General features: G+C 37.8%; 48 protein-coding genes (1 of these 48 cut by a window edge). 20 read left to right on the top strand and 28 right to left on the bottom strand.

The genetic code is table 11. The features are described 5' to 3' along the window. Positions 1-968, bottom strand: the 5' portion of a protein-coding gene (gene rseP, locus ACEN25_RS09275) for an RIP metalloprotease RseP (RefSeq protein ID WP_441802663.1). 367 nt of this gene lie to the left of the window's left edge; only the first 968 of its 1,335 coding nucleotides appear in the window; the start codon lies at positions 966-968; the stop codon falls past the left edge of the window. 244 nt (positions 969-1,212) lie between these two features. Between rseP and ACEN25_RS09270 the strand changes: the two genes are divergently transcribed. The 5 genes from ACEN25_RS09270 to ACEN25_RS09250 all read left to right on the top strand — a co-directional run bounded on the left by ACEN25_RS09270 (position 1,213) and on the right by ACEN25_RS09250 (position 4,953). Continuing rightward, complete coding sequence (locus ACEN25_RS09270) at positions 1,213-1,893, top strand: SCO family protein (RefSeq protein ID WP_441802662.1); 681 nt, start codon at positions 1,213-1,215, stop codon at positions 1,891-1,893. Positions 1,894-2,056: 163 nt separating this feature from the next. Continuing rightward, the gene (locus ACEN25_RS09265; RefSeq protein ID WP_410503393.1) at positions 2,057-2,224 is read left to right on the top strand and encodes a FeoA family protein; all 168 of its coding nucleotides are present in this window, start codon (positions 2,057-2,059) and stop codon (positions 2,222-2,224) included. Beyond that, a complete protein-coding gene (gene feoB, locus ACEN25_RS09260; RefSeq protein ID WP_441802661.1) occupies positions 2,221-4,323 on the top strand; it encodes a ferrous iron transport protein B in 2,103 nt (700 codons plus the stop codon). The genes ACEN25_RS09265 and feoB overlap by 4 nt, the downstream gene beginning before the upstream one ends. A gap of 15 nt (positions 4,324-4,338) precedes the next feature. Next, the gene (locus tag ACEN25_RS09255) at positions 4,339-4,797 is read left to right on the top strand and encodes a hypothetical protein (RefSeq protein ID WP_441802660.1); all 459 of its coding nucleotides are present in this window, start codon (positions 4,339-4,341) and stop codon (positions 4,795-4,797) included. A 15-nt stretch (positions 4,798-4,812) separates the two neighbouring features. Further along, positions 4,813-4,953 carry a FeoB-associated Cys-rich membrane protein gene (locus ACEN25_RS09250; protein ID WP_441802659.1) on the top strand — a complete coding sequence of 47 codons (141 nt, stop codon included), beginning with the start codon at positions 4,813-4,815 and terminating at the stop codon, positions 4,951-4,953. On the opposite strand, the gene ACEN25_RS09245 is transcribed toward ACEN25_RS09250, so the two are convergent. The 3 genes from ACEN25_RS09245 to ACEN25_RS09235 are packed head-to-tail and all read right to left on the bottom strand — an operon-like array spanning position 4,950 to position 6,956. Continuing rightward, the gene (locus ACEN25_RS09245) at positions 4,950-5,387 is read right to left on the bottom strand and encodes a hypothetical protein (RefSeq protein WP_441802658.1); all 438 of its coding nucleotides are present in this window, start codon (positions 5,385-5,387) and stop codon (positions 4,950-4,952) included. The two genes, ACEN25_RS09250 and ACEN25_RS09245, sit on opposite strands and share 4 nt — an antisense overlap. Before the next feature lie 54 nt (positions 5,388-5,441). After that, positions 5,442-6,263 (bottom strand): ZIP family metal transporter, encoded by an 822-nt coding sequence (locus tag ACEN25_RS09240; protein WP_028377223.1) that lies wholly within the window; start codon positions 6,261-6,263, stop codon positions 5,442-5,444. Positions 6,264-6,305: 42 nt separating this feature from the next. Beyond that, on the bottom strand, positions 6,306-6,956 hold the full coding sequence (locus tag ACEN25_RS09235; protein ID WP_441802657.1) for a metal-dependent transcriptional regulator: 651 nt from the start codon (positions 6,954-6,956) through the stop codon (positions 6,306-6,308). Positions 6,957-7,045: 89 nt separating this feature from the next. Here ACEN25_RS09235 and ACEN25_RS09230 point away from each other — a divergent pair, with 89 nt between their 5' ends. The 3 genes from ACEN25_RS09230 to ACEN25_RS09220 are packed head-to-tail and all read left to right on the top strand — an operon-like array spanning position 7,046 to position 11,107. Continuing rightward, positions 7,046-9,406, top strand: a complete 2,361-nt coding sequence (locus ACEN25_RS09230; RefSeq protein ID WP_441802656.1) for a TonB-dependent receptor — start codon at positions 7,046-7,048, stop codon at positions 9,404-9,406. Between the two features lie 30 nt (positions 9,407-9,436). After that, positions 9,437-9,907, top strand: a complete 471-nt coding sequence (locus tag ACEN25_RS09225; RefSeq protein ID WP_441802655.1) for a thioredoxin family protein — start codon at positions 9,437-9,439, stop codon at positions 9,905-9,907. Positions 9,908-9,958: 51 nt separating this feature from the next. Beyond that, positions 9,959-11,107 carry a lycopene cyclase family protein gene (locus tag ACEN25_RS09220; protein ID WP_441802654.1) on the top strand — a complete coding sequence of 383 codons (1,149 nt, stop codon included), beginning with the start codon at positions 9,959-9,961 and terminating at the stop codon, positions 11,105-11,107. A gap of 21 nt (positions 11,108-11,128) precedes the next feature. On the opposite strand, the gene ACEN25_RS09215 is transcribed toward ACEN25_RS09220, so the two are convergent. From ACEN25_RS09215 to ACEN25_RS09180, 8 genes are all read right to left on the bottom strand, one after another. Then, positions 11,129-11,716 (bottom strand): hypothetical protein, encoded by a 588-nt coding sequence (locus ACEN25_RS09215; RefSeq protein WP_441802653.1) that lies wholly within the window; start codon positions 11,714-11,716, stop codon positions 11,129-11,131. A 71-nt stretch (positions 11,717-11,787) separates the two neighbouring features. Further along, positions 11,788-12,312, bottom strand: a complete 525-nt coding sequence (locus ACEN25_RS09210) for a hypothetical protein (RefSeq protein ID WP_441802652.1) — start codon at positions 12,310-12,312, stop codon at positions 11,788-11,790. Between the two features lie 10 nt (positions 12,313-12,322). Further along, positions 12,323-13,462, bottom strand: coding sequence for an efflux RND transporter periplasmic adaptor subunit (locus tag ACEN25_RS09205; RefSeq protein ID WP_441802651.1), 1,140 nt, complete (start codon positions 13,460-13,462; stop codon positions 12,323-12,325). A gap of 41 nt (positions 13,463-13,503) precedes the next feature. Next, a complete protein-coding gene (locus ACEN25_RS09200) occupies positions 13,504-17,832 on the bottom strand; it encodes a CusA/CzcA family heavy metal efflux RND transporter (RefSeq protein WP_441802650.1) in 4,329 nt (1,442 codons plus the stop codon). Between the two features lie 92 nt (positions 17,833-17,924). Further along, positions 17,925-18,326, bottom strand: coding sequence for a hypothetical protein (locus tag ACEN25_RS09195; RefSeq protein ID WP_441802649.1), 402 nt, complete (start codon positions 18,324-18,326; stop codon positions 17,925-17,927). Positions 18,327-18,443: 117 nt separating this feature from the next. Further along, a complete protein-coding gene (locus tag ACEN25_RS09190; protein WP_441802648.1) occupies positions 18,444-22,499 on the bottom strand; it encodes a choice-of-anchor L domain-containing protein in 4,056 nt (1,351 codons plus the stop codon). Between the two features lie 255 nt (positions 22,500-22,754). Further along, positions 22,755-24,161 (bottom strand): hypothetical protein, encoded by a 1,407-nt coding sequence (locus ACEN25_RS09185; protein ID WP_441802647.1) that lies wholly within the window; start codon positions 24,159-24,161, stop codon positions 22,755-22,757. A 31-nt stretch (positions 24,162-24,192) separates the two neighbouring features. Continuing rightward, entirely contained in the window at positions 24,193-24,939 is a 747-nt protein-coding gene (locus tag ACEN25_RS09180; RefSeq protein WP_441802646.1) for a TerB family tellurite resistance protein, read from the bottom strand. 312 nt (positions 24,940-25,251) lie between these two features. Between ACEN25_RS09180 and ACEN25_RS09175 the strand changes: the two genes are divergently transcribed. The 4 genes from ACEN25_RS09175 (at position 25,252) to ACEN25_RS09160 (ending at position 28,165) form a co-directional block, all read left to right on the top strand. Next, a complete protein-coding gene (locus ACEN25_RS09175; RefSeq protein WP_396512266.1) occupies positions 25,252-25,662 on the top strand; it encodes a BrxA/BrxB family bacilliredoxin in 411 nt (136 codons plus the stop codon). A gap of 128 nt (positions 25,663-25,790) precedes the next feature. After that, positions 25,791-27,581, top strand: coding sequence for a chloride channel protein (locus ACEN25_RS09170; protein WP_441802645.1), 1,791 nt, complete (start codon positions 25,791-25,793; stop codon positions 27,579-27,581). A 26-nt stretch (positions 27,582-27,607) separates the two neighbouring features. Beyond that, entirely contained in the window at positions 27,608-27,880 is a 273-nt protein-coding gene (locus ACEN25_RS09165) for a hypothetical protein (RefSeq protein ID WP_441802644.1), read from the top strand. A gap of 87 nt (positions 27,881-27,967) precedes the next feature. Further along, positions 27,968-28,165, top strand: a complete 198-nt coding sequence (locus ACEN25_RS09160) for a cold-shock protein (RefSeq protein WP_028377208.1) — start codon at positions 27,968-27,970, stop codon at positions 28,163-28,165. Positions 28,166-28,222: 57 nt separating this feature from the next. On the opposite strand, the gene ACEN25_RS09155 is transcribed toward ACEN25_RS09160, so the two are convergent. Further along, positions 28,223-29,314 (bottom strand): hypothetical protein, encoded by a 1,092-nt coding sequence (locus ACEN25_RS09155; protein ID WP_441802643.1) that lies wholly within the window; start codon positions 29,312-29,314, stop codon positions 28,223-28,225. A 141-nt stretch (positions 29,315-29,455) separates the two neighbouring features. Between ACEN25_RS09155 and ACEN25_RS09150 the strand changes: the two genes are divergently transcribed. Beyond that, complete coding sequence (locus ACEN25_RS09150; RefSeq protein ID WP_441802642.1) at positions 29,456-30,223, top strand: amidohydrolase; 768 nt, start codon at positions 29,456-29,458, stop codon at positions 30,221-30,223. A 13-nt stretch (positions 30,224-30,236) separates the two neighbouring features. On the opposite strand, the gene ACEN25_RS09145 is transcribed toward ACEN25_RS09150, so the two are convergent. Together ACEN25_RS09145 and ACEN25_RS09140 are read right to left on the bottom strand one after the other, a co-directional pair. After that, positions 30,237-31,853 carry an Ig-like domain-containing protein gene (locus ACEN25_RS09145; RefSeq protein ID WP_441802641.1) on the bottom strand — a complete coding sequence of 539 codons (1,617 nt, stop codon included), beginning with the start codon at positions 31,851-31,853 and terminating at the stop codon, positions 30,237-30,239. 106 nt (positions 31,854-31,959) lie between these two features. Further along, complete coding sequence (locus ACEN25_RS09140; RefSeq protein ID WP_441802640.1) at positions 31,960-32,634, bottom strand: ComF family protein; 675 nt, start codon at positions 32,632-32,634, stop codon at positions 31,960-31,962. A gap of 54 nt (positions 32,635-32,688) precedes the next feature. Between ACEN25_RS09140 and ACEN25_RS09135 the strand changes: the two genes are divergently transcribed. The 3 genes from ACEN25_RS09135 to ACEN25_RS09125 all read left to right on the top strand — a co-directional run bounded on the left by ACEN25_RS09135 (position 32,689) and on the right by ACEN25_RS09125 (position 38,321). After that, entirely contained in the window at positions 32,689-33,570 is an 882-nt protein-coding gene (locus ACEN25_RS09135) for a hypothetical protein (RefSeq protein ID WP_028377203.1), read from the top strand. A gap of 105 nt (positions 33,571-33,675) precedes the next feature. Continuing rightward, entirely contained in the window at positions 33,676-35,214 is a 1,539-nt protein-coding gene (locus tag ACEN25_RS09130) for a glycine--tRNA ligase (protein WP_441802639.1), read from the top strand. A 98-nt stretch (positions 35,215-35,312) separates the two neighbouring features. Continuing rightward, a complete protein-coding gene (locus ACEN25_RS09125; RefSeq protein ID WP_441802638.1) occupies positions 35,313-38,321 on the top strand; it encodes a GEVED domain-containing protein in 3,009 nt (1,002 codons plus the stop codon). Here ACEN25_RS09125 and ACEN25_RS09120 read toward each other — a convergent pair. Further along, positions 38,318-41,737, bottom strand: coding sequence for a hypothetical protein (locus ACEN25_RS09120; RefSeq protein ID WP_441802637.1), 3,420 nt, complete (start codon positions 41,735-41,737; stop codon positions 38,318-38,320). The two genes, ACEN25_RS09125 and ACEN25_RS09120, sit on opposite strands and share 4 nt — an antisense overlap. A gap of 141 nt (positions 41,738-41,878) precedes the next feature. On the opposite strand from ACEN25_RS09120, the gene ACEN25_RS09115 reads away from it, so the two are divergent. The 4 genes from ACEN25_RS09115 (at position 41,879) to ACEN25_RS09100 (ending at position 45,510) form a co-directional block, all read left to right on the top strand. Next, entirely contained in the window at positions 41,879-42,649 is a 771-nt protein-coding gene (locus ACEN25_RS09115) for an exodeoxyribonuclease III (protein ID WP_441802636.1), read from the top strand. Between the two features lie 72 nt (positions 42,650-42,721). Next, entirely contained in the window at positions 42,722-43,681 is a 960-nt protein-coding gene (locus ACEN25_RS09110; RefSeq protein WP_028377198.1) for an OmpA family protein, read from the top strand. A gap of 208 nt (positions 43,682-43,889) precedes the next feature. Then, the gene (locus ACEN25_RS09105; protein ID WP_441802635.1) at positions 43,890-44,351 is read left to right on the top strand and encodes a ubiquinol-cytochrome c reductase iron-sulfur subunit; all 462 of its coding nucleotides are present in this window, start codon (positions 43,890-43,892) and stop codon (positions 44,349-44,351) included. Between the two features lie 124 nt (positions 44,352-44,475). Next, on the top strand, positions 44,476-45,510 hold the full coding sequence (locus ACEN25_RS09100) for an NADP(H)-dependent aldo-keto reductase (RefSeq protein WP_441802634.1): 1,035 nt from the start codon (positions 44,476-44,478) through the stop codon (positions 45,508-45,510). A gap of 53 nt (positions 45,511-45,563) precedes the next feature. Here ACEN25_RS09100 and ACEN25_RS09095 read toward each other — a convergent pair whose 3' ends face one another. From ACEN25_RS09095 to ACEN25_RS09040, 12 genes are all read right to left on the bottom strand, one after another. Beyond that, a complete protein-coding gene (locus ACEN25_RS09095) occupies positions 45,564-45,854 on the bottom strand; it encodes a chaperone modulator CbpM (protein ID WP_441802633.1) in 291 nt (96 codons plus the stop codon). After that, positions 45,851-46,753: a DnaJ C-terminal domain-containing protein gene (locus ACEN25_RS09090; protein WP_441802632.1), complete on the bottom strand. Its 903-nt coding sequence runs from the start codon at positions 46,751-46,753 to the stop codon at positions 45,851-45,853. Before ACEN25_RS09090 ends, ACEN25_RS09095 begins: the two co-directional genes overlap by 4 nt. A gap of 181 nt (positions 46,754-46,934) precedes the next feature. Further along, positions 46,935-47,633, bottom strand: a complete 699-nt coding sequence (locus ACEN25_RS09085; RefSeq protein ID WP_441802631.1) for a ZIP family metal transporter — start codon at positions 47,631-47,633, stop codon at positions 46,935-46,937. Positions 47,634-47,681: 48 nt separating this feature from the next. After that, positions 47,682-48,416, bottom strand: coding sequence for an FKBP-type peptidyl-prolyl cis-trans isomerase (locus ACEN25_RS09080; RefSeq protein ID WP_441802630.1), 735 nt, complete (start codon positions 48,414-48,416; stop codon positions 47,682-47,684). A gap of 84 nt (positions 48,417-48,500) precedes the next feature. After that, complete coding sequence (locus ACEN25_RS09075; RefSeq protein ID WP_441802629.1) at positions 48,501-49,223, bottom strand: FKBP-type peptidyl-prolyl cis-trans isomerase; 723 nt, start codon at positions 49,221-49,223, stop codon at positions 48,501-48,503. A gap of 91 nt (positions 49,224-49,314) precedes the next feature. Then, a complete protein-coding gene (locus ACEN25_RS09070) occupies positions 49,315-50,679 on the bottom strand; it encodes an acyl-CoA dehydrogenase family protein (protein WP_396512286.1) in 1,365 nt (454 codons plus the stop codon). A gap of 94 nt (positions 50,680-50,773) precedes the next feature. Then, entirely contained in the window at positions 50,774-51,910 is a 1,137-nt protein-coding gene (locus ACEN25_RS09065; protein ID WP_441802628.1) for a peptidoglycan DD-metalloendopeptidase family protein, read from the bottom strand. 52 nt (positions 51,911-51,962) lie between these two features. After that, positions 51,963-53,039 (bottom strand): PA0069 family radical SAM protein, encoded by a 1,077-nt coding sequence (locus ACEN25_RS09060; protein WP_441802627.1) that lies wholly within the window; start codon positions 53,037-53,039, stop codon positions 51,963-51,965. A gap of 337 nt (positions 53,040-53,376) precedes the next feature. Continuing rightward, positions 53,377-54,357, bottom strand: coding sequence for an alpha/beta hydrolase (locus tag ACEN25_RS09055; protein ID WP_441802626.1), 981 nt, complete (start codon positions 54,355-54,357; stop codon positions 53,377-53,379). A gap of 846 nt (positions 54,358-55,203) precedes the next feature. Next, the gene (locus ACEN25_RS09050; protein ID WP_441802625.1) at positions 55,204-55,902 is read right to left on the bottom strand and encodes a hypothetical protein; all 699 of its coding nucleotides are present in this window, start codon (positions 55,900-55,902) and stop codon (positions 55,204-55,206) included. A gap of 230 nt (positions 55,903-56,132) precedes the next feature. Continuing rightward, the gene (locus tag ACEN25_RS09045; RefSeq protein WP_441802624.1) at positions 56,133-56,798 is read right to left on the bottom strand and encodes a hypothetical protein; all 666 of its coding nucleotides are present in this window, start codon (positions 56,796-56,798) and stop codon (positions 56,133-56,135) included. Positions 56,799-56,963: 165 nt separating this feature from the next. After that, the gene (locus tag ACEN25_RS09040; RefSeq protein WP_441802623.1) at positions 56,964-57,524 is read right to left on the bottom strand and encodes a hypothetical protein; all 561 of its coding nucleotides are present in this window, start codon (positions 57,522-57,524) and stop codon (positions 56,964-56,966) included. Between the last annotated feature and the right edge of the window lie 147 nt (positions 57,525-57,671).

Raw genomic sequence — 57,671 nt, 5'->3', positions numbered from 1 at the left:
CCTCTGCTAATACTTTCTCCAATACCATATTCCCGCTTACGACGTTCTGGCATTACATAGTCTTTATCTGCAAAGCCAAAACCTACTCCTACCATTTTTTGATCACCCATAGGGATTTCAAATTTGCGTTCTACGCCATCCCGAGAAACAGTAATGGTAGCGATACTATCTTTTTTAGCCTGCAGGGCATAACTCGCATCACTTTTATATTTTATGGGGTAATCATTTATTTTCAATAATTCATCGGTCCCCAACACTCCGGCTTTTTCCGCACCTCCAAAAACCGAATCTAAATAAACCGGTGTACGCGGAAAGTTAACCCCAAACATCTCACCAGATTTAAACAACTGCATCCCAATATCATCAGGAAGGCTTAATTCTTCCTGACTTCCGTTTTCGTGAAGTACCGTAACTTTAGAAACATCACGCATCATTAACATTTGCGGAAACGCTAACTGATCTTCTAATTCTTCACCATTTACAGCAAGTATTTTGTCTCCCTGTTCAAAGCCATATTGCTCCATCGTAGGAGTAAACCCAAAGCCATATTTTAAATCATCTGGAGTAGAATACTCATCACCATAAGTTGCAATAATCATTATGTAGATAAAGAACCCTAGCACAATATTTACGGTAACTCCACCTATCATAACGATAAGACGCTGCCATGCCGGCTTAGAGCGAAACTCCCATTCTTTAGGTTCCTGAGCCATAGCCTCCTTATCCATACTCTCATCTATCATCCCGGCGATTTTTACATAACCACCCAGAGGCAACCAGCCTATACCATAAACTGTTTCCCCTATTTGTTTTTTAAACAGGGCAAATTTGACATCAAAAAACAGGAAAAATTTCTCTACACGTATTTTAAATAGACGGGCCGGTATAAAATGACCAAACTCGTGAAGTACGATTAATATTGAAAGACTCAGAAAAAGCTGAGCACCTTTTACAAAAAATGGATCCATAAATTTTATCTAATAAAAGGTGTCAATCTCATCACGTATTGCAGGGAATGAAAGAAACCTTAAAAACTAAAAACACTATATTAAATGAAAGGCAACAGGCCTTAAAAAGTGCACAAAAGTAACCTTTTACATCCGCATACAAAAGTATTTACAGTGTGCTGCAACGGGCATTTAAAAAGTTAGCCTTAGAATACTTTTGTTAAGCGCGATTCGGGTTGTAATTTTGCAATCTAAAACGCAGTTTATGCTTCAGTTTTTTGCTAAGTACAAAAAGTTTGCCATTGTAATGGTGATCCTTTCCGCAGTAATTCTTTACATATTTTACACCCTTCTTAAACCAGAACCCAGCCTGCCTATTTACCAACCTACGATGGTAGATAATACACTTGTAGACAGCACGGTTCAGTTTGTAAAAAAATACCACAAGATTGCCGACTTTAAACTGGTAAACCAAAACGGAGATACCATTACTCAAAAAGACTATCCCGGGATTTATGTGGCCGATTTTTTCTTTACCACCTGCCAGACGATTTGCCCCATAATGACCGATCATATGCTGCAAATACAAGAAAAGCTGAAAGACGATCCCAAAGTAAAACTACTCTCTCACACGGTGATTCCCGCAACCGATACGGTAGCTCAATTAAAACGCTATGCTATAGAAAAAGGGGTTAATGATGCACAATGGAATCTGGTTACAGGACCCAAAAAAGAAATTTATGAGCTGGCGCGAAAGAGTTATTTGGCTGTAAAAACTGCGGGAAATGGCGATAAATATGATATGATACATACCGAAAATTTTATGCTCATTGATTCTGAAAAACGAATTAGAGGCTTTTATGACGGTACAGATCCTGAAGCTATTGAGCAATTGCTAAAAGACATTGCTATACTTCAAAAAATTGAAAGTCGGGTTTACGACTAAATACCTGCTATTTTAAGCATACTTTATACCTCAAATCTTTTCGAGTCTGTTGCTTTTCCATTACTTTTGCCTTGTTTAAATTCAATCTAAATAAATTTTGATTATCTCATTAGATCTTCTGAAGCGTGGCGAGAAAGCTATAATTAAAGAGTTTACCTTAGATATGGTACCTCTTAAGCTTTTAGAAATGGGATGCCTGCCCGGTAATGAAGTAGAATTGGTTCAGATTGCACCGTTTAAAGACCCCATGTATCTCAACATCAATGGTAGTCACCTGGCAATACGTAAAGAAACCGCCAGTCATATCCTTGTAGAAAAGCTCTCGCAATGAGTAAACAGTTAAACGTAGCCCTTATAGGAAACCCTAATACCGGTAAGACTTCCGTTTTTAATCAATTAACCGGTCTTAAACAACAGGTAGGTAACTACCCGGGAATTACGGTAGAAAAGAAAGAAGGTATATGTAAACTTCCACGAGGGGTAAAAGCACATATACTTGATCTTCCCGGTACCTACAGCCTCAATGCCAGCTCTCTTGATGAGAATGTGGTTATAGAATTACTTTTAAATAAAAACGATAAAGATTATCCAGACGTCGCCGTTGTGGTTTCTGATGTAGAAAACCTAAAACGAAATCTACTGCTGTTTACACAGATTAAAGATTTAAAAATACCTACGATTCTGGTTATCAATATGGCAGATCGTATGCAGCGTAAAGCCATTACACTAGATATTGAAAAGCTTGAAGAGCGTCTGCAGACCAAAATTGCACTGGTGAGCTCGCGTAAAAATACGGGCTTTGAGAATCTTAAAGAACTAATTACAAATTATAAAGAACTCTCTGTTGAACCTTGTGTAAATGCTTCGGTAATTGCGCCAGAATACTTTGACCGTTTACGCAAAGCGTTTCCGAAACAGGATTTGTACAAATTATGGTTGGTTATTACTCAGGATGTAAATTTTGGTAAACTTGACCGTAATGAAATGCAAAGCATTACCAGTTTTCAAACCGAAAGTAAATCTAATCTTAAACGTTTACAGCAAAAAGAAACTATTGTACGCTACCAGTTTATAAACGGTGTTTTAAAAGAAACACTGAGCATAGATCATCTGGCAGCTAAAGATTTGCGCAGCAGACTAGATCGCGTGCTTACTCACAAATTCTGGGGATACATCATCTTCTTTGCGATTTTACTGCTTATTTTTCAGGCGATTTATGACTGGTCTTCCTACCCTATGGATCTTATTGATGAGTCTTTCGCTGCAATGGGAGAATGGGTACGTAATACGATGCCACCGGGTGCGTTTACAAGTCTTATTGCCGAAGGAATCATACCCGGTTTAGGAGGTATTGTAATTTTTATTCCGCAGATTGCCTTTTTATTTCTCTTTATTTCTATACTCGAAGAAAGTGGGTATATGAGTCGTGTGGTCTTTTTAATGGATCGTATTATGCGTCGTTTTGGCCTAAGCGGAAAAAGCATTGTACCACTGGTTTCAGGTACTGCCTGTGCCATTCCTGCGATTATGGCAACCCGTAATATCGAAAACTGGAAAGAACGCCTTATTACCATTCTCGTAACCCCTTTTACTACGTGTAGCGCTCGATTGCCGGTATATCTTATTATTATTTCATTGGTGATACCAGACCAACAAGTACTTTACATTTTCAATCTACAGAGTTTAGTCCTTATGGGGTTATACCTCATTGGGTTTGGTACCGCAATACTTTCGGCCTGGCTTTTAGACCGAATCTTAAAAATTAAAAGCCGTACCTTTTTTGTTATTGAGATGCCTAACTATAAGCTTCCGTTGTTTAAAAACGTTGCCTATAATGTGATCGAAAAGACAAAATCATTTATCGTAGGTGCCGGTAAAATAATTCTTGCAATCTCTATTGTGCTGTGGGTTTTAGCTTCTAATGGTCCCGGAGATGCTTTTAATAATGCCGAAGCAAATGCTGTTGAACGCATGCAAGCCGGAGATTTCCCAGAAAGCGAACTCGATAAACACATCGCTTCAGAAAAACTGGAATACAGCTACATTGGCTACATGGGGAAAGCTATAGAACCTGTTGTGCGTCCTTTAGGTTACGATTGGAAGATAGGCATCGCTATTGTAAGTTCATTTGCAGCCCGTGAAGTATTTGTAGGTACGCTAGCAACCATTTACAGCGTAGGTAGTGACGAAGAAGAAACTATAAAAAACAGAATGGCAGGCGAAGTAAATCCTATTTTAGGTGGCCCGCTGTTTAATCTGGCTAGTGGTGTTTCACTGTTATTATTTTACGCTTTTGCCATGCAATGTATGAGTACCCTGGCGATTGTAAAACGAGAGACAAATACCTGGAAATGGCCCATATTGCAACTGGTAATTATGAGTGGTTTTGCGTATGTCGTGGCTTTAGTAGCTTATCAATTGCTTATTTAGATTTAAAAAACATTTGTGAACTATTCTGATACAATACTATTTTTCTCAAAAAAATATCTTGGATTTTTAGTTACTGATTACGGCTTTAAAATAGAAGAAAGAAATATAGCTTTTGAAAGACACATTATTTTTAAAAGCAAGCGTACTGAAATTGTATTTCTTTTTGAAATAACCAATTTGACGCTACCCTTAATTTTTTACAGGGCTTACGGAATGAATTTTGAACTTAAAAAATTAGATCGTTCTCAAGAACTATATAAGATAATAGCTGAAAACAACGAAAGAACTATTCCAATTATGGAAGAAATCTTGACCAACTATAAAGAAACCAAGGAATACAATCAATTAAAATGGAATAAAGAATTTGATGAAAAGGTAAAGGTCGAGATTGAACAATTTATGATTGAAATCGAAACACTTTTGAAAAATAATCCTAAAATTCTAAAAGGCAATTTCCTTCCTTTTCTATTTTAGAAAACTAAAAATGTTATGATACAGAATATAGTAGTACTTATTATTTTTTTAGTCGCTGTAGGTTATCTCGTGACTAAATACATCTGGAAACCCGCTTTTTTAGGCGGAAAATCTAAAGATAAATCCTGCGGAAGCGATAACTGTGGCTGTCACTAATTCTGCTTCCAAACTACTTTAATAATATAATCTTTCTGGGATATGCTCTCTTGGGAAATTTTAGGATAAGGATGTACAGAAAGTGCAGCAAGACTTGTCCCGGCAGTATCTAGCAAACTAACAAACTCTTCTTTTGCCCCTAAGGTCGCTTTGCAGTCTTCCACAAATTTTCCATCTCTATATACTGAATACTCAACACCTACGTTTCCTGCCCAAACACAGATTACGTCACTAGGACATCTGGAATCTACAACTTTAGTAACTTTGATTGCCACATCCCCAAAAGAAGTAAGTTTACCAAAGGGTACAAGTACTACAAAATGAGGTTCAGGAGCCTGCTTTTTAGCACTTATTGAATCATTAGATATAACAATTGTTTGCGCTGTAGATACCACACTAAACAAACTGAATAATATAAGTGCTAGCTTTTTCATAATACAATTGTGAGTTATTTAATAAAGACTCAAATAAAAGCTGTACCGTTGCAATTATCCCAGACCTACATCAAGTGTCATCATTAGAATAAATCCTCCTATAAAGCCTAGTGTGGCAATATCTGTATTACTCCCTTGTTGCGATTCGGGAACTACTTCTTCTACTACCACAAAAATCATGGCTCCTGCGGCAAAAGCTAAAGCATACGGTAAAATAGGTTTAAAAGTCATTACCGCATAGGCACCTATTACTGCTGCAATAGGCTCAACGATCGCAGAAAGCTGACCGTAGTGAAAACTCTTCCATCTACTGAAACCTTGTTTGCGTAAGGGTACGGCAACTGCAAAACCTTCGGGGAAATTTTGTAAGCCTATACCTATGGCAAGCGCCACGGCACCACCTATGGTAGCGCCATCAAAACCGGCCGCAACACCACCAAACAACACCCCTACCGCAAGACCTTCGGGGATGTTGTGAAGCGTTATCGCGAGCGTTAACAATACCGATTTATGCCAGGGACTGCGAATACCTTCTTTATCTTCCTCTTTAAAGTTTACGTGTAAATGCGGCAATACTTTGTCTAAACCAAACAAAAATGCAGCACCCAGAGCAAATCCCACTGCTGCGGGTATCACTTTTATAAAACCTTCCCCGGGGCTCATTTCGATTCCCGGTGCCAGTAAACTCCAGAAACTAGCGGCAACCATAACGCCTCCTGCAAATCCTAACATGGCATCAAAAACCTTACGATTCATCCCTTTAAAAAAGAAAACTAGAGAGGCGCCTAAAGCGGTCACACCCCACGTAAAAAGTGTCGCTAAAAAAGCACCCATAACCGGGTCTAAGGTTTCAAAATAATCTATTATTTCATTCATTTTACAGTAGAATTAAAATCTAAAACTTGCTTTTTAATACTTTTATATACGCACATAAATATGTTCTGTGGCGATTTGTGATAAAGACAATTCACGCTCCTCAATACGCACCCGCATACTTTTATCAAACTCCTGAATATTTAAAATTTCTAAAACGCTCCCTAACCGTATATTTTGCTGATCTAGAAACTGCAAAAAAGACGACGAGGTATCATTAACCCCAATACAGGTTCCCACATCTCCGGGAACTAATTGAGAAACACGCTTCTTTTCCATTTTTATGATATTTCCATCTGCATCAGGAATGGGATCTCCATGCGGATCGTGTTTGGGATACCCCAAAAAACGATCTAACTCGCGTATCAACTTTTCAGATTTTATGTGTTCAAGCTGCTCTGCCACGTCATGAATCTCATCCCAACTAAAATCTAGTTTCTGTACTAAAAAAGTTTCCCAGAGGCGGTGTTTCCGAACCACGCGCAAGGCGATTTCTTCTCCTTTTTTATTTAAAAGCACTCCTTGATACGGCTGATAATTCACTAAATCTTTATCATTCAGTTTTTTAATCATTTCAGTAGTCGATGCCGGTTTTGTCTCTAAATACTGAGATAAAACCGTCGTACTCACACCCTTAGGACTATCCTTTTGCAAGGCGTAAATCGATTTTAAATAATTTTCTTCAGAAAAAGTCATACTTATATTTAATTATACCACAATAATACGTCAAAATATTCAAATATATTTTTTAGGTTTACCTAAATTTTATTTTTGAAAGAACATAAATGACTACTACATATTTATTTAGGATTCTATTTTTAAGCTTTTACTGCGTGACTTTTGCACAAGAAACCATCACAATACACGGCAAGATTTCGCATAATAACACAGAACTACCCTTTGCAACTATTCTGGTAAGCGATACTACCATAGGAGTTGCGGCAGATGAAAATGGGTTTTTTCAGCTTGATGTTCCTGATAAATACACCACCTTAGTAATTCAGGCCGTAGGGTTTAAAACTTTAAAAAAAACCATTAACCCTTCAGAATACAGAAACAAACCCTTAAACATTGATCTTACTGAAGATTTACTGGGTTTAGAAGAGGTGGTGGTTAGCGCAACGCGGAATAGAATAAGCAAGAAAAAAGCGGCAGTAATTGTAAATGTCTTAAGCCCTAAACTATTTAAAGCAACACAATCTATTTCGCTTGCAGACGGTCTTAATTATCAACCGGGCGTTCGGGTAGAAACCAATTGTCAAAATTGCGGGTTTACGCAGGTACGCCTTAATGGTCTGGGCGGTCAATACACACAGGTTTTGTTGAATAGCCGTCCTGTTTTTAGTGCTCTTAACGGCGTGTATGGTCTTGAACAAATTCCGGTAAGTATTATAGATCGTGTAGAAGTGGTGCGTAGTGGTGGCTCTGCACTTTTTGGGTCTAGTGCAATCGCAGGAACGATAAATATCATCACTAAAGAACCCATTAATAGCAGCTGGGAAGTAAACAGTAATTTGGGTTTTATAAATGGAAAAATACCAGACCGCAGCCTCAATATCAATTCATCACTTGTAAGCGAAGATTTGACCTCCGGAATTACACTTTACGGAATGTATCGCAATCGTGATGTTTTTGATGCTAATGATGACGATTTTAGTGAACTAACGAAACTCACTAATAATTCATTTGGAATGAAAACATTTTACCGTCCCAACGACAATAGTAAGCTGGGCTTAGATTTTACAGCCATAAAAGAATACAGGCGCGGTGGAGATCGGCTTGACTTAGCACCTCAGTTTACAGACATCACCGAAGAACTGGACCACAATACAATTTTTGCAGGTGTAGACTATGAATTATTTAATGACGCTCGCACCAGTAATCTTACGGCTTACGCTTCGGTACAACACACGAATCGGGATAGTTATTACGGCGGTTTAGGCGGCGGCCGAACGCGTGTAGATTCTTCTGCTGCAAACAATTCTTTCGGAAAAACTACTGATATTGCTTTTGTGGCCGGTACTAAATTTACACGTACATTTAAGAATAATGATGTGCTTACTTCGGGTTTAGAGTACCAACTTAACGATACCGAAGATGCTATTTTAGGCTATAACCGTTTGGTTGATCAAAAAGTAAATAGTCTAGGTCTTTACAGTCAGTATGAGTGGAAACCTACAGAGCAGTTTACCGCATTAATAGGTGCGCGGCTAGACCATATTACTATTGATGGGTTGTATCAAATTCAAAATATTTCCCGCACCTCAACAGTTTCTCAAACAGTTTTCAGTCCGCGATTAACCTTGCTCTACAACTTTACAGATGACCTTCAGTTTAGAGGAGGTTATGCACGCGGCTTTCGAGCCCCGCAAGCTTTTAATGAAGATTTGCACATCAGTTCGGTAGGTGGCGAGCAACGCTTTGTCATCTTATCTGATGATCTGGAAAGCGAATTCTCAAATGCCTATACTGCGTCTCTTAACTTTACTAAAGAATTTAATAAGGTACAAACCAGTTTGTTGGTAGAAGGCTTTTACACCACACTAGAAAACCCATTTACTCTCGTGAGCACGGGGGCTTCATTACCTAATGATTCTATTCTTGAAGAATCTCGTAACGGTAACGGCGCCTACGTAACAGGTACTAATATTGAATTTAATGTATCTCCAGGCAAAGCTTTGTTGTTTCAGGCAGGAATTACCTACCAACAATCTATTTACAACGAAAATCAAATTCTCTTTGAAGCCGATGGAAGCAACCCCAATGAGTCTGATGTAACAACAGATCAATTTGTACGATCGCCTAATGTGTATGGCTTTTTTAATACCAACTGGACGGTAAATGAAGCCTTAAAAGTTGACCTTACCGGAAGTTATACCGGCACCATGATTGCCCCTCACGTAATTAACGAAAGTGGTTTTATAAAACTGGAAGACACCCCATCTTTTATGGATGTTACATCCAAAATTACCTATCATTTTGACCTGACAGACAACCTGCATATAGAATTAAGTGGCGGGGTTCAAAATATGTTTAACAGCTATCAAAACGACTTTGACCAAGGTGCACTCAGAGACTCAAATTATATTTATGGTCCTAATAGACCTCGCACTGTTTTCTTCGGAATACGTTTTGGAGATTTTTAAGTACGGGCCAGCAATACAAATTATTATTTTATGAAACCTATTCTAATTCTTCTTTTTCTTTACTGCGGAAGCTTAAATGCTCAACATAAAACCACGCAAATCAATTGGATTAGCTGGGAACAACTGGAAGATTCTTTAGCCCTAAAACCCAAGAAAATATTCCTATTCTTTCACGCCGACTGGTGTGCATATTGTAAAAAAATAGACCGTGTTGTATTTAATAAACCTGAAGTGATCAAAAAGATAAATGAAAAATTTTATGCCGTACGCATGAATGTAGAAACCACAGACACCATACATTTTGATGGTCAAATCTTTACAAACAAACAACATCTCACTAAACGAAATGGTGTTCACGAGCTGCCACTCCTACTAGCTACACGACCTAATAAACCCTTCTCCTTACCGGTAACCTTAATTTTTAATAAAGACTTCACCGTAGAAAAACGCATTTTTGAATATTATACCTCAGGCTTATTGCTTGGTTTTTTAGACGACTAAGCTTAAAATCATTTTGTGCGATAGCTCAATAAGTTCTAGCTTTAAACCGCTATGCAAAAGACTTCTTTACATTTTGATTACATCATACTGGGCGCCGGACTTTCGGGACTGATGCTTGCAAAATCATTAGTTAGTGATCCTTACTTTTCAGATAAAAGCATCCTTCTTATTGATAAATCTGAAAAAAATAAGAATGACCGCACCTGGTGTTTTTGGAGTGAAAATTCACATAATTGGGATGCGGTAATTTCTAAACAATGGAATAAAATACGGTTTAAAGGCAGTGCATTTGATGCTGAAATTCCGCTGAAAGAATACAGTTATAATAAAATTGAAGGCATAAATTTTTACAATTCGGTTTTTGAAATCCTTCGGGCCTCTAAACAAGTTACTTTTAAAACTGAAAATTTTCAAGACTTAACCGAAACAAAACAAGGTGTTGAGGTCACTACAGATCAAAATACCTATACGGCTTCTAAGGTTTTTAGCAGTATTCTTCCGCCGAAACGGCTAAAAAATCAAAAGGCATTTCCTGTTTTACAGCAGCACTTTATAGGCTGGGAAGTAAAAACTCAGGAATCTGTTTTTAATCCTGAAGTTGCCACTTTTATGGATTTTTCTATCAAGCAAAATGGCAATACGCGTTTTATGTATGTGTTGCCTACGGCGAAAAATCAAGCCCTTGTAGAATACACCCTATTTTCTGAACATCTTCTGCCCAAAGCAGAATATGAAGCGGCAATAGAAGATTATATGGAAGGTCTGGGCGCCTCACAATATGAAGTCACGGCGGTAGAACAAGGCAGCATCCCGATGACGGCCTATCCATTTGAACAACACAATACAAAAAGCCTGCTGCATATAGGCACAGCAGGCGGGTGGACGCGTGGTAGCACCGGTTATACCTTTAGCTATACGGTGAAAAGAACAGCTGAATTGATTCGCTTTTTAAAGAGAGAAAGTGACTTTAGAAAGCTTTCGCTAAACGATAGATACCGCTGGTATGACAAACTTTTTCTAGATGTTTTGTACCGCAATAATGATCAGGGAGCGGCTCTTTTTACACAGATGTTTAAAAAGAATGCAATTGCTAAAATATTTAAATTTCTGGACGGCACTAGCACCCTAAAAGAAGACTTACAAATCATCTGGAGTCTGCCAAAAAAAGAATTTATAAAGTCTTTTTGGGGGTTGAAATAAAAATACCGGAAGGGTTAAAATCTAGTTTTGCTCGAGTAAAGCTGCCGGAACTAATTTTTCTAACATAGCATTTTGGCGGTTTTCAAGAACGATAAATTTCCAGTCTGTCGTACCATTATTTGAGATTGCGACAACCTCTTTTTCTGCGTGTATGGTATAACTATCTGTAGAGTCGTTATACTTCACATTGTCTTTACCAAATGATTGTGCAAATGCAGCTTGTGTAAGCGCCGTACGCATTGCTTTTTGTTCTTCAGTCTCATCTTCTTCACCTTTAAGTTGCATATCCATATCATTTGCATAGGTGAGCATTGCATAAAATTTATCTTCTATCTCCTGTGCATCCTCAACACGCAACACTTCAGGATTACGTATTTTAAAAGACATTTGCGGGTTATTAAACGTTTGCTCCATAATGCTCACGAGTTGCGCTCTAGGGATAATATCAAAGAATTCGGGTAGCATATAATCCATCGCTTTCTCAAAGTCTGAGTTTACAATCGCATCCAGATATTCTGAAAACGTACTTTTTATAGTGCTTTTATAGTCCTGTGCGTGTATCGTGAAGCTTGCAAAAAGGAAGCAGGCAATCAATAAAAAGTGTTTCATTTAAATGGTTCTAAAAGTTTTAAAAGCTGAAAAATACAGTTTAAAATAAATAAACTTCAATAGAAGTTAGATTACTTATGTAACATATCAAGCCTGTCTATCTCTTTATTTAATAGAAAATTCGTTTTACTTAATTCTAAGCTAGTTAAGTTTAATTGTTCTTTATTTCCGAGAAAATGAAGTAATTTTATTTTATTTAAATCATCAATTGGCTGAAAATTATTATGAATAACTGCTTGACGAATTAATCTTAAGTCGCCAAAAAAATCACTTATTATATCGTTCTTTTTAAGTTGATATTCGTTTGCAATAGCTGTTCGAAATTTTTCCTCCCATAATTGATATATAACAGCCAGTGTGGTTCCAGCTAAAATTCTTTGATACTTACCATTTTCTGAACATCCTTCTATATCTGTAGTTGTAAAGCCTATTGTTTCATTCAAGCTTTCATCACGTATAGTAAAAGAATCTATTTTATTAACATCCATATTTTTATAATAAATATCTTTCATCACTGTCATTGAAAAATGTCCGATTCTATAATTTTTATAGATGTCAGAAAACTCATTTCGCATACCTTCAAATACGTTTTTCATAAATTGTTTTTTACTCCTGTATTAACTCAAACGCACCTTTAGTAAGATATTGCGCATTTTTATCGAGCTGATCTGCATTTAAAATTTCGGTTAATCCATTTGCGGTTTTTCCGGGTTCTACCGCTATCTGGTTAAATAAATATGCATCATTTTCCTTACTTTTTAATTTAAGCACATAATACGCTTCTCCAAGATTTACAACAGCGGCTTGTGGTAACGCCATTCTGGTGGCTTCACCGGTTTCAATCTTAGCCTCAACAAACATTCCTACCGCTAATGTTGGAGTGTCGTTCTCGTGCTCCAGATGCCCGTGTACTTTTACCGTACGACCTTGCTCACTAAGCGAATTTCCTATTAGATGTACTTCACCTTTATACATTGTGTTTGAAGATTCCGGGATTTTAAATTGTATCGCCTGCCCTTTCTGCACGTTGAGCATATCTTTCTCAAATACCGAAAGCTCGAGATGTATGTGGTCTATGTCTATAATTTCCATAATAGGATCTGCAGGAGAAACATAGCTTCCTTTACTCACAAAAGTTTCAGAAATGGTACCGGTTATAGGCGCATAAATACGTGCCAGCGAGGTATAGTTTCCTTGCAAGGCCTGCGCGGTGCTAATGTTGAGCATCTGCAATTTTTTCTGAAGTCCGTTATAGGTTGCCACACTTCTTTTGTACTCACTTTCAGCTTTTAAAAAGTTTTTTTGCGAAGTAATTTTTTCGGCTACTAAAGCTTGTTGCCGCTCATATTCTGACTTTAAATACGCTAATTGCTCTGCCAGTTCCTGAAACTCTTGCTGTAGCGCAACAAACTCGGTATTCTCAAGCGTGATCAACACCTGTCCTTTTTTAACGGCATCACCTATCAACAACGGGTTGTCTTTAATATAGCCTCCCATAAAAGACGTAATTACGGCTCTGTTTTCGGGTGGGACATCAATCATTCCGCTGGCTTCTACCCATTCCGGGAAAGTAGCCTCCTTTAACTTATCGAGTTCAAGACCGGCACTGCTAAACTGCTGTTGAGTTACCGTAACATCTGCTTTAGTTGTACTGGGTTCTTCTTCAGCATTTTTATCTTTGCTTCCGCAGCTCAACACTATAAAAAGCGAGCAAATTTGTGCGTATCGTTTAATTAAATTTTTCATTAGAATTTTTATAAAAGCGCCTTTAAGACGGATTAGTTGATTTATAGAACACTGTAATTAAGTTGAATAACCACCTGATTGTAGCTATTAAGACTCTCGAGATATGCGAGTTTAATATCATACGCCTGTTGCAGGATTTGTATGTATTGAAAAAAGTTTATCTCCCCGTTTTTATAGCTGGTGATCGCTGTTTTTTCTAGTTCGTCTGCCAATGCATTTCCTTCCTGCTCGTAATATGCAAGACTTTCGGCAAATTTATTCAGCTGGCTCCTTAACTCCGTTTTTCGGGATTGCAATAGAATTTTATAATTCGCAGCTTCCTGTTGTGCGGCCTCTGCTGCAATTTTAGCCGTTTTAATTTGGCTTGCCGCTCCTGAGAAAAACAAAGGGATTTTAATACCAAACTGATACCCTATCAGATTTTTATTCAACCCATCATTAGAACCCTGAAAATAATTTACCGTTAAATCTGGTAAAAGCTGTTGAGTACTGAATTTACGCTGGGCTTCTGCCAGACTAATTTTAGAATCATAGTATGCGTTTGCGGTTGCCATACTTTGCGCGTCTAAAGCGGGTGTCAGTTGTTCTAATTTTGGTGTATTAAGTTGTAGTGTATCTACCTGTACCACCCGCTGCAAATTAATCTCGGCAGCTTTTAACTCTTCTCGTACCTGTTTGAGAAGCGTTTCTACTTCCTTTTGCTTGGCTTGCGCCGAAATTTTCTCGAGATAATTACTTTCGCCCAGTTCAAATCGGCGTTTTGCAGCATAGGCAAAATTCTTGTAAATACTGTCCAGATTTTTATAGAGCTGAAACTTTTCATTTACATAGTGCAGCGTGTAATAGGAATTTGCAAGACTACGCTCTAGCTCTATTTTAGTAAGTTCGGCGCGAGTCGCGACCAGATTATAATTGGCCTTATTCACCTTAGCTTGCGCAAAATACACCGTAGGAAACAAAAAAGTCTGACTCACCCCAAAAACATCTATAGGCCGGTTGTTTGACGCCAGGTTGTTTTCATCAAAATGATAATACACTTCAGTTTTATCAAATGTAAACGCATTTCCTATAGCTGCATTTGCTTCTTCACTGCGCAAACCGGCAGCTTTTATACCCGCATTGTTTTTAAATGCGAGATCACGTACCTGCTCAAAACTGTTTATTTCCTGAGCCTGTGCAAAACCTCCCATCAAAATCAAAATTAGGAGTATTGAAATTCCTTTGTTTTTAAATTTCATTCCGCCTTCATTTTTTAAATCGTTATCAAACCAGGAAACCAGAACCGGTAATACCACCAGTGTTAATAATGTTGCTGAAATAAGGCCTCCTATAACCACCGTTGCTAGTGGGCGTTGCACCTCTGCCCCAGCATTTGTAGATACCGCCATAGGTAAAAAACCAAGTGCAGCTGCTGTTGCCGTAAGCAATACCGCTCTCAAACGGTCTGTAGCACCTTTAGTAATAAGCTCCCGCATATCTGTTATTCTCTGGTTTTTAAGTTCTTTAAAATGCTCGAGCATTACAATACCGTTAAGTACAGCAATGCCAAACAGCGCAATAAACCCAACACCTGCCGAAATACTAAAAGGCATACCGCGCAGCCATAATAAAACGATACCACCCACTGCAGAAAGTGGGATTGCTGTAAAAATCAACAAGGCTTCTTTAACTGAATTAAAAGCGAAATACAACATGATAAAAATGAGTAGCAACGCCACAGGAACCGCTATTTGCAAACGGGAGGTAGCACTTTGTAGATTTTCAAACTGGCCCCCATAATCTATAGAATAGCCGGTAGGTAGTTTTATATTTTGAGTTACACGCGCCTGAATCTCATCAACCACAGATTGTAAATCGCGGTTACGCACATTTACACCTACAACAATGCGACGTTTAGTCTCATCACGTGAGATTTTTGCGGCACCTTTTGTGTAGCTTATTTCTGCGAGTTCGCTAAGTCTCACTTTTGCCCCTAACGGCGTATCTACATATAAATTCTGAAGGTTATCAATATCTTTACGCTGGTTTTGCTCGAGACGTACGACCAGATCAAATCGTTTTTCCCCTTCAAAAATATTCCCAACGGTTTGTCCCGAAAATCCCATTTTCACTACGTCATTAAGGTCTGAAATATTGAGGCCATAGCGCGCTATTTTTGCCCGGTTATACTTTACGCTCATTTGGGGTAAACCGGTAACTTTCTCTACCGAAATGTCTGCGGCACCTTCTACATTCTGAATTAAATCCCGAATTTCATTACCTTTTTTATTGAGGATATCAAGATCTTCACCAAAGATTTTAATAGCGATATCTGCCCGAACGCCGGTAATCAACTCATTAAAACGCATCTCGATAGGCTGTGTAAATTCAATCTCCATTCCGGGAATAACACTTAACGCATCTTTAAAGCGGTCTGCCAGCTCATCTTTAGTTTCTGCAGAAACCCAGTCTCCTTTTGGTTTGAGTGTTACAATCACATCGCTTTCCTCCATAGACATAGGGTCTGTAGGTACTTCGGCCGCGCCTATGCGACTCACCACCTGTTTAACTTCGGGAAAACTGTCCAGGAGTATTTGTTCAATCTGCGTGGTACGCGCTATTGCTCCACTTAGTGAAGTTCCCGTTTTCAGCACCGGCTGAATCACAAAATCTCCCTCGTCTAACTGCGGAACAAACTCCCCACCCATTGTGGTAAATAGATACACCGATGCAGCCAGCAAACCTACTGAAAGTCCTACAACCAATTTGTGGGAATCTAATGCCCAGTGAATAACGCGCTCGTACTTCTGTTTTAAAAAATTAACCAATCGTACCGAAATGTTTCGGTCTGAAGGGGCTTCCGCCTTTAAAAATAACGAGGCTGCTACAGGCACATAAGTAAAACATAACAGCATTGCTCCAACTACTGCAAAGCTAAAAACCAGTGCCATAGGCTTAAACATCTTGCCTTCTACACCACTTAAGGAAAGTATGGGGATAAAAACGATTAAAATAATCAACTGACCAAATACTGCAGAATTCATCATCGTTGACGCTGCGTCTGTGGTAATCTCATCTTTAAGTTGGCGGGTTTCCGTAGTGGTAAGTTCTCTTATCGTGTTTTGTTTTTGTGCCATTTTATAAGCCACAAACTCTACAATAATTACTGCGCCGTCTATAATAATTCCAAAATCTATAGCCCCAAGACTCAGTAAATTAGCATCAACATCAAAAATATTCATAAGTGATATGGCAAACAATAAACAAAGCGGTATTACCGAAGCTACAACCAGACCACTACGCCAGTTCCCTAAAAGCAGAACGACAACAAAAATCACGATGAGAAAACCAAGAACCAGATTTTCACCAATAGTAAATGTGGTTTTTGCAATAAGTTCGCTTCGGTCTAAAAAGGCATTGATGTAAACCCCTTCGGGTAAAGAGCCGCTTATTTCTTCAACCCGATCTTTGACCGCCTGAATCACCTGATTTGAGTTGGCGTCTTTAAGCATCATTACCTGCCCCAGTACTTTCTCGCCTTCACCATTACCGGTTATTGCGCCAAAGCGTGTCGCATAACCAAAACCTACCGTTGCTACATCTTTAACATAAACAGGTATCCCATTTTGGTTAGCAACTACCATATTCTCAATATCTTCAAGAGAACTTGCAAGTCCTTCGCCACGTATAAAATACGATTGATTGGCTTTCTCGATATATCCACCCCCGGCGATACTGTTATTTTTTTCTAAAGCAGTAAAAACCTCAGCTGCAGAAATATGCATTGCATTTAATTTCTGAGTGTTTATAGCAACCTCGTACTGTTTTAAGTAACCACCCCACGAATTGATTTCTACTACCCCGGGAATACCAGAAAGCTGGCGTTTAACAACCCAGTCTTGTATAGTGCGTAGTTCTGTAGCGGTGTACTTGCTTTCATAACCGGGTTTAACATCTAGAATATACTGGTAAATTTCTCCCAGACCCGTGGTAATGGGTCCCATTTGCGGAGTTCCAAAACTAGCCGGAACTTGTTCTGAAGCAGATTTAATTTTTTCGGCGAGCAGTTGTCTGGGTAAGTAGGTGCCCATTTCATCCTCAAAAACCACAGTTACTACTGAAAGACCAAATTTTGAAACCGAGCGTATTTCTTTTACGCCGGGTAAATTTGCCATTTGTAATTCTACAGGATAGGTAATGAATTGCTCCATATCTACCGTAGAAAGGTTTTGTGATGTGGTGATTACCTGTACCTGATTATTAGTAACATCAGGAACGGCACCTACAGAAAGTTGGGTTAGCGAATACAGCCCAAAAGCCACAATCGCGGTGGTAAACAACAGGATAATTAATTTATTCCTGATGCTAAAAGTTATAATTGCATTAAGCATAGCATTAAAATAAAAACGTTAAAACATACTATTCTTAAACCGGTAGGGATAAGATTAAAAAAAGGCTTTGGTTAATAGCCAAAACAACTGTTTTAAGCGTTTTTGGGCGGCTGAAAAATGCTTGAATCTACCGCGTGAGAATACGAATTGTGATATTCAAAATTTGAAGAAACCTGATCTGCAGGAATAATTTTAGGAATAACTTCCAAATCATTTTGATTAAAAAAAGCGACTACAGAATGCACACAACTGTGTTGATGTTCAAAAGGTAATTTCTCGTGATCTTCGCGTTCTTCCTGATGTTCTCTGTTGTGTTCTGATTTAAGTTCGCCGTAATGTTTATCAATAAACGTGATTATAGTATCGCCAAAAGTCTCCTGGTGATACTCATAGTGCGCGATTAAATCATCTATATGCAAAAAATCCCCAAAACTTACATTGAAACTTTGGGCAAGTATAAAAACCGATAAAATTGCGGTAGCGATTTTTTGCATAGGGTAAATTTAAGTAAGAACACTTCAACATTAAAGCAACGTATAAATTTTAGAATCATATTAAATAGTTTAAAACAGCTATGATTTTATAACCAAAATCTATTGAAGATAAAACTATTACCGTTTTAGCGTAAAATGTGATTTAAACTCAGCTGGACGATCTTCAAAAATATACTCAACTCTAAACCAGTAATCGTCTGAAGGCATATTTACCCCACGATAGGTCCCATCCCAGCCCGGGCCAGATGGAAAGATGTTTTTTATAAGTTTCCCAAACCGGTCAAATATAAAAATTTGTGCCTCGGGGTAGTCTTCGAGCGCTGTAATGTTCCAGGTATCATGATACCCATCATTATTAGGTGTAAAATACTTCGGAAAATCTATAACCTGCACCTCAACAATTGTAACTCCACACGTACCGTTAATACCGCGTACGGTAACGGTATGTGGCCCCGGCAACACATTTATAAACTCGGGTGTGTTTTGAAACGCCTGGTCGTCTAATTGATACTCATAATCCCCATACCCCTGAATAATCGCAACCCGTATTCCTGAAACATCTTCAAAAGGCCGGGTAATTTCTACTTCTACAACAGGCTCTGCAGATTCAAAAACCTCGACAGTTGTGGGGTTGTAATTACAAGCCGCACCCACGTCTGGAGTGAGTTTCTGGGTTGACACGGTATAAATACCGGCCTGTTCTACTGCAAATGTAGAACCCTGATTAACTTCCTGACCATTTAAAAACCAGCTTACTAAAAATTCTGACGGGTCTAGTCCCGAATCTAATATAACACCACGTTCTACCGCTCCTGTGGCTGCATTTCTACAAACAGTTCCGCCTTCAACAGTAAAATCTAAAAGAGGATACACAATGACTTCAAAAGAATCTTCGGCAAAACAGGTTGCATTATTTAATGCTTCTGCATATTTATAAATCGTGTAAGTTCCCGGTTGTAATTCATATTCAGAAACAGGAATGGGATTTTGTTTGTTTCGGCTTAAATAGTAGCCCTGAGCGAACACATCTTGTGGTAAGTCTGGTAATGTATATGACCCACAAACCTCAACATCTGACTCAGGAATTAAAACCGGAGTTTCTGAAATGGTCACGGTAAAACTACTTTCATCTTCACAAAAAAACCGCGTTCCGTTACGGGCATAAATAAAAATCTCCTGTGTGGTCGTTATGATATCACCTGCATTTAACGGCGTACCCTGACCGCCAGATGCGGTATAGTAATTTCCTGTATTAAGTATTGGCAATGTGAAGCTATCACATGAGGTCACATCATTAAAGGTTTCTACTTCAACCCCCAGGATATTTATGGTAAACCTGTTTTCTGAATAACAAGACGGGAAATCATCATATGTATTATAAATAAATATGGTCTGTGTTGTTGTAATCTCAGTTCCCGAAAAAAGCTCGGTTCCTTGTCCCTGCGATTCAGTAAAATACCTTCCGTTATTTAAATCGGGTAATGTGTACGCTTCACAAGAAAATACAAAGGTTAGATTATCTACAGGCAATGATGGTCTTATTTCAACTGTAAACTGTGTTTCATTTTCACAAATACGCACCTGATTATTAATGTAAATCGTTTGTGTCGTATTAATGACATCTCCTGCATAATACTGCGCACCTGATCTCCCCGGACCTTCAAAATAATCGCCGTTTGTTAGTGTAGGTAAGGTATACGTATCACCTTCACATAATAATTGATTTGGTAATGTGTCAACCGGAGGCGTATCAATAACTTCTAATTCAAAAAAGGAATTATTGGTACAATTAGGGCCATCTGTCGTATTTACGTAATAATAAATACGCTGTGATGTATTTAATACTGTTCCCTGCGGTATAAGTGTACCGCCACCTAATGCAGCGGTATAAAAATCACCTGCTTCGACAGTGGCTACTGTAAAGCTGCCACAAGCCGTCATATCTGTATACTCTTCTACAATAAAAATGCGCCATTCGTAATCATTAGTACAGCGGCTATCATCTGCAAATATGTACACAGATTGTGTTTCTTCAATTAAATCACCTGCGTTTAGTGGTGTTCCCTGCCCTTCGGGTTCTGTAAAATAGTTCCCATTTGTTAATGTCGGAAGCGTAAAATTATTGCAAGCCACCACATTTGCAGGCATATCTACGAGCGGCAAGGGGTATACAATGATGTCAAAAGCATCATCTCTACACACCGAACCATTCTCATTAAAATAAAAGTAAATAGTTTGAGAGGTAGTTAATGCTTCTCCGGTATTTAGACGTCTTCCTGTTCCGTCTGGCCCATTAGGCTGCGTGTAAAATGCACCTGCCGGAGTAGGAGGAATACTAAATTCGCCACAAGCTTCTACTTCGCTTAAATCAAACTCTGTAACAAATGTAATACTGAAAGAAGACTCGTTGCTACACCCATTAGCATCAGGTCCATTAAAAATAAATAGATCTATATCTGCTGTAATTATATCTCCTGCATTGTACCGAACCCCCGTACCATTAGATCCACTAAAATAATTTCCGTTTGTAAGCGGTTCTAACTCGTAAGCATTACAGGTAATTACATTACCCAATTGATCTACCGGGGGCAAATCATTGATGGTAATATCAAAACTTACGGTTCTAAAGCACCGTTCATTAGATACATAAGAAACCCTTGCCCAAAGTGTTTCTCCTGTATTTCCATCTTCAATAATGTAATTTGCGCTTAACGCATTCTGTGCGGCATTTGCATCATCCTGATTTGCATAGTACGTAATCGTAAAAAGAGCAGGATTTTGACCATTGAGAATGCGGTTGTCAATTTGATTAAGATTTATAGTTATATCACTTCCCGGGATGGTACACACTTCAATTGGTGCAGGTTGAGTTATAGTGATAGTGGGCAAAACATCAAGATCAAAATTATAGGTAGCGCCACAAATAGTGCCGCTTATTAAATTGCGTAGTCTTAAATAGATAGTTTGACCCCTACTTGGGAATGCTGTAGTTTGATTTGCAGGAATAGGATTATTTGCATTTAAATCTGAAAGCGATGCGTAATATATCACTTCAAACTGAGAAGGATCTACGTCTAAAGCATCTGCATCGTTTTGTGTTAAGTCAAATAGGGATGGATCTCCACCATTAGGACATTCTTCAAGATTTACTGGCGGAGTAACCGTGAGTTCGTTTATCGTTAAATCGTCTGTAACTTCGCACCCATTATTGGTAATGCGTACCGTGTAAGTTCCACTTCTGTTAACCGTTATGCTACTTGCATTCTGATTAGGAATTACTGTGCCATTAAAAAGCCAACTGTGATTATAAACCGAAGCATCTAAACCGGTTTCTAAAGTTGCCTGATCACCGCTACACAATGTACGGTCTGGCCCCAGATCTACACTGGTGTTAAAACTTCCGCCGGCAAGAAAAATAGCCGAATCAAAATTGGTGTCATTAGAATCTCCTATAACAATACGCACATTATAAGGTGTTCCCGGAGTTAAGGTAGATGCGGCATTGAGAACTTGTGTATAACCCCGCATATTTATGGTAGACTGTGCGTTTGTGACTTCGTACGAGTCAAAAAGATTTTCATTTACAGAATTGCACGTAGGATTAAAACGCTGATCTCTAATATTACGCACCGAAACAGATTCTCCAGAAGCGGTAATTGCCAGGTTTTGAGCATTACCTGTACTCAAATCTGTTAATACAAAAGCAACAATATCTTGAGAGGAACACTGCCACTCCCCATATTCATTAGAGGCAAAAATAAAATCGAAACTAAAATTACTGGAAAGCGGTGTAAAGTTAAATTCTAAAAATGAAGTTTCGTTAATCTGAGCACCACTACCGGATGCATCATTCAAATTTTGAAGATAGGTATCTGAGTTTGTATTTAATTCACTGCTTAAATCTGCGGTATTGCCTGTATAGGCCCCTCCGGTAAGAGTTGCTACTCCCGTGCGTAAAACAACTCCGTTAGCTAATGGAAAGGCACCTCCATTATTAGAAAAAGATCCTGCTGCCTGGATTGATGATATAGAAACATTTGAAATTTCTGCACAAGAATCATTGAATAGCAAATCAACCAACTCCCCTGCAGGACGTGGATTACTAACGGTTACTTGCTGAGCGTTTAAGCTGAGACTTACTAAAGCTATTAAACAGAGTATTAATCGTAGCATTATTGTGGGGGCTCTTACAATTTTTAAATAACTAGTGTACTAAAGTTAGTACTTAACGCTAATTACACCCCATAATTGCTTGAATATTAACAATCTTCAACTCTAATTATAACCGTTAATTATTTTTAAAAGCTATTACATCCCCCGCTCTTTCTGAATCGTCTCATACGCATTCTTAACGTTACGGAATTTTTCTTCGGCACCGGCGTGAGCAGATTCAATTTGTGAGCTATTCACTTTTCCAATTTTCCAAGTCTAAAACTTCACCAACTTCACAACGTCCTTATCAACATAAGAATAGATGAAGTTTCCTCCAAAAGGTATCAAAGCATCTTTAATATTCTTTTTTAAATCTTTTGATTCTTTAAAATCTTTGATTTTATCATATAAGTTGGGAATTGTTTCAGTATCTAAATGATTAAAATTCGAATCGAAGACAGCACTGAATGCAATCCATCGTTCGCTTGTTGTGATTAAATCACTTATAGGCAACGCACTAATAAAAAAATAATCTTGTGAAAACCCAGCGAAATGAACTGAACCTGGTGCTGTACCTCCATAATACAGACCTCTGTTCGCACCGATACGCATTTGTAGGGTATCATTAATTTTTCTAACCAAAATTGCCGATTCTGAAGAAACAACTTTCCTCAAGAATTGAGAAGTTTTTTCCATCACCCGTTCTTTGACATAGGCAGCTCCTCTAAGTTTTATTTCAGAGTTGCTAATACTTATATCTTCATCATCTTTTACACTATATCGATAATTGACAAGTCCTGATTCCAGATTTTTAACTTCCAGAATCATTTCTTTTTTATTTAACGCGAACTGATAAATATGTTCATCCAAAATAAAAGAATTTGACTCTTTAATTTTTCCTTCAGTAGATACAGGCTTAGGAATATCCTGCAAAACCATTTTTCCGTTTTCAAGGTCAAATTTAATCAGCCTCGTTAGTTCGGAATCCTGATCAAAAGTCAACCATAATTCTCGATTGAACACATAGCTCTTATACTTTGAAGAAGCTTCAAAAAAAGAATCGATCTCATTATTTTGAATGGGGCTTATTCCTTTTTGATATAAGAGATATTTAAGCTTCTCGTCACTAAATCCCGGAGCTTTAAACTTGTAATCTGAAAAATCATAACTCTTTTTAGAGCTTTTACCAGCCTTATTTATTGTGTAAATCGACAATTCCTGACTGTTCAGACTCACTGTTAGTAAGTGCAACTTATCTTCAATAAAAAATGAGCTTAAAAATTCTTCATTTATAAACTTTTCAAGCTGCAGAATTTCTTCAAACTTTTGATTCTGAAAATTATACGAGATGAGTGAAAACCTATTTTTAAATATTCCGCCCGAAAGCAAAAAAAGCATTGAATTATCAAAAGATACAGAAGATAAAATTTTGTGATTTCTAAATGGAGAATCGGTCAAACTTATCTGTTTGATTTGATTGTACTCAGCATCAAATGTGGTAATCTTAACATCTGATGCGACTCGTTGTATTACAAACAGAAGGCTGTCCTCACTTGTAAACAGATCTAGTTCTCCACCTGTATAGTAATTATTGAATTTATCTATTAATGGTAAAGAGGCTATTTCCTGAGAAAAGCTATTTGCTCTAGAAAGAATAATAAATAAAAATATATACCTGTTCAAAATCAAAATTTAAAATGAGCGCATTAAAATATTACATTCCCCGCTCTTTCTGAATCGTCTCATACGCTTCCTGAACCTTAGTGAACTTTTCTTCTGCTCCCTGACGATAGGCTTCATCCATATGCTGTAGTTTATCTGGATGGTATTTTTTTGCCATATCCCGGTATGCTTTCTTAACTTCTGCGTCTGTAGCCGATTTCTTGATTTCGAGAATTTTATAGGCGCTTTCCGCATTTTTAAAGAACATGGCTTTTATGCTTTCAAATTCGCCCCTGCTCAACATTAAATAACCAGCTATTTGAGAGATTTGATTAACCTCTGAAGTTGATACCGTACCATCTGCCTGTGCAATACCAAATAGAAAATGTACGATTTGTAAACGCACTTCTCTTCGCGTACGCTGGGTCAAATAGGTGCAAATACGCTCTACATTAATTTCACGCTTTTTTATAACTTCATTAAATGTACGAAAGGTTGCATTAGCTCTGTCTTTACCATAAGCCTGCACAAAATATTGACGCACATAATCCATCTCTCGTTGACTCACCTGCCCATCTGCTTTGATTACAATAGAGCACAGCGAAAGTAAATTGAGTTCAAAATCACCTGGAGTAACAGTTTGTTCTGCTCTGCTAAAAGGTGATCTACGACCCGTAGCTGTCGCTTCTTTTTTATTAAAAAACAAACTATCTAAAAGTGTACCTATAACGTAACCTGCGACTGCCCCTAATAAACCTCTGTATGCAAAGCCTATAATGGCTCCTATATATTTAATCATTTAATCTTCTTTATAATGACATCAAAACTTGTGCTGATGTAAACTTATTCTGTGCGCTGCAAAAATAACGCCTTTGTAACTTGTAGGTCTTTAAAACAGCGAAAATGTTACCCGGTATTACCTGCGCAAGGGATTGAAGCCTTTGTGAAGCTCGTATGATTTGCCCGAGCAAATCATACAGCGACGGCTGAAAGCCCGACCCTATGGGTTGCGCTAAAAAATCAAAAAAAATCAATAAAGCTTATGTAGGGTTTGCAAAAAGTAGCCGACTATTATTTTGTATCTTTGTAATCTTAAATTAAAACAGAACTTATGTATCCAGCAGAATTAGTAAAACCTATGCGTGAAGACCTTACTTCTGTAGGTTTCACAGAATTACATACAACAGAAGATGTACAGGCAGCAATGAAAAAAGAAGGTACAACTCTTGTGGTTGTAAATTCGGTTTGTGGTTGTGCCGCAGCTAATGCAAGACCAGGAGCGCGTATGGCTCTTCAAAATGCTAAAACTCCAGATAATTTATATACTGTATTTGCAGGTGTAGACCGTGAGGCTACAGATCTTGCACGCAGTTTTATGGTACCTTTTCCTCCTTCATCACCCTCTATGGCGGTTTTTAAAGATGGGGAATTAGTGCATATGTTAGAGCGTCATCACATTGAAGGGCGTCCTGCAAACCTTATTGCAGACAATCTAATTGATGCTTTCAACGAATATTGCTAATTAACTGGCAGTTAGAAATAAAAAAATCCCTACTCGTTAAAGTAGGGATTTTTTTATTTTATGTATGTTGTGTTACATTGGTTCTAAGAATTTGAGTTTACTTTTGAACCACTAAACTATTGAATGGTATGCCTGGTAAAAAACCTCTCTTACACCGCTTTCATGCCTGGCGCTATAAGCATATTTCTAAGACAACATTTATTTACTTTCTAGCAATACTTACCGGGTTGCTGGCAGGATTAGGTGCGGTTCTTATTAAAAATATCACACACATAATACAAATGTTACTTGAGGGTAAACTTGTAGAAAATTACCGCTACGGTTTCTATTTCTTATTTCCTATAATAGGTCTTGCGATTACCGTTCTCATCGTAAAATATGTAATACGTAATCCATTAAGTCACGGTGTTCCCATGACCTTACGCGCAATTTCGAAGCGTAAAGGTCTTCTCAAAAATTATCAAATATTCGGATCGTTATTAACAGCTCCTATTACGGTAGGTTTTGGAGGTTCGGTAGGTCTTGAAAGCCCTACGGTGGTCACCGGCGCGGCAATAAGTTCGTATTTGTCTCGCATTTTTCATATGGATCAGGCAAACCGCACACTTTTACTGGGCTGTGCTGCAGCAGGTGCGATGTCCTGTATTTTTAAGGCACCTATTGCTGCAATCATTTTTGCAGTAGAAGTTTTTAGTCTTGACCTTACCTTGCTCTCCTTAATGCCCTTGCTTTTGGCTTCACTCTCTGCCATATTAACTTCGTATTTCTTTTTTGGTTCAGATACTATTTTACCTTTTGAATTGAAGGATGCCTTTACCATTGCAGACTTTCCGTATTATATGATATTAGGAGTGGTTGCCGGTTTAGTTTCGGTATATTTTAGCAAAGCCTATTTTAAAACCAGTAAACTGTATAAGCGATGGGATTCTGCTCTCATACGTTTACTAGTGGCCGGGGGCTCTTTAGGAGTACTGTTGTTTTTGATTCCGCCGCTATATGGCGAAGGTTTTGACATGATAAACGAGTTGCTAGATGGCAAGGCCGTAAATGCTTTAGGCGAAACCTTTTTTAATGATTATTTAGATAATGTCTGGGTGGTTATTGCCTTACTCGCAGGCCTTGTGTTTTTTAAAGTTATTGCCTCTGCAATTACATTTGCCGGTGGTGGTATAGGTGGTATTTTTGCTCCTGTACTCTTTATGGGAAGCGTTATGGGTAATTGCCTGGCTAAGATTATTAACAACCTGGGGCTCGACGGTGTTTATATTTCTGAAACAAATTTCACCCTCGTAGGGATGACTGGTTTGCTTGCAGGTGTGCTACATGCCCCATTAACGGCAATCTTTCTTATTGCAGAAATTACCGGGGGCTATGGTCTTTTTATCCCACTAATGGTTACCGCCGCAATAGCCTACGGGATTAATAAATACTTTTTACCTCACTCTGTTTATGGCATGGAGCTGGGACTTAAAGGCGAACTCATAACACACGATAAAGATCAGGCTGTACTTACGCTGCTTAACGTAAATGATGTAATTGAATCTAATTTTATACGCGTGCGTCCCGAAATGACCCTGGGTGAAATGGTAAAAAATGCAGTTGCAAAATCTGCCCGTAATTTATTTCCGGTAGTTAATGAAAATGATGAGCTCGTAGGTGTAATAACCTTAGATGATATACGTGAGATTATGTTTGATGCCACGTTGTACGATACCACTACCATAGGAAGTTTAATGCACGCTGCGCCAGAATATATCTATTTAGAATCTGACCCTGCAAAAGTGGTAATGCGTAAATTTCAGGAAAGTGGCGCGTGGAATTTGCCGGTGATTAAAGACGGAAAATACCACGGTTTTATATCAAAATCAAAATTACTAACCGCGTATCGCCGAATGTTGGTTAGTTTTTCAAGAAAATAACTAATATATTTTACCAAAAACTAGATATGCGCAACCTCATCATAACTCTTTTCTGTATTTGCTGTCTCACCCTGGCCTATGGTTTTTACCTGCGCTATTTCACAGATGACATACTTACTGGAGATCGGTTTTTAGGACTTACAATACTAGCCGTATCGTTTATTGTAATGCCTCTGTTTTTATACCACCGTTGGAAAGACCGAAAAGTTAAAGATTATATGCTTGACGAAGATAACATAAGGAAAATGAGAGCGTTCAATGACAGCAAAGAATCTCGTAAAAAACCTGAAAATCAATAATTTTTAGAAATTTATTTACATTTAGATAACCTATATGTTCTATAATCTCTTAGCTTTGTATCAATATTAATTTTTTACAATTTTACAATGAAAGGTACAGTTAAATTTTTTAATGAATCAAAAGGTTACGGATTCATTACTGACGATGAGACAGGAAAAGACATCTTCGTACACGCAACCGGTTTAAACGGTGAAGTATTAGAAGAAGGTGACCAAGTAGAGTACATCGAAGAAGAAGGAAGAAAAGGTAAGGTAGCTGCGCAAGTACGCGTGCTAAACGACTAAGATATATATAAGTATATTTAAGATTCCAAAAACCCGCTACACCTGTAGCGGGTTTTTTTATGCGTGATTGTCAACATACTTTGCATCAAGTTGTAAAGAAAGATACAACACTAAAAAAGGTGTAAATATGTTGAAATAGGTAATATCAAAATGAGAATCTATAATTGCGCCTTTAAATCCCGTATCATTTACAATAATAAAAAAAGCAACGACAACCGGGATGGCAAGCGCCACAAAGCTATTGCGTATGAGTTGCTCAACTGTTTTTAATTTACTTAAAAAATAAATTGACAACCCTGCTAAAAGCAAACTCAGCCACAACGGTAGTTGCCTGTTTTGTAGTGTAAATGGATTTTCAGCATAGAAAACCTCAAAAGACGGACACCTATAGAATACCAAAGCTCCTAAGCAAATCGTCGCTATAAACAAACCTAAAAAGAACTTAAACCGTTCACTTAACGAGGCTTTTATAAAAGGTAGAGTAAACAAAATCCCAACAGGTAACGCAAAAACGAGACGGGTAAAAATTAGCATTACCGCTAAAATACCTAACAAAAATGCTCTTTTTAAGCCTTCGTTATTTATCATTTTAAATAGATAAACAAGACCTGCTAATACAAGAATTGTATTGCTCACGAGATCACTTTTTACAACAATCTCATACAAATACCACAACGAACTTACAAATAGCAGTAAACTTACGATGCGTATTGCGGGTGATTTAATTAGTTTATCAATAATACCGGCAAAAACTAAAAAGGTAAAACTCTGTAAAAGCCCTACATCTCCTAAAAGATAAAATGGTAATCCTATGAGAAAAAGTGTAGGCAAATTAGAGGTTCTTCCACCAAGATGATCTAATGCGCTATAGGGGTAAGTTCCATTTAATAATGCTGTTATACCTTCGGTCATTGCAGACCAGCGATCTATATGAAGAGCGTATCCATTTACTTTAAGATTAATATAAATAGTAATTGCAAAAAACAATACGACAAGTCCATAAAAGATGCAGGTTGCTACACGTTTATCAGATTTAAATTTCTTCGGAAACCCAACTGCTAATACCACTACTCCTACAGCATAAAAAAACGCCATAAGTACAACCTCAACAACTTCAAAATAACGAATACCGTACTTAAAAACATACACCCAATTTAAGAGTATAAGCAGAGTCAGACAAAATTGAATTTGACGGTTACGGGTTAATAACATTAACTTTATACCTGATATATGAGTGTTCTTAATGTATTCAAAAATGCTTATAAACTCCTGTAATTAAAAATAAAGTTTATGAAGACTTTAAAAGTAGCCGCAATTCAAGCCGATTTAAAATGGGAAGATCCAGAAGCTAACAGATCGTATTTTGATAAAAAAATTGACAGTCTTAAACACGAAGTAGATCTTATTGTGCTTCCAGAAATGTTTTCGACAGGTTTTAGCATGCAACCTCAAGGAATTGCAGACCAGGGAGAAACCTTAAACTGGATGCTTGCTAAAGCCGCTGATCAAAATTGTGCATTGGCAGGAAGTCTCATGGTTGTTGAAAATGAGCAATACTACAATCGCTTTTATTTTGTTACGCCAGAAGGTGAGGCTACTACTTATAACAAGCGACACCGGTTTACTCTTGCGGGCGAACATAAAGTTTATGAACGTGGTGACAAGCCTGTAATTGTAAATTATAAAGGATGGCAGATTTTAGCACAGGTATGTTACGATTTGAGATTTCCGGTTTTTGCACGTAATACAACTAATTATGACGTGGCTATCTATGTGGCAAACTGGCCTAAAAAACGAATTTTTGCCTGGGATACCTTGCTTAAAGCGCGAGCTATTGAAAATATGTGTTACACTATAGGTGTAAATAGAGTAGGTTTAGATGGCAATAACTATGAATACAATGGTTACAGCGGAATTTACGACAGTCTGGGAGCAACTTTAGCTTTCGCGGAAGCTGAAGAAAAAACTATATATGCAGAATTATCTAAAGCTCATTTGACTGAAACGCGGGAGCACCTAAATTTTTTAGCAGATCAAGATGCTTTTGAACTTAAATAATTCAGTTTTTTTGTTACTCCTGGTTGAGAATAAACGTCTCTTTAGGATACCATCCTGATCGTATATCTAGTTCCTTGGGGTAATATAAAACCTCCTCTGGCTGTCGTTGTTCTAAGAAATTACCGGTATCAAATTTTCCGTTAGCATTAAGATCTACGATTATTCGTGCAAAATATTTGCCGGGCTCTATTCGATCAAATTTAAATTCTACCTGCCCTACTGCTCCTATTTGCTCACGTTTGACATCACCTTTTTCGGTAACAAGCTGTACAATATGTTGTACTTCTGCTGCTCCTTTTAAGGTAATGTCAAATTCCCCATAATCTGAATATTCTTTAGTGGTGGCTCTAAAGCGTAACGTGTCATTTTTACTTCCGTAGAAATCTGTAAGCGCTTCCGGAAGCATCGTGATTGCGTAAGATTCCTTTTCTTCAGTAAGAAATTTAAGACTCAGTTGTAATTTTTTAGGAAAGACCTCAACCTTAAAATCGCTTACAAATGTGGAGTCTTTACGTTGTATTGAAATTTTTGTAGTGTCAACAGCAACAACAGGAATAGTACTGTTTAATATAAAATCTTCTTCTAAAACCAGACCTGTAGAAACGGGGTTAATCTGCAACGAATCTGGCTTTAAGTTACGTAAACGCATGTAAGCTGTATCTGTTTTTTTGCTTGTTAGTGTTTTAAAAATAAGAGAATCTGTCTGCACTTTTGGAGTAAACCAGTATTGTAAAGAGTCCTGATCTTTCTTGCGGGTAATTAATGATTTAAAGCCTTCTGGACGCGCACTTATTAACTCGACATTTATACTGTCGGAATTACCCTTATAGGGGAATGCGATACGTTGTGCAGCAGCTTGCTTAGGCCTGCTAACTTCTGGCGCTAATTCTTCGTTAAAAAGATTGAGCACATACACAGAATCTGTAGGCACTTCTATAAATGAGTCATAAAATGCAATTTTATCTTTTGCAGGTTGAAAAGTATAATTGTTATCTGCATCTTTTAAAGCCGCTAACCGGTAGCGACCTGCTTTCACATTTGTGATTTCAAAAACATTAGAACTGTCTAACGTATTGGTAACATATCGTGGTACTTTTTTATAAACCACAGAATCTGTATACGTAGAGTCTGCCTCATAAAGCATAACGGTTACGTAATTATCTGCTTTTTGAAAAAGTGCATCACGTATAACACCCACTACCTTTAATGAATCTATATAATCACCGGTAGAAAAAACATATTTAAAAAAGGAAAACGGATTTCCCTCGTTATTATCAGTAACACTTTCCCCAAAATTGAATACGTAGGTTGTATTTTCTATAAGAGTATCCATTATTTTTATATCTATAAACCGCGAAGCGCTTCCCATAGGCGTAATAGACGCCTTAGGATCCATAGGAGGAGAAACAATAAGGTTTTTATTTAGGTCTTTCAGCTTAATAAATTCATCAAAATAAATGCGAATCTCATCCCCTTCAAAATTTGTAGAATAGTTAGGAGGGTCTGCACTTACCAGAACGGGAGGCGTCTCATCTTTAGGGCCACCGGTAGGTGTACCTCTTTTTGCACAATTTACTACTAAGAGAAGTAGTAGCGACACGATAAACAGCTGTGAACCTTTTTTAAACATAGCAGCGCAAAGTAACAATTATTTTTAAAGATTAATACTAGAAACCTGCTTTGAGACTTTAGCAAACACCTATAAAAAATCTATTTTCATTTAGTAACGTGGCTTTCTAAACGGCTATTGCCATGACCGCTACACTCAACTTAATATTTGTGGTGGTATTTAATGCTAATGCGCAGCCTTCTACGGTACCTCCTGTTGTTATTAAATCATCAACTAAAAGTATATGTTTTCCTGCAAGTGTGTTGTTTTCACGCAACGCAAACGAATCTATTACTTCGGTACTCCTAAAACTTCTGCCTAAAAAAACCTGTGTGTTTGTGGCTTTGATTCTATACAAAACATCATCTAAATAGGGTTTTTGCAAGGCAGTAGCAATTGCTTTTCCGAAACCGGCTACTTGATTGTACCCACGAGCTTTCAGCCTTTTTTTGTGTAATGGTACAGGAATCACACAATCAATAGTTTTAAATGCTTCTGTAGCCATTAACTCGCTGCCCAACCATTCTCCTAAATAAGCACTTACCCGCTCCTGCCCCTTATATTTTAAATTATGAATAAGATGTTGTACACGTGTTTTTTTATCAAAATAAAACAGCGCTGCAGCATTTTCTACTGAAGTTCTACCGTATAATAATTTTAATATAGGATTGTACGTTGTAGTATGAAAATGAGCAAGAGGTAACGCATGCCGGCAAGATGTGCAAATGAGTTTTTCTCCGGTACCGAGTAATTCATCACAAGCACTACATTGATCTGGATAAAAGAGTTTGAGTAGCGACATTATCTCATTTTGATTAAAAATTATAACTTCACACTAAGATATAAAATCGTTTGCATGAGTGCTAATCGCAATAACAATGCTTTAAAGATTCTAATCGGTATACTTTTTTTTCTGCTTTTAGGCTTAGGAGTTTATACCTATTCATTCTATCAAGAGCTAACTGCGAATAAAGTCGCATTATCTGAAGAGAAGTTACTACTTCAAAATGAATTAAGTGACCTGCTCGTCACGTATAACTCTGAAATTGAAAGCAGTAAACTTATGAGCAAAGAGCTGCGCGAAGCCAGATCACGAATCCAAAATCTACTGAATCGTTTAGAAAATTCTACGACTTCTCAAACTACCATTCAAAATTACCGAAGAGAACTGAGTATTCTTCGGAATGAACGAGATGTCTTACGTAAAAAAACAGATAGTTTAATGCTTGCAAATGCGCTGCTGGTATCTCAAAAAACTACGGTAGAAGCAGCTTTTGATCAGAGTGTAGTTCAATTAGATTCATTACAAGTTCAAAATAATACCCTAAAAGATGACCTTGCCAAAGGTTCTCAACTTACAGTTAGCAGGTTTACTTCTGCAGGTGTTATTTTACGCCGTAGCGGTAAACGATTACCTAATGATCGCGCAAACCGCATAGATAAACTAGAGATTTGTTATACTGTAAACGCCAATGAATATGCCAGAGCCGGCGATCACGATTTTTACATTCAGGTTATAGACCCTCGTAACAATGTTATGGGAGAACGTATTTCTTTAGCCTTTGGCGAAAACATTTTAATCTACAGCGCTTACCAGGAAATCGCTTATCAAAATGAAGAAGTAGAATCGTGTGTACTCATAAACCCGGCTATAGATGAATTTTTACCGGGAATTTACCGCATCAATTTATTTGAAAACGACCGTTTATTAAGTAATAGCGTCTTAGAATTAGAATAAAAACAATCCTTTAAAATTCCACTTCATTGCTCCGGTTTTTTTATTTTTACCGGCTGTTTCTCAATGGAGAGACCTCTTATACCAATTACAAAAGCAACATACTAAATGGCACAACAGGAAGATCATTTTAAAAAAGTAATATCTCACGCTAAAGAATACGGATACATTTTTGGAAGCAGTGAAATTTATGATGGGTTAAGCGCAGTATACGACTACGGTCAGAATGGTGCTGAGCTGAAGAAAAACATTAGAGATTACTGGTGGAAAAGTATGGTGCAAATGCACGAAAACATTGTAGGTCTTGATGCTTCTATTTTTATGCATCCTACTACCTGGAAAGCCTCAGGACACGTAGATGCTTTTAACGACCCGCTCATTGATAATAAAGATTCTAAAAAAAGATACCGCGCAGATGTCTTAATTGAAGATTATGCCGAAAAAATAAATCAAAAGGCGCAGAAAGAAATCGAGAAAGCTAAAAAGCGCTTTGGTGATGCTTTTGATGAGGCCGAATTTGTAAGCACAAACCCAAGAGTTCTTAGATACCGTGAAGAGCAGGAAACCATTCTTAAGCGTATGGCTCGTTCTCTGGAAGCTGAAGATCTTGCTGATGTTAAAGCACTAATTGAAGAACTAGGAATTGCAGATCCTGACACCGGTTCAAAAAACTGGACAGATGTGCGTCAATTTAACCTTATGTTTGGTACAAAACTAGGAGCTTCCGCAGAGACAGCTACAGATTTGTATTTAAGACCAGAAACGGCTCAGGGTATTTTTGTAAACTTCTTAAATGTTCAGAAAAGCGGTAGAATGAAAATCCCTTTTGGGATTGCTCAAACCGGTAAGGCTTTTAGAAACGAGATTGTTGCGAGACAGTTTATTTTTAGAATGCGTGAGTTTGAACAAATGGAAATGCAATTTTTTGTACGTCCCGGGGAAGAACTTAAGTGGTATGAGCACTGGAAAGAAACACGCTTAAATTGGCATTTATCATTAGGTTTAGGAAGAGAAAACTATCGTTTTCACGACCACGAGAAACTTGCTCACTACGCAAACGCAGCTGCAGATATCGAATTTAATTTCCCTTTTGGTTTTAAAGAATTAGAAGGAATACATAGTCGTACAGACTTTGACCTTAAAGCTCACGAAGAGCATTCGGGTAAAAAACTACAATTTTTTGATCCTGAATTAAACGAAAGCTATGTGCCTTATGTAGTAGAAACCTCAATAGGACTTGATCGTATGTTCTTAGCTGTGTTCTCACAATCGCTTGAAGAAGAAGAATTAGAAAACGGTTCTACGCGTACGGTTTTAAAATTACCGGCAATATTAGCTCCTGTTAAGGCAGCTATTTTACCACTTGTTAAAAAAGACGGTCTACCCGAAGTGGCCCGTAAAATCATAGATGATCTTAAGTGGGATTTTAACGTTGCTTACGACGAGAAAGATGCTGTAGGTCGCAGATACCGCCGTCAGGATGCTGCAGGAACACCATTTTGTATAACTGTAGATCACGACACCTTAGAAGACGACAGCGTAACCATACGTGACCGGGATACTATGGAACAGAAACGAGTGAAAATTTCTGAATTAAATACAATACTTCACGATAAGATCGATTTCAAAAATTGGATGAAATCTTAATTCTACGCAATATATTTTTATTAAAAGCCCCTTAACGGGGCTTTTTTTAATCCGTATACTGGTAACTTTCGTACATTTATAGACCCTATTTATACGTTATGATAAAGATTTACAGGTTTTTATTTAAGAAGCAAGCCTATTTACTAATTCCGCTATTTAGCCTATTCTTTTTTGTTTCAGAATCCTTAAAAGCTCAGGAAATTGAAGGCCCTTCATTAATAAGGTCAATTCAATTTGTGAAGGAAGTACCTAGTTTAACCTCTCAAATCGAAAAGGGAATTTTTCAAACTCCTTTAAAAACTACCGAAATTCAGGAAGTAAACCCTAAAAGACGTACCACAAATCAAGTTGTTCCCGGTAAAGGTTTTCCTAAAGATGGTGATCCATTGCTTAAAACCCAGAAAAGCAAAAGTCCTACAAAATCTTATATTCCAGAACCTATTCGGGTTTTTGAAGCCAATACCTCTCGCTTCACACCATCAGATCCTACAGGAGCAGTAGGGCCTAATCATTATGTAGCTGCCTGGAATGCCGGTTTTAAAATCTATGATAAACAAGGAAATCTTTTAGTAGACGAGGCTTCTTTAGGAACGCTGTTTGAAGGTAATACCGAAGGTGACCCTATTGTTTTATATGATGCACCTGCAGATCGATTTATAATAACAGAGTTTGAGAAAGACAATGACTCGGGTGGCGTTAATGGTTTAAATATAGCAATCTGTAAAGGTCCAGACCCGGTTAATGACGGCTGGTATGTATATACAGCAGGTTTTGAAACCGGTGAATTTCCTGATTATCCTAAATATTCAGTATGGCACGATGGCTATTATATCACCTCAAATATCACTATAAATACAGACCGACAGGGGAATCAAAGTGATGCCATATTTGTTATGGAACGCGAAAAAATGTTACAAGGTCTTACAAATGTTGGTTTTTTAGGCTTCAGTTTACCCACTCTGCAAACCAATGGCTTTTTCAGTCCGCAGTTTTTTAATGTTAGTAGTCCCGAAGCTCCTGCAAGTGGGCCCGCAACAGTCGTTTTTTTACAAGATGACTCCTGGTCTGGCGTTACAGATGATCACCTCAAATTATGGGATGTGAATGTTGACTGGACGACTCCTCAAAATTCGGCAATTTCACAGCCCCGCATCATTACCGTTTCAGATTTTAACAGCGTATTTGATGGAGGCGCTTTTTCAAATCTTCCGCAGCCCGCAGGACCAGATATTGATGCCTTGCAGGGGACGATAATGAATCAGGCTCAGTTTAGAAAATTTCCTACCTATAATTCAGCTGTTTTCAACTTTGCTGTAAATGTCGCACCGGCCGGTCAGGAACAAGCCGGAATACGCTGGTACGAAATGAGACAGACCGGTGATGGCCAACCATGGACTGTTTTTCAGGAAGGCACCTATGTATCTCCTACCGGAAATAATGCTTTTGCAGCCAGTATGGCGATAGACTCACAAGGAACTATAGGGATGGGGTATACGACGGTAAGTACAAGTACACCAGTAACCATAAATTACACAGGGCGCTATGCAAACGACCCGTTAGGGCAAATGTCTGTTCCCGAAGCGCTCATTAGAGCCAGTACAGGGGTTAGTGCTTCAGAACGCTATGCAGATTATACGCATTTAACTGTAGATCCTGTAGACGGAAAAACATTTTGGTTTATTACAGAATATTTTAATGCAGAACGTAAAGACTTAATAAGTGTTTTTAAGCTCGCTCCAGATCTTGCAAATGATTTGCAGGTGGTTTCTATAGATACCCCAGAAGAAGGTACCCTAACAAATACGGAAACTATTACGGTAACACTGCGTAATGCAGGGACTGCAACACAATCTAATTTCCCAATATCCTATAGTATAAATAATGGCAGCGTAATTACTGAAACATTTACAGGAACTCTCGCTTTTAATGAATTTGCAACATACACGTTTACACAAACTGCAGATTTATCTATAATGGGTCAACGCTACACGATTTCGGCTCAAACTGCTCTCCCTACAGATCAGAACACTTCTAATGATGCAGTCGTAAAAGCCGTAGAACATCTGTGGCAAAATGACCTGGGAGTAACAGCGCTGTTAAAACCGCAATCTCAAACGCGATTAGGATCTAGTGAAAATATCACTATTGAAATCACAAACTTTGGGACTGCCCCGCAAACAAATTTCCCGGTATATTATGAGGTAGATAATGGCGCACGTGTAACCGAAACCTTTACATCAACAATTGCTGCAGAATCGACAGCAAATTATACATTCACCGCATCAGAAGACTTTTCAGAATTACGCCCTTATACCATAAGCACCGGTACAAATTTAGTCACAGATAGCGATGCAGCGAATAATAGTATTACTCAAGAAATTATAAGTTCATATTGTACTCCTATGGCAAACTGTACTTTGGCCAATGATGGTATTACAAGTATAAGCTTAGAAGGCACAACGATAACCACGACATGTACTTCAGACGGTTATAGCGACAATACAGATATTGTATTTGACCTTGATATACAGAGCAACCCCTACACTGGCCAATTGCAAGCCGGTTTTGAAAATACAGGTTATGCTATTTTTATAGACTTAAATAACAACGGCACGTTTGAAGCCTCAGAACTGGTTTCTAATAACACTATTCCCTTAGCGAATAGAAATACACCTTTTGAACTTACACTGCCAGCAGGAGTAAGTTTAGGCACGTACAGAATGCGCTTACGTAGTAAAGACAGCGAATTTGGAGGTGACTTGCTAGATCCTTGTGATGATATCGCATACGGTCGTATAACAGATTTTAGCGTACGTATTTTTAACAGTCTTTCAGTGGAAGAAAATATATTTCCAGATGGAGACCTGGTCATTATAGAAACTGATAAAAATCAATTTCAAGTATCACTGAGCACCACAGAAGTTAGAGATAAAATGGCGGTCACCGTTTTCTCAATTTCAGGACAAAAACTTGCAGAAAACTGGATTAAAAATGAATACGGAAGTGTTAAATACGATCTCGACATGTCATACGCCGCAAGTGGAGTTTATATTGTACGTATAGGCAATAGCAAAGGCGGCCAATCTAAAAAAATTATTGTGCGTTAAAAAAAGGCGCGTAACTGTACAGTTCCCGTATGTATTGTTTTTGAAGTCTCGCTTTTTCTGCCAAAATAAGCCAGATTGAGATCTAAAAATTTTGTGATTCTTTTTTGCGCCAATGCCGTCCACGTAAAATTAGCGCCTGGCTGCAAGCCTTCGAGCATTAAATACGCAACAGGAGAAAATGCACTCCCGCTAAATGAATTACTAATGTATTTTGCCTCTGCATTGAGCGAGACTTTTTCGGTGTTGCTATACGAGAACGAAAGACCCAAATCTTGCTGTTTTAAATACTCCTGTTCTCCACGTGTATTTTCTTTAGTCGCAAAACCGTAAAACGCCTCAATTCTAGAATTATCACTAAATAAATAAGCTATTTTGGGGTCAACCGCTACGCTGGAAACATCAAAATTACGCTGCTCAAAATTTGCTGAAGTACTTGAGTTTGATCCCAAATCTGCTTTTAAATTAAACAGGTAACTCGCTTTAACCTTGTGTAAAAAATTAAATTGATGACTGCGTAATTCATTAGTTTGTAATCCTAACGAAACTAAGTTACGCGTCGTATTTGCTAAGTAAGTATAACTGGTCGTGTATTTCTGCTTCCCTCTATTAAAAAATAAGGTATTTCTAAAATTGAGATTCAATCCTAAAGCATCTTCCCGCTCATTAAACGGATTCAAGTCAAAAGAATCTCCTGCTCTCAAAATCTTCTGGTCTATTAAATAACTGGTCTGGTTATAAAAATGAGAAGCAAACTTTTTAATACCATTTTTACCGCTCCATTGTTGAAAATCTAAGGTTAGTAGCTGACTGAATTTATTTTGATGCGTTTTTATAAAAATCTGATTGGGGAGTAACACTTTTATAAAGTCGGCCTCGTCTTTAAATTGTGCAATTTCAAATTCTTGAAGTTGTTGTATTGCATCACCATTATAATCATTCCACGTATAGACACCTTGTCCCTCATCAACTTTGACATAGGTAAATTCTTGCTGTGGAAGGGTGCCGCTGCTGGTTTCAAAAACCGTATTTAAGCGCATAATATTTTTAAAAAGACGCTGATCAAAAAGTAATCTTGAATTTAAAGACCGCTCAGTCTCTTTAGTTTTTTCAGAAAAAACCAATTGCCTGTAGTTTACAAAAAGACCCAGAGACGTGGTTTTCGATTTTATTAATTGTGATTTTAAGTAGTAGGTATTGCTGTGATTTACACGCGCTAAACCAGTGCCACGCAAACTGTCGTTTATCCGGTGTCTGTAACCTAATTCAACAAAAACCTGAGTACTGTCTCCGCGTCCCACAAAAGCTTCAACCGACTTAAATCGCTGACTTAAAGGATCTAATCTCCCAGTAAGCGTTTGGGTACCTACATTGTTTTCGGCTCTCAGTTTTGCGCCAATCCACGATTTTTTGTAACCATAAACCGTAGTGCTATTCAGTCTGAAAAATTCGGTTTTTGATGGTTCTGCTTCGGTTTTGAGATAACTCGTGTTTAAAAAAGTACGTAAGTTCTTATGCCTGTAATTAGCCACGATACTATTTCGGTTTCCTGTATATGTATTTGAATAGTTGAGGTTTTCAAACCGATAATCTAGAAATCCGCGCGCAGAGTCTCTTAGCTGTAAACCTGTCGTAATTAAAGCCTGATTTCCTTTAGGGAATACCGGTAAATTCCAATCTCTGCTAAATTCAATTGCATACGTACGCTCTATATTTTCAAAGTTATCTTGTATATAATCTACTGTTGCAAAAGCATCTAAAGACGTTGCCTTGCTGTTGCCTAGTACACGATGTCGCACATCAAGTTTACCGGCAAAACCCGTATTATCCTTATCATTTAAATCTGAAAATAAATTAAGATCACATTTGCTGCCTGCGCCTTCAAAGGAAATCGCAGTTTTGTCTGAAGCGTTGTACGAGCCTTGCACAACTGCCATCTGCAATTGTGTTGGGGCAAAAAGACGCACTACCGGTGCAAAATCACCTTGTGAAACCCCATTTACAGGCGCTACATATTCATAAATACGATTAATCGCTGTAGCCGTACTCAGGCGGTAATCTCCCTCATTAGGCCCTACTTGCGTAAAACGCACATTAAACAATGTATCTTCAGGATTATTTGAAAAAATATAAACATCCTGCCCATTGCGTGTTTCCTTTCGGTATAAAATTTTGTTCTCGTTATAGGTTTCGGGGTTTACCCCGGGAGCAAACATTTGAGATGTGTCATCTCCTACACGCTGCAAAACAGCTACTTGATCTGCATTTAAATTTTGTAAGAGAGGCTGATTTTTAGCATCGCTTTCAGAATACACATGAGCATTTAACTGCAGGCGGTCATCATCTGTCTTGTAATCACCTCCTGCATATGCAATAATTCTGGTGAAGTTTTGCTCACTGTATTGATATTCTACCGAAATACGCATCTCACTCGTAATGGGAAACGTAGGATTAAAGCGTAATTCACCGGCATTGTAGTCTATCACATAATCTGCTGTCTCACCGCGCTTCAGCAAGACTCCGTTTACAAAAACACGCTCGCTGCCACTCACAATGAGCACATATAATTCTCCGTTAGGTCCCGTTAATTTATAGGGTCCTTGATTACCTTCCTGTCCCGTAAATCGGCTTTGTGTAAATACTCCGCGTACGAGTGCAGCGGTCGCAAATAAATCTGTTTCGGTTGTTGAGTGATTTAAAGTTCCGCGAAGCGAAAGCCCCTGTACCTTTTTTGAAAATCTGCCAAAATAAGAAGTGTTATTTTCTAAATTGATATCACCGGCTCGTATACTCCAGTCATCGCTATAAAGCTCAATAAATATCTGGTCAAACTCATCTAGACGCTGTGAATAGCCGCCATCTTGCTGCGGAATATTAGCATCCTGTAACGACGCTCTCAAGGAGACCCGTTCACTTAACTTCCCGGAGATTTGAAGATCTAATTCGCTGTTTAAAGTGCTGTTCTGGTTGTTGCCAGAGGTGACACCACGTACTAAACTTCCCGTAACATCAAGCCCATCAAATGGTACAATCTCTTGCTTTGAATTTTCTTTTTTGAGCGCATATACCTTTTCCAGATTTCCAGAACTTTGTACAACTAAATCAGGATCGTATTCAAAATACCGCCTGGTTAAAAATTCTGGATATGCTCTATAGTGCACTCGTATAGAATCTGGTAGGTTTCCGTTCTTTTCAAAAATAAGTAATGAAGTGCCAAAATCTATAGTGTATGCGGTGCTGTCTATTAAGTTCCCTTCCTGGCTGGTAACTCTAAACAATGCCGGATTAATACTTACTGAATCGATACGTATTGTATCGCGTACCGCATACGTTTTGGTTTTGATTTCTGCAAAACCGCGTTCCTGAGCAAAACTGCTTAAGCACAGAGAAAAGAGTAATATACAGGCAAGGTTGCGCATCGGCTATAAAACTACATGAAAAAGTACAAAGCATACCAGCGTTCTTTTTTTGAATAGGGCTAATACTGTCTGATGTACTCTTACTATTGAAAATAGATTAAACCTAAATAATTAACTTCGCCCTAAATACAAAACAAACGCATGAAAATCATAACCTATAATGTAAACGGAATACGCGCAGCGGTTAAAAAAGGACTTCTTGACTGGATTAAGCAGGCAGACCCAGATGTATTATTGTTGCAGGAAACCAAAGCAAATAAAGAGCAGGTAGAAATTGACTTTCTTAAAGAAACCGGCTATCACGATTACTGGTTTAGCGCACAGAAAAAAGGATATAGTGGTGTTGCAATACTTACCAAAAAAGAACCCGACAATGTTGTTCACGGCACCGGCATTGATTATATGGATTTTGAAGGGCGTAATTTACGTGTAGATTTTGGTGACCTTAGCATTATGAGTATGTATCTGCCCAGCGGTACAAATGCAGATAGACTTGAGCATAAATTTAAGTATATGGCAGATTTTCAAAAGTATGCAGATGAGCTGCGCAAAACACGACCTAATCTGGTAATAGGCGGTGATTACAATATTTGCCATGAGCCTATAGATATTCACGACCCGGTACGTCTTAAAAACGTAAGTGGCTTTTTACCTGAAGAACGCGAGTGGATGAGTGGTCTTATTAATAGTGGCTTTACAGACAGTTTTAGACACCTCAATGCAGATGTAGAGCAATACAGCTGGTGGAGTTACCGTGCAAATGCACGCGCTAATAACAAAGGCTGGCGTCTTGATTACAATATGGTAAGTGAACCGTTACAAGACGCGATTTCCAGAGCCGTAATTTTACCCGATGCTAAGCACAGTGACCATTGCCCTGCCCTTTTAGAACTAAACTATACAGGCAAATAATTTTATTAGGTAAATCACCAATAAATTAAAAATGCCTGCGTTACTGAAAAACAACTTAATCACTTTATAATTATGCTAAAAAAGTTTTGCGTTATTCTATTTAGCGCTGCTACACTTACTTCGTGTGTTTCTGCAAAAGTTTACAAAGATCTAGAAGCGCGCTATGCCGGTCTTAAAGCCGAAAATCAAGATCTAGATAGAGATCTTGCTACTTCAAACCGATTAAAAAATCAGTTTGAAACCGAATCTTCCCGTTTGCGTGAAGAACTTGAAAGTGCAACAGCAGAGCGTGACCAACTCGCGAGCCAGTATGCAGCTGCCAAGAGCAATCTTGAAAATTTACAAAAATCGTACGATGCCTTAGAAGCAAACAGCTCAAAGAGTCTTGCCGAAAATTCTAAGAAAAACAGAGAATTATTAAGTGAACTTGATGAAAAACAACTCGCTCTTGCAACAGAACAGGCCCGTCTTGAAAAACTTCAGCGGGATCTTGCAGAACGTTCGCAACGTGTAGATGAGCTTGAGTCGATGATTGCCGCTAAAGATGCAAAAATGCGCGCTTTAAAAGATGCGATTTCAAAAGCTCTTGTAGATTTTGAAGGAAAAGGTTTAACGGTAGAACAGCGTAATGGTAAGGTTTATATTTCATTAGAAAACAAATTACTTTTTGATAGCGGTAGTTGGACGGTAGGAGCTAACGGTCGCAAAGCGGTACAGCAATTAGGGTCTGTACTTGCAGATAATTCTGAAATTGCTGTACTCATAGAAGGGCATACAGATAATGTACCTTATAACGGCAGCGGCACAATAAACAATAACTGGGATTTATCCACAAAAAGAGCAACAGCTATTGTTGAAATTTTAAGTCAGAATTCTGCTATTAACCCACAAAACTTAACGGCTGCAGGTCGTGGAGAATATGCGCCCGTAGCGCCTAATACTACAGCAGAAGGAAAAGCAAAAAACCGAAGAATCGAAGTAATTCTAACCCCTCAACTTGACGAGGTAACAAAATTGCTCAACGAGATCTAGCTTTTTTCAGTTTTAATATTTAGTAATCCGCTTGCAGTTTGCAAGCGGATTTTTTTTGTTTTAAACCTTTTTTAACAATACTTCGTATATACCTAAAATACAACCACTAAACTTTTAAAATACAATACTTAAGATTGAAAAGCATCTGTTTTCGGTTTGCTTTAAACGTAGCATTTAATTGAAGATTATAAATAAAAACGAGTTTATTATGGATAGAAAAGACTTTTTGATTACAGTAGGAAAGGGTGTATTTCTGGCGTGTTCCGGATCTTGTCTTCTGGCTGCCTGCAGCACTGGGGATGATGGTGGATCTAACGTGCCAGATACTAATGGTGGTACCGGTGGAAATCCTGTAGATGTCACGGTTAATCTGAGCGACCTCGCCACTGTAGGAGCTCAAAAAACACAAAACGGTGTTTTATTTATACGTATTAGCGAGGGAGAAACCTCATCATCATTTGTTGCTACAGAATCATTATGCCCCCATCAGGGAGGACGTTTACTCTTTCAGGGAAGCGCTAATTTAATTGAGTGTCAATTACACGCTGCTCGCTTTGAGGTAGATGGTGGTATTATACGTGGCCCGCAAAATTCATCGGGTAGTGTGCGTGCTTTAAAAATTTATACAACGACTATAAACGGATCTTCTATAACAGCTCGAAAAGCATAATTGTACAAAACTAAAAGAGCCTGCGTTTGCAGGCTCTTTTAGTTTCTTCTTAAATTTTTTCACAAAAATTAATTCCTAAAAATTCACTTCTTTACTTTTACAAAATTCAAAAAAATTAAAGAATATGCGCTACACAACGCTCCCCAATACCACTGTAAAAGTGAGTAAGATATGCCTGGGAACAATGACGTACGGTCAACAAAATACCGAAGCCGAAGGTCACGCCCAACTTGATTACGCAATAGAACAAGGAGTAAACTTTATTGATACTGCAGAGCTATACAGCGTTCCTGCTAAGCCCGAAACACAGGGAAGCACAGAACGTATTATTGGTACGTGGTTAGCTAAAAGAGGGAAACGTGATGACCTCGTTATCGCATCTAAAATTGCAGGACCGGCAGCAATGTCTAAACACATTCGTACCGATGGCTTTACAAAAGCAGAGTTTAAAGATGCCATTCACAAAAGTTTAAAGCGTCTTCAGACAGATTATCTTGATTTATATCAATTGCACTGGCCAGAGCGCAATACCAATTACTTCGGAAAGCTGGGTTACACGCACGATGAGAACGAAAAATGGCAGGATAATTTTGCTGAAATTCTTGAAGGTTTACAGGACTTTGTAAAAGAAGGATTGATAAGACATATAGGTGTAAGTAACGAAACACCTTACGGGTTGTCTCGATATCTAGAAGAAGCCCGTAAAGGACTGCCTAAAATGATAACGGTTCAAAACCCCTATAATTTATTAAACCGAAAGGATGAAGTAGGATTAACAGAGCTCTTACACCGTGAAGAAGTAGGATTACTGGCGTATTCACCGCTTGGTTTTGGCACACTTTCCGGGAAATATATTAAAGGTACAGATGCACAAGATTCTCGGGTGAATCAATTTCCGCAGTATAATAGATACTCAAATGATAATGCAGTAGCAGCAACTAAGCAGTATATAGCAATCGCAGAGAAACACGGTTTATCTATTACCCAACTTGCACTGGCTTTTGTAACAGATCGCCCGTTTATGACTGCAAATATTATAGGTGCTACCTCATTAGAGCAACTTAAAGAAAATATAGGCAGTATTAACGTCTCTCTTTCTGAAGAAATTTTAGAAGAGATAGAGACGGTACATAAGGAAATTCCAAACCCCGCTCCTTAAATTTTATAACTTATATAATGAGAAAAACCAGATCTCAAAAAGGTCTGGTTTTTTTATTCATATAACCTCAATCGGTTTTGTGTAGCAGTTAGTTGACTTCTGAGGTCATCTACCGTGTCTAAAAGATTTAGAATCACATCAATTCCTTCGATATTAATATGCAATTCTTCAGAAATACGCACGATTTTCTCAAATATGGGTATGCTCTCGTGATGCAGGCAATTTGTATGCGCTATACTCACAATCTCAAGTACGCCTTTATCGTGTAATTCTTCAAAAAAGGTTTGATTTATACAATAATGTTTGCAAAGTTCGGGAACGGGTATGTAGTCTGAATGGCTCATGAGGATTGTAATTTTGAGAGTTCTTCAAATAGTTCTTTTTCTTTTTCTGATAGATTTGTGGGTACTTTTATAGCATAGGTTATAAATAGGTCTCCAAACTGATTTTCCTTTTTATATACAGGAAACCCTTTTCCTTTTAATTTAACCTGCGTACCGCTTTGAGTGCCCGCAGCAACTTTTAATTTTGCTTTCCCGTCAAACGTGTCTACGATAAGTTCTCCACCTAAAATTGCAGTATATAAATCAAGATCTACCGTTTTATATAAGTTTGCCTTATCTCGCTTAAAAGCAGAATTATTTGCAATTGAGAATTGAAGCAGCAAATCACCTTTAGGTCCTCCATTTACACCTTCACCACCATAGCCTTTTATTTTTATGGTTTGCCCGTTTTCTACCCCTGCAGGTATGGTAAGTCGTATATTTTTACCATTAATGGTAATGGTGCGTTTTTCGGTTTTAAAAACCTCTTCGAGGTTTAATTGTAGGGTTGCATTAAAATCCTGGCCTCTATACTGCGCAGCACGTCCTCCACGAGAACCACCTGCCCCGCCAAACATAGACCCAAAAAAGTCTGAAAAATCGCCCGCATCATAGCCTCCGCTATACTGTGCTCTTCCGCCGCCAGGATTGCCATACGATCGTTGCTGACGTTCGGCATTTTCATAAGCATCAGCGTGTTGCCAGTCTTTACCGTACTTATCGTATTTTTTTCGGTTTTCTGGATTTCCTAAAACTTCGTTTGCCTCATTTAACTGCTTAAATTTTTCTTCGGCTTCTGCGTTTCCCGGGTTAACATCAGGATGGTATTTACGTGCCATCTTACGATATGCTTTTTTGATATCTGCTTCGGTAGCCGTTTTATCTATACCTAAAACTTTATAATAATCGATGTATGCCATTGAGAAGTTACTTAAGTTGTGTTTTATTTAAATCTTTTATTCAATAGCAAAGATTTAAACAATTCACTTCACATTAAAATTAAAGAGATTTATAGTAAAGACACGATAAGATAATTCTAAATTTTAGTTAAGTAACAAGTCTTCAAGATCTGTGAAAGTTATGCTTTCGCGGAAGCAAAAACTATCCTAAACTATTTAGATAAAAAGCCAGAATTAAACCTATTGCAGTCGCAATACCTGCCCAATAACTGTCTTCTTTATACGCCTTAGGAAAGACTTCAATAGCCAGAGAAGCTACTACAGCACCACCGGCAAAGCAACGTATATATGCCAGTAAAGAGTCAGATACATCAGCGAGTAGTAGATTTCCTAAAAATGCAGCTAGTGATAAAATTAAGGCTGTAGCTGCCCAGAGGGTAAGTACTTTCTTTTTTGAAGCCCCGTTTTGAGTCATTTCTTTGGCGCCGCCGGCTGCTTCAGGCAAATTAGAGAGAAATATTGAGCCAGACAGTGCCGCTATAGTAAGTGGGTCTGCACCTATTAAGGCAACACCTAACGCCAGATTCTCAGGAATACCATCTAGCGTAATTGCAGCTAAAAGTCCGCCGCCACTATTTGAACCCCATTTTTGTTTGACGAGATAATCAAGACCTGTAAAAACCAGAGCACCGGCAAAAACAATGCTTAATGCTATACCTATAGAAGATTTTTCCATCGCCGGGTTAATCAACTCCAGCACTGCAGAAACAATTAAGGCACCACCTGCCAAAGCAACCAGAAAGCCTTCTGTAGTTTTTGATAACGAACCATAAATTCCCCAAACAGCTCCAAGCAGAAGCGCTCCGGAAACTACCGCTATTACAATTAAGGTCATCATCATAAGCTTCGGTTTATCTTAAACAGCTGTTCTGATTTTTGATTGAATGGATTATTTTATACCTAATAACTCTACATCAAAAATGAGCATTGCATAGGGTGGAATATCTTCTCCCGCACCGCTTGCGCCATATGCCAGTTCTGCAGGAATATACAGTTGGTATTTAGAACCTACTTTCATGAGTTGCAAAGCTTCTGTCCATCCTTTTATTACCTGCCCTACTCCTAATACAATAGGTTCTCCCCTTTTGTAGGAGCTGTCAAACACGGTACCGTCTAGCAAACGCCCTTCGTAATGCACCTCAACCTTATCTGAAGCGCCAGGAACAACTCCTGAGCCTTCTTTTAATACTTTATACTGCAAACCACTTTCAGTTGCTGTAATGCCTTCTTTATTCTTATTGATCGTCAGAAAATCTGTTTCTTCTTTTTTGTTTTTAACTTCTGCTGCTTCCCGTTGTTTTTCTTTTAAAGAACGCAGTTCAGCCTGAAATCTTCCCATAATGTCTCTGATTTCATTTTCTGAAAGCGCAAGCGTGTCATTAAGACCCTCTTTTAAGCCGTTTTCATACTGCTTCAGATTAAAAATAGAATCTTGCGACTTGCCAAACATACCTTTAAACTGCTTTGCTGTTGAAGCACCCATCGCGTAAGAAACCGAATCTTTGAAAGATGTAAACTTAGCAACCGGCGCTACCGGTTTTGCCATTACAACTTCTTTAGGCGAAGAACAGTTAATAAAACATAAGGTTAAGGGTATGAGGTATAGCGCATTTTTAAATTGCATGGTATAGATTTTAAGCTTGTGATTTATTAAAACAAAAAAAGGCACTGTAGTTTACAGTGCCTTTCAAAATTATGCTTTTCTTTTTTATTCTTTAACTACTTCGAGTAACTCAACATCAAAAATTAATGGCTCACCAGGTCCAATATTAGGTTGTGATCCGCGCTCGCCGTATGCTAAAGCTGAAGGAATATACAATTGATATTTTGCTCCTTCTTTCATAAGTTGTAATGCTTCTGTCCACCCTGCAATTACCTGAGTAACACCAAAAGTTACCGGCTCTCCACGCTCATAAGAGCTGTCAAAAACAGTACCGTCTAGCAATTTACCTTCGTAGTTAACACTAACTCTATCTTCTGCTGTAGGAGTTGCTCCTGTACCTTCAGTTAATACTTTGTATTGAAGACCGCTTTCTGTAGTTACAACACCTTCTTTCTTAGCATTTTCAGCTAAAAACTCATCTTCCTTTTTCTTATTATCTGCAGCTTTAGTAGCCATTTCAGCATCTTGCTTCTTCTTTAATTCTGCTTGAAAACGCGTCATTAAACTTTGCATTTCAGCCTGAGAAAATTCAATACTATCTGTAAAACCTTTGCGTACTCCCTGCTCATAAACATCTAAATCAAAAAGATCACCAGCGTCATCACCAAGAGCTTGTTTAAATTGAGCTCCGGTATTACCACCTATCATATACGATATTGAGTCTTTAAAGGTCTTAAGCTCTACATCTCCAGAGCCTTTTTTTGAATCATCACAATTAACCAGTGTTAATGCTACCGGCAATGCAAGAAATAATCTATTAAATTTCATTTTATATTTTTTAAAAAATTCAGTTGCAAATAACGTGATATTCTAACAGCTATAAAAATCTTTACCCGTCATTCTTTACATCTGTATTTATCTAGCTTACAAAGGCGCTGTAGCCTGTAATTGCTCTACCTACAATTAGAGAATTAATTTCTTTAGTACCTTCATAACTGTAAATTGCCTCTGCATCTGCAACAAAACGCGCCACGTCATACTCTAGCAAAATACCATTACCACCCATAACTTCGCGCGCTCTGCTTACAACATCACGCGTACGCATAGAACAAAATACTTTTGCTAAAGAAGCGTGCTCATCTTTTAACTGCCCGGCATCCTGCATCTCGCTAAGGCGAAAACACATGGTTTGCATTGCTGTAAGATTAGAAACCATTTCTACCAGGTGATTCTGAATTAACTGAAAACTGGCAATAGGACGGCCAAACTGCTCCCGCTTCTTTGTATATTTTAAGGCAGCCTCGTACGCACCACGTGCGCAACCTACCGCTTGCCACGCCACACCTGCACGCGTCATTTGCAATACTTTTGCGGTGTCTTTAAACGATTCTGCATTTTGTAAACGATCACTTTCGGGCACTCTACAATCAGTTAAGGTGATTAATGCATTCTGTACGGTACGTAATGCCATTTTATCCTGCATTTTTTCGGCTTTAAAACCGGGGTTTTCTTTACGCACGATAAAACCTTTTACCCGGTCTGTAGCTTCGTCTCGCGCCCAGATTATGGTTATGTCTGAAAACGTGGCATTACCTATCCATTTTTTCTGGCCGTTAAGTACCCACTCCTCTCCTTCTTTACGACACGTGGTTCCCATTCCGCCCGCAACGGCAGAACCTACTTCAGGCTCCGTAAGGCCGAATGCTCCTATTTTTTCAAATTTTTGCATTTTAGGAAGCCATTCTTGTTTCTGTTCTTCGCTACCGCAGAGGTAGATTGAGCCCATCGCCAGGCCACTATGCACGCCAAAAAAGGTCGAAATAGAAACATCTACACGAGCAAGCTCCATAGCCAGAATACCTTCCATTAAGAAAGATTGACCGGGACAACCGTATCCTTTATACGCGATACCTGCCAGCCCCAGCTCAGCAAATTTGGGAATTATATGATGTGGGAATTCGGCTCTGTTCCAGAAATCATTGGCGATGGGTTTAACCTCATCTTCCATAAAGTTGCGCATCTTCATTTGCATTTCGCGCTCTTCAGGAGTTAATTTTAGAGCCATATTGTAAAAGTCCCCATCTACAGGAGGTAATTTACGCTGGCCTTTTTTTGCCTGTGAAGTCAACATTTTCATCAGTCCTTTAAGCTGACGGTCGTCAAGATTACCTACCGCACTCATCACTTGCGAGAGATCTACTTTCTCAGATAATTTTGCGAGAGCATCTAAATCAACCGATTTTAATAAGCCTATTGTATTTTTTACTTTTCCAAATAACGACATCGTTTGCGATTTTTTAGTTTTCAGCTTAAAAATAACAACGATTGATCCTTTTAAAGCCAAAAAACTGTTAATAAGATGAAGCGATATTGTGCTATTAAAAGGGCTTTACCAAACTTTGATGAATGTACGCACGCTGGGAATCCTGAGTTGCAATATGTAACCAATCGTTGACAACTCCTAAAACCTGAATGGTATCATTTCGGTTTAAAACACCTATTTTTTTTGCTTTCGCGGAAGCGGAATTTCTCAAATTAGCCACCTTGTTTTTAATTAAATAGTCTAGTGGTGCATCAGCATCTACTTCAGCAGTTTTTAAACGGGTTTCTTGTTTTAAAAACGAAAGCGGATTAATTGCTCCTGTGCCTCTGCCGTAAATACCAAAATGCAAGTGAGGCGGAGTGGTTCTTGCATTACCGGTGTTTCCTACCAATCCTAAGGTGTCACCTCTTTTTACACGCAGCCCGTCTCGTGCGATTATACTATCTAGATGCGCATAATACAGCGAATTACCAAACAAACTTTCTCGCAACCACACCTGCTTACCGCCTAATCCCCTATTTCCGGTTCTGCCCACAATACCGTCTACACTTGCAAGTACAGGAGTCCCGCGATCTGCAAAAATATCTACGCCTTCGTGACTGCGCTTACCACCATCTCGCGATGCTCCCCAATAGCTTTGTATGGCCTTTTCTGAAATGCCCGCTACGGGGAAACTATAGGCCAGTGTACTAGAAAGACTAAATGTGAATGTTGATTGAGCTCCCAATTGAGGCTGAACCACAATTTTATAATTTCCTTCTTTTTTTGTTGAAAAGCGCAACTTTTTAGAATTGTATTCTGCCTGCTCAATTAAATTGAAATATGCTAAACTATCTGAAGTTTTCTCATAGAGGTCAATAAATACTAACGGATTTAACGTGTCTGTCTGCAACGCAAACGTATAGCTACGCCCACGTTCTAACCGAAAATCATAACTATAAACCGGAAATCGTTCTGGGTTGAATCTCCCGGATTCTAAGTAAGGTGATGCTATGGTTAAACTATCTTTTAAAGCATTTGTAAAGGCTGTTTTCCATAGGGTGTATGGTATCGAGTCTGTCTTAAAGTTGCGGGCGTAAATCTCCCGGGCAGTAGGTTGGGTAATAAAATCTGTTGCCTTAGTAAGCTTATCGCAAGACACCATAAGCAATACAAAAGCACAGACGACAAATCGAAGGAATAGGTTTTTCATTTTCTGTTTTATAGCAGACTATTATGTACAGAAATTATGCCAGTACGTAAATTTAAAACAAAGACAGTTGCCCCGGCCTGTATTGCTCAAACAAGTCGCAGTTAAGCGGTTCTTTCTCGCGACCTTTCAGGTATTTTTTACGACCTAATTCCATTTGTGCCTGTATCTGGTTTGCAAACTCTCCGCTACCCTTCATTCTCCTTCCATATTGCGAATCGTTGAGATTTCCGCCGTGACACGCCGCTATTTGATTGAGTACTTTATCTGCGCGGTCTGGCATAGCAGAGCGTATCCACTTTTCAAAAATACCGCCTATAGCCCCATTTAAACGCACTACGGTATACCCCACCGAACTTGCGCCGTGGTCTGCAGCTGCCTTTATCAACGGCAAAACTTCATGGCTATTTATTCCCGGAATAATGGGAGCTGTCATAACCCGTACCGGCACGCCCATATCGGTAAGTTTTTTAACCGTCTCTAATCGTTTTTTGACACTTGCTGTACGCGGCTCGAGCAAACGTCTGGTTTTTTCTTCGAGCGATGTTATAGACATATTTACGTGTATCAAATTATACGCGGCAAGTTCTTTAAGAATATCAAAATCCCGCTGAATGAGCGCATTTTTAGTAATAATCCCCACAGGATGCCGGTATTTTAGAAAGGTCTCAAGCAGACTTCGAGTGATTTTAAATTGCTTTTCTGCAGGCTGATAACAGTCTGTATTACCCGATAGGACAATAGGAGTGGCTTTCCACGATTTTTTAGTAAGGTGTTTTTCGAGTAAACGTACCGCATTGCGCTTCACTAAAATGCGGCTTTCAAAATCAAGACCGGCACTATATCCCCAATATTCGTGCGAGTTACGGGCATAACAATACACACAACCGTGCTCGCAGCCCTGGTACGGATTTAAAGAATATCCCATTCCCACGTCTGGGCTTTCTACTTTATTTACAATCGTCTTTGGGAATGTATCTATAAAAAGCGTTTTTAAATTTTGAGGTTCGTCACCTTCCTGATTGCAGTGATTTAAAAAATCATCCCGCATCTCGTGGCTGTGTACCGAAAATCTATTGGTTACATTTTGCTGTGCTCCTCTGCCTTCTAAATGTTCTCCCGGAATTTGCATAAATAGGATTTATTACAAATATATGGAATATTTCCAATTACCAGAGTTTTAGAAGACTATTTCATATAATCTGGTTTATCGTGATGTTTACTAGGAATTTTCCATATTGAACGAATTACGTCAAATAGAAGAAAGCAGTAAAAAACAGCACGTAGTTGGCTTCCGCTGTTGTATTTAATATTCAGGATTGATAAAACAAAAATGAAAATAAAAGTGATTCCTATTGTTATCGAAACATTTTTCACTTTATTCATTTTTTTGTTTGATTTTAATAAGTGATAATCACTTAAATTTAATCAGATATACTTGTTTATAAATACGAACTGTTTCTAAACTCTTAATTTAGAATGTAATTTTCAATTCGTTTTAATACCTCGCTATCTTTCACAATATTTAAATGATTCACATTTTCTAGTATTTGTACATCGGCGTATTTAGAAGCCGGGCTATAGACTTCTTTAAATTTATTGGGGTAGAAACTCTCATCTTCAGCACCCACTAAAACTAAGCTACTTGTTCGTAGGTTAGTAATATCTTTTTTATAGTCTTTAGGTGCAAAATTTACTGCCATGCGGTAGGAGTAGAATTTGTTTTGTAAGCTATCTTCGTATGCTTTTGGTCTGTTGAAAAATAGAACGGGTTTTTCATTATACTTTTGAATACCCATAAAATTCAACATCGACAGCCCAACCCATCTTTTGACTCCAACTGTTACCCACCCACCACTTTGCGGCTTTACGGTTGGCGCCTCATGTCCCAGATAAGGTGCAAGCATTATAGCTTTATCAATTTTAGTTAAGTTTAAATTTCCAATATATCTTAAAACTAAACCTCCTCCTGATGAATGACCTGCTAAAATAATTTTCTCAGCATTTAAGCTATCTTTTGCGTATGTGATGAGATCTTCAATATCTTCTTCTAATTGACCAATGTATTTAATGTCAGATTGCTCTTTTAAATTACGCCCGTGACCTCTCAAATCTGGTGTAATTACGGTTGCAATGTTATCTTGAGAAATATTACCTGCTAGGGTTTTTAGGTATCGACTTTCAGATCCACTTCCGTGTAATAAAATTAAAGCGGTTTTAGATTGGCTTGAATAAATTTTACTAAATAGCCTATTCCCATCGCGCATGTAAATCCATTTCTCCTTTTTCTTAAAAGATTTTACAGACAGCGTATCAATAGAACTGTAATCATAATTTTCGATTTTATCTTTTTTAGGTATTGGCCAGTTGATAAGTACTAGTGTTGTTAGAAAGAATAAGCATACGTTGACTGCTAAAAATATTGCAACTCGCTTCAGAATTTTTTTCATAATTAGGTTTTAATTGAAACCCAAAAGTATTTTTAGCCGATAGATATATTTAAAAAGTGTTGCCGAATTGTTTAAATAGAGTACTGAATTGAAATGTGTGTTCGTTTCTGGTTACGAGTAATTGCTTGATTAAGCACTTAACTTTGCAAGTACACGACAAGCTGGAAATCTGCGAGAATTTTCTAAGTGTGACCGTACCAAGCCATAGATTATACGGTGTTGGCAAACGTATTTATTTTAAATCAATTCCGAATATGACTTTAATTAAATATAAAATGATAACAAATATAATGCTTGAAATGAGTTTGTTTTCTGAAATGAGTTTCCAGAATGTTATAATAGGCGTTATCTTTAAATCGCCTTTAATATTTTCTGTAAGATTATTCGTTTGGGGACTATTAGAAAAATTAGATGACTAATTTACTTGTCCAATTGTCGAATCTGAAAAATCATTAACAATGTTTGAATCTGTTTTTTGTTCATCTAACCAGTTTAAAAAATCTGGCCACGATTTTAATTCAATCAGTTTGGTTAGATATTTACGATTGTTAAATTCAGATGCATATGTGTATTTATTAGGTTTATATAAAAATCCGAGATTTTTAAGATTAATAATCAATTCCGAAATTTCATTTGGACTGTCCTATTTTTAGGGAAGCCTACAAAAAGGGGAAGCCTACACAAACAAATATACTTTTTTACCGAAGTGATTAACGGGATATCAGAACATTTTTATATTGATTAACAGAGCCTTTTTAAAATAGAAAAACCGCTAAAAAGCGGTTCAACGGAATGTGATTTCTATAATTTAAAGGCTTGTGCAACGGTTACCGTTGTTGCCTGCAGTTATTTTTCTTTTTTTCTCATTTGCGCTTTATAGTAAGCTGCCCACATTATTAATATTATCCCTAAAGAACTAAATAATATACCTGAAGTTTTGTTAGTAAAATACAATGAATAAAATAATGCTCCGACCGCTGCAATCGTCATAATTATTAACACGTAAAACATCAATTTGTACTCAAACATCGATTTTTTCCTAACGATTTCTAAATTGTTTTCATTCTTGTAATTTGATATGTTGGACTCAAAATAATCTGTAAACTCTTCAAATGAAGATGCGTCACAAAAGTTGTCATTGGCAGTAATTTGATGCTTTTTGCCACTCTTTAATTTCACTTTAAAAATTACCCCATTGTAGTGATCAATCTTATAATTTTCAATTTCATTCAAATCAATAGTCAACATTTCGGTGTCAAGCTTAAGAAAAAGAACTCCATTTTTAATTTGTCCTTTTCCAAACCTTTTTATGTTTTTCTTGAAAATAAAGAATATGATTACAGGAATGGAAAAACTCAAAACAAGAGTTATATCAGTTTTGTCAAGAAGATTTGTAAAAACCAAAATCAATAAGATTAGTGAGCCAAAACATATTCCAAGAAGTCCGAGAGTATATTTTGTACTGGTATAGGTAAAATCTTGTTCTGTTATTGATTTGTTGTCAATTACTTTCAATTGTGGTGGTTTTAGGTAATTCATAGCCATAGGAGAATCAATATTTTAGATTCGAAACATTCTCGGTTCGACAATTGTTACAAATGACTGGTGTTTTTTTTGATCTATTGACATTTTTTTTGTCTAATGTGTTAGAACGGTTTGGTATAAGAAAAGTTGCGATTTTGTCAGCGAGGATTTTCCGCAGGAAAATCAGAAGCTAGCAAGCAAAGCAACCACCAAACGATTGAACTAAAATAAGCAATGTTTTTTACACGGTGTTAGCTGACGTTTTTTATTTCAATTTTTTTTGAAGTCCAATTTCCCTTTTCAGATTTTTTCCAAATTCTCCAATTTTTGTCAGATGTTTTAAATGGTAAATTTGACTTTAATTTTTTTATAAATTCCAGTTCATATTTTTCGATTTTCTCAAATGGTAATGCAAACCAAACAGAAATCGTTGACTTTTTAGATAACATTAGATAGATTCGAGAGTTTTTAATCCTAAAATCCAGTTCAGGTATCAGTTCTTGATTTGGTAAAATTTGATTTGTATTTGAGTCTTTAAAACAAAAATTCCAATTAAAATTCAGAGATATTGGTCCAGCAGAATTTTTGGGTAACTCGTTATTTAATTCAAGCGTTTCAAATCCGTTTTCAATATCTTTTTCCGTTAAACTCCAAGTCCAAGTTCTTAACCATCCATCATTTCGTGTTTTTGGAATTCCAAATTTCAAGGTCAATTTTGGTAATAATTTCAGAGTCGAATATTCTTTTTTTTCCGACTCATATAAAGTCAAATCGATTGATTTTGGTTGAGTTTTGTTAGCGAATAAGTTCAGAAAATCTAATGTATGTTCATAATTCACTTTTGGGGATTTTCTACTCACGCTATGAGCTCCTCCAGAGTTGATTGGTAATCCTTCGTATGATATGAATCTATTCATTTCTAATTGTTGCTAACGGTTTGCATATGGCTTGTGGCGGTTTCGAAGCACTTTCCTGTCCACCGAAACTAAAGCTGGCTACGGAGCGAAAACCTTGCTGGAAGCCGTTCACCCGCCATAAGCTATATGTATTGTTACTAGCTGGGCTTTTAGTTCATAGTCGCTTCATCTTAGTTTTATTCCTTGTTTTTCAAGTTTGTCTGCTCCAGATAAAACTCCATAACTTCCAATTTTTCTAGTCGTTAGTTTATTGTGAATTTGATACTTTAATTTTCTCGATGTTTTTTGAATTTCTGTCCAGTCCCAAGAACTAACAAGTCCATTTACATTATTAACGTCTTCCCATTTTAATGCTCCCTTTTCATTAAAATGTCCGATGTGAGAATGTTTAAGTTCGTTGTTTCTCAGTCCTCCGAAATACAATTGAATAAGTCCCCAACCTTCTGTCGCATAACGAAACGTATGTCCATTGCAACGTTTTGGGTCAAGGTCAACTTTTCTAAAAATGGGTTTGCCTTTATGTCTTGGCGTCCATAGTTGAAATGTCGTTCCGAATTCGTCTATTTCAAGGTCAAACTTCGAGGATATTTCGTCACTTGTTTTGTATTGGCAAATCTCTTGTCCGTATTGAGAACCTAAGTCGTAAACCTGCAAGTCAGTGTCCTTGAAAATGAAATCAAGAAATTCCAATTTGTCGGCCTTGTCTGCGAAAAAGTCGTAGGTCATTGTTTTATGTTGTCTGTTATTTGGCCTTGCTGCTAACGGTCTTGTGTATGGCTCGTTACGAGCAAATTAGGGATTATTTTTCGGTTGAGCCACAAGCCAGATTTTTAAATTTTACTATTTATCTTTTTTGTTGGAAATCGTCAAATT

The organism is Leeuwenhoekiella sp. W20_SRS_FM14 (assembly GCF_052119605.1).
Lineage (GTDB): Bacteria > Bacteroidota > Bacteroidia > Flavobacteriales > Flavobacteriaceae > Leeuwenhoekiella.
Note: the sequence above shows the minus strand (reverse complement) of the source record. Positions and strands in the feature narration are given on the sequence as shown.

Bases quoted from the DNA above. Each gene is read 5' to 3' on its own strand.
- ACEN25_RS09265 (WP_410503393.1), top strand. From the start codon at position 2,057: ATGGTACCTCTTAAGCTTTTAGAAATGGGATGCCTGCCCGGTAATGAA.
- ACEN25_RS09210 (WP_441802652.1), bottom strand. From the start codon at position 12,312: ATGAAAAACGTATTTGAAGGTATGCGAAATGAGTTTTCTGACATCTAT.
- ACEN25_RS09100 (WP_441802634.1), top strand. From the start codon at position 44,476: ATGCGCTACACAACGCTCCCCAATACCACTGTAAAAGTGAGTAAGATA.
- ACEN25_RS09115 (WP_441802636.1), top strand. From the start codon at position 41,879: ATGAAAATCATAACCTATAATGTAAACGGAATACGCGCAGCGGTTAAA.
- ACEN25_RS09085 (WP_441802631.1), bottom strand. From the start codon at position 47,633: ATGATGATGACCTTAATTGTAATAGCGGTAGTTTCCGGAGCGCTTCTG.
- ACEN25_RS09080 (WP_441802630.1), bottom strand. From the start codon at position 48,416: ATGCAATTTAAAAATGCGCTATACCTCATACCCTTAACCTTATGTTTT.
- ACEN25_RS09240 (WP_028377223.1), bottom strand. From the start codon at position 6,263: ATGAATGAAATAATAGATTATTTTGAAACCTTAGACCCGGTTATGGGT.
- ACEN25_RS09225 (WP_441802655.1), top strand. From the start codon at position 9,437: ATGAAACCTATTCTAATTCTTCTTTTTCTTTACTGCGGAAGCTTAAAT.
- ACEN25_RS09230 (WP_441802656.1), top strand. From the start codon at position 7,046: ATGACTACTACATATTTATTTAGGATTCTATTTTTAAGCTTTTACTGC.
- ACEN25_RS09060 (WP_441802627.1), bottom strand. From the start codon at position 53,039: ATGCAAATTCCGGGAGAACATTTAGAAGGCAGAGGAGCACAGCAAAAT.
- ACEN25_RS09270 (WP_441802662.1), top strand. From the start codon at position 1,213: ATGCTTCAGTTTTTTGCTAAGTACAAAAAGTTTGCCATTGTAATGGTG.
- ACEN25_RS09095 (WP_441802633.1), bottom strand. From the start codon at position 45,854: ATGAGCCATTCAGACTACATACCCGTTCCCGAACTTTGCAAACATTAT.
- ACEN25_RS09065 (WP_441802628.1), bottom strand. From the start codon at position 51,910: ATGAAAAACCTATTCCTTCGATTTGTCGTCTGTGCTTTTGTATTGCTT.
- ACEN25_RS09070 (WP_396512286.1), bottom strand. From the start codon at position 50,679: ATGTCGTTATTTGGAAAAGTAAAAAATACAATAGGCTTATTAAAATCG.
- ACEN25_RS09125 (WP_441802638.1), top strand. From the start codon at position 35,313: ATGATAAAGATTTACAGGTTTTTATTTAAGAAGCAAGCCTATTTACTA.
- ACEN25_RS09220 (WP_441802654.1), top strand. From the start codon at position 9,959: ATGCAAAAGACTTCTTTACATTTTGATTACATCATACTGGGCGCCGGA.
- ACEN25_RS09175 (WP_396512266.1), top strand. From the start codon at position 25,252: ATGTATCCAGCAGAATTAGTAAAACCTATGCGTGAAGACCTTACTTCT.
- ACEN25_RS09250 (WP_441802659.1), top strand. From the start codon at position 4,813: ATGATACAGAATATAGTAGTACTTATTATTTTTTTAGTCGCTGTAGGT.
- ACEN25_RS09145 (WP_441802641.1), bottom strand. From the start codon at position 31,853: ATGTTTAAAAAAGGTTCACAGCTGTTTATCGTGTCGCTACTACTTCTC.
- ACEN25_RS09165 (WP_441802644.1), top strand. From the start codon at position 27,608: ATGCGCAACCTCATCATAACTCTTTTCTGTATTTGCTGTCTCACCCTG.
- ACEN25_RS09135 (WP_028377203.1), top strand. From the start codon at position 32,689: ATGAGTGCTAATCGCAATAACAATGCTTTAAAGATTCTAATCGGTATA.
- ACEN25_RS09130 (WP_441802639.1), top strand. From the start codon at position 33,676: ATGGCACAACAGGAAGATCATTTTAAAAAAGTAATATCTCACGCTAAA.
- ACEN25_RS09050 (WP_441802625.1), bottom strand. From the start codon at position 55,902: ATGGCTATGAATTACCTAAAACCACCACAATTGAAAGTAATTGACAAC.
- ACEN25_RS09090 (WP_441802632.1), bottom strand. From the start codon at position 46,753: ATGGCATACATCGATTATTATAAAGTTTTAGGTATAGATAAAACGGCT.
- ACEN25_RS09075 (WP_441802629.1), bottom strand. From the start codon at position 49,223: ATGAAATTTAATAGATTATTTCTTGCATTGCCGGTAGCATTAACACTG.
- ACEN25_RS09150 (WP_441802642.1), top strand. From the start codon at position 29,456: ATGAAGACTTTAAAAGTAGCCGCAATTCAAGCCGATTTAAAATGGGAA.
- ACEN25_RS09200 (WP_441802650.1), bottom strand. From the start codon at position 17,832: ATGCTTAATGCAATTATAACTTTTAGCATCAGGAATAAATTAATTATC.
- ACEN25_RS09110 (WP_028377198.1), top strand. From the start codon at position 42,722: ATGCTAAAAAAGTTTTGCGTTATTCTATTTAGCGCTGCTACACTTACT.
- ACEN25_RS09040 (WP_441802623.1), bottom strand. From the start codon at position 57,524: ATGACCTACGACTTTTTCGCAGACAAGGCCGACAAATTGGAATTTCTT.
- ACEN25_RS09190 (WP_441802648.1), bottom strand. From the start codon at position 22,499: ATGCTACGATTAATACTCTGTTTAATAGCTTTAGTAAGTCTCAGCTTA.
- ACEN25_RS09235 (WP_441802657.1), bottom strand. From the start codon at position 6,956: ATGACTTTTTCTGAAGAAAATTATTTAAAATCGATTTACGCCTTGCAA.
- ACEN25_RS09180 (WP_441802646.1), bottom strand. From the start codon at position 24,939: ATGATTAAATATATAGGAGCCATTATAGGCTTTGCATACAGAGGTTTA.
- ACEN25_RS09160 (WP_028377208.1), top strand. From the start codon at position 27,968: ATGAAAGGTACAGTTAAATTTTTTAATGAATCAAAAGGTTACGGATTC.
- feoB (WP_441802661.1), top strand. From the start codon at position 2,221: ATGAGTAAACAGTTAAACGTAGCCCTTATAGGAAACCCTAATACCGGT.
- ACEN25_RS09245 (WP_441802658.1), bottom strand. From the start codon at position 5,387: ATGAAAAAGCTAGCACTTATATTATTCAGTTTGTTTAGTGTGGTATCT.
- ACEN25_RS09205 (WP_441802651.1), bottom strand. From the start codon at position 13,462: ATGAAAAATTTAATTAAACGATACGCACAAATTTGCTCGCTTTTTATA.
- ACEN25_RS09045 (WP_441802624.1), bottom strand. From the start codon at position 56,798: ATGAATAGATTCATATCATACGAAGGATTACCAATCAACTCTGGAGGA.
- ACEN25_RS09055 (WP_441802626.1), bottom strand. From the start codon at position 54,357: ATGAAAAAAATTCTGAAGCGAGTTGCAATATTTTTAGCAGTCAACGTA.
- ACEN25_RS09195 (WP_441802649.1), bottom strand. From the start codon at position 18,326: ATGCAAAAAATCGCTACCGCAATTTTATCGGTTTTTATACTTGCCCAA.
- ACEN25_RS09215 (WP_441802653.1), bottom strand. From the start codon at position 11,716: ATGAAACACTTTTTATTGATTGCCTGCTTCCTTTTTGCAAGCTTCACG.
- ACEN25_RS09120 (WP_441802637.1), bottom strand. From the start codon at position 41,737: ATGCGCAACCTTGCCTGTATATTACTCTTTTCTCTGTGCTTAAGCAGT.
- ACEN25_RS09170 (WP_441802645.1), top strand. From the start codon at position 25,791: ATGCCTGGTAAAAAACCTCTCTTACACCGCTTTCATGCCTGGCGCTAT.
- ACEN25_RS09105 (WP_441802635.1), top strand. From the start codon at position 43,890: ATGGATAGAAAAGACTTTTTGATTACAGTAGGAAAGGGTGTATTTCTG.
- ACEN25_RS09140 (WP_441802640.1), bottom strand. From the start codon at position 32,634: ATGTCGCTACTCAAACTCTTTTATCCAGATCAATGTAGTGCTTGTGAT.